Source organism: Gemmatimonadaceae bacterium (assembly GCA_020851035.1).
Taxonomy (GTDB): domain Bacteria; phylum Gemmatimonadota; class Gemmatimonadetes; order Gemmatimonadales; family Gemmatimonadaceae; genus JACMLX01.
The window spans coordinates 229,202-286,872 of sequence record JADZDM010000012.1 but is presented as its reverse complement, the minus strand read 5'-3'; the positions used below and the strand labels follow the sequence as shown (position 1 = coordinate 286,872).

Below are 57,671 nucleotides of genomic sequence, written 5' to 3'. Positions count from 1 at the left end.
GCGGAACGGGGCCTTCAGCCTCGTCACCAGCGCGGCACCGATCCCGGTGGCGCTGATCGCGCTGCCGTTGCTCACGCGCCACCTCGGCACCGAGCGGCTCGGTCTCCTCGCGCTGGCCTGGGCCTGGCTCGGCTATGCCACGCTGCTCGACTTCGGCCTCGGCCGCGCGCTGACGCGGATGGTCGCGGCGAACGATGCCGGATCCGCAATTGCCTCACCGATCCGCGCGTACGTCGCCACGGCACATGTCACCCTGACGATCGTCGGGCTCCTGGTGGGCCTGCTCGGCGCCGTGGTCGCGCCGTGGTACGTCACCCACGTGCTGCAGGTGAGCGCGGTGCTTCGATCGGACGCGGTGATGAGCTCCGTGTTGTTCGCGCTCTCGGTGCCGGCCGTGACCGGTGCCAGTGCGCCACGGGCCGTGCTCGAGGCCCGGCAGCGGTTCACGGCGATCAACTTCGTGCGGCTCCCGGTGAGCGTGGGCACCTTCCTGGTGCCGTTGCTGCTGCTGCCGTTCACGGCCTCGCTCACGGTGATCGCCGCGACACTGGCCGGCGTGCGACTGTGGGCGTGGTGGCGCTATGCGAGCCTCGCGCGCGCCGAACTCACGCGGAGCCCCGGTGATGGCGCGGCGACCGCCTACCTGCGGCCGCTGCTGCGCGCCGGCGCATGGATGACCGTCAGCAACGTCCTCAGCCCGCTGATGACCGTGGCCGACCGGTTCCTGATCGGCTCGTTCATCTCCGTGAGTGCGGTGGCGCTCTATGCCGTGCCGTGGGAAGCGATCACGAAGCTCTGGATCGTGCCCGGCGCCCTGATGATGGTCGTCTTCCCCGCAGTCGCTGCGGCGGCGGAATCGGAGCCCGGACGCATGGCGCCGTTGTACGCTGCCGCGGTGCGCCTGCTCACTGCGCTCGTGGTGCCCGCCTGCTGCGTGGCCTGCCTCCTCGCGCCGTGGCTGCTGCAACTGGCCGGTGGGGCGCAGTACTCCGGCGACAGCGTGACGGTGCTGCGCATCCTCGCCATCGGACTCGCGGCCAACTGCATCGCGGCCGCCCCGATCACCATCCTGCAGGCCAGCGGGCGCGCGAAATGGACCGCGACGCTGCACCTGCTCGAGGTGGTGCCCTTCGCGCTTCTGCTGTGGGTGGGCGTGCAGCGCGCCGGGATCGTCGGCGTGGCTGCCGCGTGGTCGATCCGCGCGGTGTGTGACGCGCTGCTGCTGGCCGCCCTCTCACAGCGCGTCGCTGCCCTGCCGGTGCGCAGCATGCTGCTCTCCGCCGGCGGCGTCGCGTCGGTGGCGCTCTGTGCCTGGCTCGGATCCGCGCTCATCGCCCCGTCGGCACGTCTCCCCCTGGCCGGCGCGCTGGCGGTCACGCTGCTGGCACCGGTGGTGCTCTGGATGCAGCGTCCGGCGTCTGAACGACTGGTCCTGGGCCCACTGGGTGGTGCCCCGTGAGTGCGCCTGTGCTCGCCGTGGTGGTGCTGCAGTACGGCCGCTGGCGCGACACCGTGACCTGCCTGCAGAGCCTCGTGCCGGCGGTGCGCGCGGGCCTCGCGCGCGTGATCGTGGTGGACAACGCCTCACCCGACGACAGTGCCGCGCGCGTGCGGGGATGGATACACGGCGGGTGCACCGGGACGGCCCGTCCGGTGCATGACACCGTCGCCTCGCATTGGTGGCCGCTCGACGGCGATCCGGACGCCACGTGGCAGCTCCTCGACGACGACCAGGAGGCCCCGCCGCGCGCCGCGCCGTGGGCTTTCGTCACGAGCGGTGACAACCGCGGTTTCGCCGCCGGGATGAACACCGGGATCCGGGTGGCGCTCTCCGACGCACGAGTGGATGCCGTCTGGCTGCTCAACAACGACACCGTGGTCGACGGCCCCTGTGTCCAGGCCATCCGTGCCGCCCTGGACGCGGCGCCGGCCACGGTCGGGCAGTTCGGCACCACGGTCTGCTACTACGACCGTCCCACGATCGTGCAGTCGGTGGGCTGGTGCCGCTGGAACGCCTGGCTGGCCACCAGCCAGCGGCTGCACGACGGCGCGAGCCTGGCCCAGCCGCTGAGCCGGATCCCCACTCCGCCGGGCTATGTGTACGGCGCGAGCTGGGTCATCCGCGCCGCGGCGCTGCGCACGGTGGGGCTGCTGAACGAGGAGAGTTTCCTCTATGGCGAGGAGCTCGACTGGAGCTGCCGGGCCCGTGGCTGGTCGACGCGGCTGGTGGCCGAGGCGGTGGTCTGGCACCGTGAGGGGGCGACCATCGGCGCCGGCGTGCGTGCGGTGCAGGCCCGGAGCGAGCTGGCGGACCTGTGCGGCATCTCGGCCAGGCTTCGGCTCACGCGACGCTTTTTCCCCGGGCGGCTGCCCGCCGTATATTCGAGCCTGTTCGGAGCCGCGCTCAATCGTCTGCGGCGCGGCGACCGCCGAAGGGCGGCCGCAGTGGCGCGGCTCGTGCTCGCCGGTGGCCTGCCGGCGCCACGGCCGACGGCCGCGACCGATCACCCATCGTCTTCCCCGCCGTGACTCCTGAGCCCGCGCCAGCCAGCACCAGTGCGACGTCCTTGCCGGTCGAGGAGTTCTCGATCGTCGAGCTGCGCCGCGGCCTGCTGCGCCGCTGGAGCTGGATCGTGGTGGCCCCGTTCCTCGCGGCCGGCCTGGGTGCGGCAGCGGCGCTGCTCTGGCCGAAGACCTGGACCGCCACCACCACCTTCGTGCCCGAGCAGGCGCTCGGCTCCAACAACACCAGCCTGCTCGGCGCGCTCGGCGGCATCGGCTCGCTGCTCGGGGACGCCGGCGGGGCCAGTGCGCTGGCGCGGCTCAAGGACGGCCCGTCCACCGAGTTCTTCGCCGACGTGCTCACCAGCAGCGAACTCCTTGCCACCACGCTGCGCACCCCGTTCGCGGATCCGGCGCAGCCGGCGGTGAAGAAGCCCCTGCTGGAACTGCTCGACGTGTCGGGCAGCACGCCCGAGCGCCGCTTCGGCAACGGAATGCGGAAGTTCAAGCGCAAGGTGCTGGTCGTCATCAGCCGCAAGAGCAGCATCGTGAACCTGAGCGTGACGCTGCGCGACCCCGTGCTCTCGGCGGCGGTGGCGAACCACATGCTCCAGTTGCTCAACCGCTTCAACCTCGAGCGGCGGCAGCGCGCCTCGACCGAGCAGCGCCGGTTCGCCGAGGCGCGCCTGGTGACGGCGCAGGCGGAACTCGATTCCGCGGAGCATGCGCGCCAGTCGTTCCTCGATGCCAACCGGAACTACTACGAGTCGCCGCGGCTGCTGGCGATGTACGACCAGCTCGACCGGATGGTGCGCGTGAAGGAGGGGATCCTGGTCGGCCTCACGAAGACGTTCGAGGAGAGCCGCGTGGCGGAAGTCCGCGACACGCCGCTGCTGACCACCGTCGATGTCGCCACGCCCCCTGACCGGCCTCTCCAGCGCCCGCTGCTCTGGGGCGGACTCGCAGCAGGAGTGGGGCTGATGCTCGGGTTCGTCGTGGCAGTGCTGGCGGCGCTGGCGGACCGGCGGGCACCGGCGCAATCCGCGCGTTACGTGCTGACCGACACGCCGATCCGCGCCGTTTCCTGAGCGCGCCCATGTCGGCGATCGCCATCCAGGAGCGCCGGCTGGCCTCGCCGAGCACGGCATCGGTGCGCCACCTTGCCACGCTGCTGGTGGTGGGCACACTGCCGTTCACCTACGCGATGACGCTGCGCATCGTGTTCCCGGTGAAGATCTACGAACTGGTGCTGTGCATCTGCGGTGCGCTGATGTTGTGGGAGGGGCGCGCGGTGCTGGCGCCGGGGCTGGCACGGTACGCCCGGCCGGTCCTCGCGATGCTGGCGTGGGCCACGGCAGTGCTGGCGATCCGTCTCGCGGTCCCGCTCGACTCGTTCACGACCGAGGGGTTCGAGGCGCGCGTCGGCCCGGTGGGTGACGCGGTGATCAAGGTGGCGTACTGGCTGGTGGCGCTCTTCGCCTTCGCCCTCGTCGCGACGGCGACCTACGAGGACGCGCGGCGGGTGGGGCGCTGGTGGTGCGTGGGCGCGATCACGGCCGCCATCTACGGCTGGTTGCTGCTGCTGTCGTCGGTGTTCGGGCTGCCGGCACCGCTCCTGCCGGGGATGGTGAGTCCGCAGATCATCAACATCGCCGGGCGTGAACTGTTCCGCGGCGGGACGTTCGAGGAGGGGAACTACTTCGCGATGTACCTCCTGACCTCGCTGGCCGTGGCACTCTGGATGCGCTGGCGCTGGACGGCGGTGTTCCTGGCCACGACGGTGTTCATCACCTTCTCCACTGCCAACGTGGTTGCGCTGGCGCTGTTCGGGTGCATCTACGCGATGGGCGTCGGCGCGCAGGACCGCGACCCGCGCGGGAAGTTCTATGCCCTCGCGCTCTTCCTCGCGGCAGCGGGCATCGTCGTGGCGATCCTGGTGGCGACGGGATACGTCTCGGAGTTCTTCATCGCGAAGCTGTCCACCGAGGAGTTCGGGTCGAAGCTGGACCGGCTCGACCTCGCGGTCGCGGGACTGCGGATGTCGGCGGACCATCCCCTGATGGGCGTTGGATTGTCCCACTACGGCTTCAATTACCGTCCATACCAGCTCACCGACTTCTTCGACCGTGCGCGGCCGGTGAAGCCGATCGCGAACAACCCCTGGGTCGAGATCCTCGCCGAGACCGGGGTGGTGGGGCTGGCCCTGGTGCTGACCTTCGCGAAGCGGGTATGGACGCAAGCCGCCGGCGCCCCGGGCCTGGCCTTCCGGGCCGGGCTCGCCGCAGTGGCGCTGGGACTCTTCACCTTCCCGAGCATGACGGTGCTGTTCATCTGGGCGTTCTGCGGGATGGTCGTCGGGGTGCGGCTGCGCGAGGAACGCGATGCCGCGACTGCGGCGGCGATGGCGTGACGGCGATGGAGGCCGGCACGGCCGATCCCCGGAAAACGCCGCCGGTGCGTGACGACGTGCGGGCCCAGATCGCGAGCGAGGCGACGTTCTGGGGCGCCGACCCGTTCGAGAAGCCTGGCGCGGACACGCTCGAGAACCTCGTCAACAAGACGCAGGATGCGGCCATCTTCTTCGACCTCGTGCACGAGTTCACGCCACTCTTCGCCGGGGCGCGCCGGATCGTGGAAGTGGGAGGCGGCCAGGGGTGGGCGTCATGCCTGGTGAAGCGCCGATTCCCGGCCGCCAGCGTGGCGCTCACTGACGCCGTGCCGGAGGCGATCGCTGGCCGCGGCATCTGGGAGCGTGTGTTCGCCTGCCGCCTCGACGCGGCGCATGCGGCGCCCGCACAGGCCCTGCCGTTCGACGATGCCAGCGTGGACCTGCTGTTCTGCTTCGCCGCTGCGCACCATTTCGTGGACCACGATGCCGCGCTGCGTGAGGTCGGCCGGGTCCTGACGCCGCGCGGCCACTGCCTCTGGCTGTATGAACCGACGGCGCCGCGATGGCTTCACCGCGCGGCCGAGCGACGCGTGAACCGCAAGCGCGTGGACGTGCCCGAGCATGTGCTGAAGCCTGGCGACGTGCGTGCCGCGGCGGCACGGCAGGGGCTGCACTGCGAGGTCCGCTACTCGACCAGCATCCGGCACCGTGGCCGCGGGGCGACCCTCTACTTCACGGTGCTCGGCGCGCTGCCGGTCCTGACCCGGCTGCTGCCCTGCACGGCGCACTTCATCCTCACGCCCGCCGGCGCGGTCTCGAACCGTGGCGGCTGACCCAGGCGGCGTTCCCGTGCCGCGGGCGCTGGATGCACCATCCCGAACCCAGTAGTTTTCTGGATGTTCACGGAGCACCGACCTCATCTGTCCTTCCCTGCTGCGCCTGTCCTGGCGCAGTGGTGTCGATGAGCCGGCCACAGCTGGTCGAGATTCTCGGCCGCCAGTACCTGCTCCCGACGTGGTACCCTGCGCCGCTGGTGACGGGACTGGCCCTGGTGGACCAGGGACGGCGACTGGTGAGCGCGCCGGCGGGTCCCCGCGCCGTGCCCGACCTCTCCCAGGCCACGATCGTCATCGCCAAGCCGGACCATTTCGGTGACCTGGTGCAGGCGACCGCACTCTTCCGCGCGCTGCGTGACCGCCTGCCGGATGCGCGGTTGGTGCTGGTGCACGGCTCGTGGGCGAACGACGTCGCGCGCTGGCTGGTGGCGCACGGATACGTGCACGAGCTCGTGACGTACGACGCGGCCTGGCTGCAGCCGTCCGGCCGCTCGTGGCCCGCGCGGCTCCGCCTGGAACAGGAGACACACGCCAGCGCCGCCGCCGCCCTCCGGGCCCTGCAGCCGGCAGTGTACCTCGATATCCGTTGTACGTCGCCGAACACCATCGGCCTCGCCATCGACAGCGGCGCACCGCTGCGCGTGGGCTTCGGCCTGCGCGGCCGGAGCTGGCAGTACCATGCGCTGATTCCGTATGCGCCCGGCGCATCGCTGGGGCAGAACTGGCTGCATGTGCTCGACGTGCTGGGCCTGCCGCCGGCGACGTATGCGGGGCCGGTGCTTCCCGCCGGCGGTACCCTCACCAGCGACGCGCCGATCATCGTGCAGCCTGGCAGCCGCAGCACGGTGAAGGAGGCGCCGCCCGCGCTGTGGAGCGCCTTGCTGCCGGCACTGGCGGAGCGCGCGCCAGTGGTGCTGGCCGGCAGCGCGGGCGACCGCGAACGGTTCGCCTGGCTGCGGGCGCTGCTGCCGGGCGATCGCGTCATCGACGCGATGGGGCGGACGTCGTTCGCGGAGCTCGTCACGCTGGCCGGCCAGGCGCGGGCGGCCATCGGAGTCGAGTCGGTGGTCGCCCACCTCGCCCTGGGCCACGGCCGTCCGACCGTGGTGCTCAACAACCCGGATGCCTCCGGAATCGCGGCCTTTCCCGACGGCCTGCCGTCTTTGACCTTTGTCGACATGACCCACGCTCCACAGCGCGCCGCCGCGCAGGTGCTCGCGCACCTCGACCGGTGCCTCGCCTGATGCGCGTTGCCATCATCCATGACTGGCTGACGACGTGGGCCGGCGCCGAGTGCGTGCTGGAGCGGCTCCTCACGCTGCTGCCGGAGGCGGAGCTCTTCTCGACCATCGACGTGCTGCCCGAGGAGTACCGCGGCGGGCTGCTCGGCCGGAAGCCGCACACCACCGCGCTGCAACACATGCCGCGGCTGGCCGAGAAGTACCGGATGCTGCTGCCGCTGATGCCGATGGCCATCAAGGCGTGGGACTTCACCGGCTACGACCTGATCGTCTCGAGCTCGCATGCGGTGGCGAAGGGCATCACGGTGCCGAAGGGCACGCGACACGTCTGCTACTGCCATACGCCGATGCGGTACGCGTGGGACCTGGAGAGTGCCTACCTCGACACCAGCGGCTTCCGCGGCCCGAAGGCATGGGCGGCGCGGCAGGTGCTGTCGCAGCTGCGGGACTGGGACCGGCGCAGCGCCGCCGGCGTGACGGAGTTCGTCGCGAATTCCGCCTACATCTCGGCCCGGATCAAGCGATGCTACGGTCGCGAGAGCGTCGTCGTGCACCCGCCCGTGGACACCGAGGGGTTCACGCTGAATGCCGAGCCGCGCTCGACGAACTTCGTCACCGCCGGCCGCATCGTGCAGTACAAGCGCATCGACCTGCTGGTGGAGGCCTTCCGGCTGCGCCCGAACGAGCGCCTGATCGTGATCGGCGACGGCCCGGGGCGCGCGGCCATCGCCGCCGGCGCGCCACCGAACGTGCACTTCACCGGCCGGCTGCCGCTGCCCGAGCTGCGCCGCCACCTGCAGTCATCGCGCGCGTTCCTCTTCGCGGCCGAGGAGGACTTCGGGATCACGCCGCTGGAGGCGCAGTCGTGCGGCACGCCGGTGATCGCGTTCGGGCGCGGTGCGGCCACCGAGACGATCCGGGGCCTCGACCACGAGCGACCCACCGGCGTCTTCTTCGGGGCGCAGACCCCGAACGCGATCGTGCGTGCGCTGGACGACTTCTACGCCCACGAGCGTGAGATCACCGCCGAGGCCTGCCGGAGCAATGCCCAGCGATTCTCCACGCCCCGGTTCGACAACGGGATGCGGCGCGTGCTGGGACTGGCCGAGGAACGGCGCGTGCACGAGGACGGGCTGGCCGCTGACTGAGTGCCGCGGCGTCTGTGCCCCGGCCACGCTGGTCAGAACAGTTCGACGCCGCGCCCGATGAGCCCCAGTCCGCAATCCACGCCGCGGACGAGGCACTCGGAGACGATCGCGTTCATCGTGGCCGGATCCCAGCCGTTCACCCAGTACGCGTGCGCGGACAGGCCGCCGCGGGTGCTTCGCGGGTAGTTGTCGGTGGCGAGGCGCCAGTTGTGTGGCGATGCCCCGGCGCGCACCTCGTATTCCACGACCTGCGTGAGCTGGGGCAGCACCACCGGGTGCGTGGAAGGACAGCTGCTGCGCTGCGGCCCGCCGAGATACACCGCATACGCCATGTGGCTGCGATGGTTGGGGGAGTCCAGGTGCACGCCGTCCCAGCACTGCGGGAAATGGACCGAGAGGCGCACGGCATCACCCACCGGACAGGCGGGAATCGTCCCGTCGTTCTGCACCCACCGGGTGCGGCAGGTCCACTCGGTGATGTAGCGCTGCAGGCGGCGCGCCGTCATGTCCCCCGCGAGCATCACCAGGCCTCGCGGGACGGCATGCAGGGACGCCGGATCGACGTTGAGCCCGGTGCCGAGGTGGAACACGCCGTCTCCCGGCACCTGCACTTCCCCGGACTGTGTGTCCACCACCGCCGGCAGGTAGTACGCCGAGCGATCCAGCGTGCCGCCGCGACAGGTGGAGTTCCCGGTCGTCCTGGCCGCAGGGGTGACGGTGGCTGCGGCGAACGCCGTGTTGCCGAAGAAGACCGACAGCGGAACCGGACCGACGCGCGCCGGATTGCCGACGGGATCACTGAACTGGATCCCCGCGAGCTGGCAGCTCGTCCGGAAGATGCCTTCGCCGACGCTGAGCGGTGAGTCGGTGTCTCCGCGGCGCGACCGGCCACTGCCCCACCCGGTCGCGCCGAGCGCCACCTGGACGGTCGCCGGCAGCGGTGAGCCGGCGGGACGCGGGTTGGCGAGCGTGCGGAGCGCGAGTGGGCCGTACTCGCATCTGGCGCCAGCCGGTGGAGTCATGTCCGGGGCACCGAAGGCGTCGACGGCGCACCGCAGCTGTCCGAATACCTCCCCGCGCAGCACGACGGTTTCACCGCTCACCAGGCGGACGTCCCGGCGGCCGGCGAACTGGCAGCTTGCGCCCAGCGCGCCACAGAACGTCCATGGCCCTGTACCGGTGAGCGAGTTCATACGGCGCGCATCGCGGCCCACCGTCTCGGCGGCGGCCCGGGCCGGCATCGCTGGCACCGATGCTGCCGTACGAATGGGAACGGACGCTGCCGTCCGGCTGCCCTGCGCTGCAGCGGCGGCGGTGAGGGCATGCAGCGCGAGCCCAAGCGTCAGTGCGCGGATTGCCGACATGATCGATCCAAGGTACATGCGTGGGCCCGGGTACCGGATCTTTCCTGGCCCTCCCGACACTAAATTCACGACATGCTCCAGTTCGCCTCTTCGTCCGGCAAGTTGATCCGCCGCGCACTCGGGTTCTCGATCGCGCTGCTGATCGGTTGTGGCGGCGCGTCACCCGACCGGAGCACCGGCGTCGGTGAGCCCGTCGGCGCCGATGTCACCTTCACGATCGATCCCGCGGTGACGTTCGCGATCTCCCGGTTCATCTACGGTGGCAACTTCATCGACGACCCCAGCGCCTATGGAGGCGCGACGCCGCCGCCCGAGATGACGCTGAACCGGTTCGGCGGCAACCGGCTCACGGCCTGGAACTGGGAGACGAACCACAGCAACGCCGGCCGTGACTACCGCTTCCAGAATGACGAGTTCCTGAGCGCGAGCGGCACGCCCGGTGAGGCCGTCCGGACGCGCGCCGCACCCTCGTTCGCGCGTGGGCAGGCCTTCATGGCGACGGTGCCGATGCTCGGCCACGTCGCAGGCAACGCCAACGGGGAGCCACTCGACACCGCCGACGCGACACGTGCCACACGGCTCTCCCGCCACTTCCTGCCGAGCCGCGCGGCGAAGGGGGCCGCGTTCTCCGTGGCACCGGACACGCGCGATGGCGTGGTGTACCAGGACGAGTTCGTGCACTGGTTCAGCCGGACGTTTCCCGGGCGCGAGACGCATGCCACGGCACCGGTCTTCTTCACCCTGGACAACGAACCGGACATCTGGCACTCCACGCACAAGCAGATCCAGAGTGACAGCGGCGATCGCGCCGCCTCGCCGCGACTGCAGTCGTTCGCCGGCCTGAGCGACACGAGCATTGCCTATGCCCGCGCCATCAAGGCCGTGCTGCCGGAGGCGCTGGTGTTCGGCCCCGCCGTCGCCACCTACGCCGGCGTCGTGACGGCCGGCCGGTATCCCTCGCCCGATCCGCAGTTCGGCGCGCAGAACTTCTTCGACGTGTACCTGGACCGCATGCGCGCCGCCCACACTGCGGGCGGCAGGCGACTGCTGGACGTGCTCGACCTGCACTGGTACGGGGCGAGCGGCACCAGCAACGGCGAGATCGGGAACGACTACGCCGTGCAGGATGCGGCGATGATCCAGAAGCGTGTGCAGGCGCCGCGTTCGCTCTGGGACCCGACGTACGACGAGGGGAGCTGGGTGTCCGGCGTGACGGGCGGACCGATCCGCCTCCTCCCGCGGCTGCGGGCGCAGGTGGCGGCGCACTATCCCGGGACGAAGCTGGCCATCACGGAGTACTACTACGGCCGCGGGGGCGACATCTCCGGCGGCGTGGCGCAGGCCGACGCGCTGGGCGTGTTCGGGCGCGAGGGGCTGTTCGCCGCGGCACTCTGGCCGCAGGCTCAGGTCTGGGCGGCACCGTGGAATGGCGATGGGCGCAAGGCGTACGCGTACGTCTTCGGCGCCTTCCGCATGTTCCTGAACTACGACGGCTCCGGCGGCCGGTTCGGCGACACGGGGGTGCAAGCACGGTCATCGGACGTGGCGGCGAGCTCGGTCTACGCAAGCCGCGATGCGAGCGGGCGGCTGGTGGTGGTGGCGATCAACAAGACCTCCACGACGCGCGTCGCGCACATCGGCATCGCCGGCGGCTTCACGCCCGGCTCCGCCGGCGCGTGGGTGATGATGCACGGTTCGCCTTCCCCGACGCGCGCGGCAGCGGCGCCCACGATCACCGGCTCGACGGTGGACTACAGCATGCCGTCGATGAGCGTGAGCACGCTCGTCATCACGCCCTGACCGGCCGGATCCCCGCGGGCGCTCAGCCCCCGATCGACGCCGCCCAGCCGACCACCCGGTCGTAGAGCGCGCGACGCTGCTCCGTGCGCGAGAACACGTGATCGGCGTCGCGCATGAGGTCCACCTCGATGCGATCGAGGCGGACCGCGCCGGCGAGCATCTCGTGCACCTGGCGCGGGGAGTTGAAGCGGTGGTACACGCCACCAGTGTAGATGAAGAGCAGCCGCGCACCGCGCGCCGTCATGGCGCCGACATCGCGTGCGAACTGCGGCCGGTCCGGTGTCTCGCGCGCGAAGACCGTCGCGTTGTCCGACGCGCGCGCCGTGCGGCGCTCGCCCCGGAGCAGGCGCTGCCCGAATCGCACCCAGCGGCCGGCCTGCAGGGGTCGGCGTGTCAGGTGGCGGATGCGATAGCCGGGCGTGGGATACGAATACCCGTCGATGAACACCGCCCCCACCACGCGCTCGTCCCGGGCCGCGGCAGCGTGCGTACTGTCCACGCCCGAGCACAGGCCCACCAGCAGGAACTCCCCCACCCCACATTCCCGCTGCAGCCAGTCCATCGCATCCGCCAGGTCAGCCGCGGCGCGCTCGGCCGTGGTCACGACATCCGTGCGCAGCAGGCTGTCGCCCATGCCGGACAGGTCGAAGCGCAGCACATGCAGCCCGCTGGCCGCCAGCCGTCGTGCCAGCTCGACGTACAGGCGGAACGGCCCGACCCGGTGATGCATGCCGATGTTCGACATGATCACCGCACGCCGCACGCCGGCCGCCGGCACCTGTGGTTCCGTGAGCACTCCGATGAGCCCATTGCGCGGCCCGAACGCCACCGCACGTTCGGTCATGCGTTCGCCCGGGCAAGGAACGCCGTGATCGCCAGCGGCGCCTCGTGTGGCAGGATCGTGTCCGACGGATGGCCGACACCTGCATAGAGCACGGGATCCGGGACACGGGTCACGGTGGCAGCGATGCCCGCCGCCGCCGACCGGGCCGCGATCGTGGCCCACGACGGGACGTCGAGCGCGCCGACGATGAGCAGCCGGTCGGCACGACCGACCGACTCCGTCGTGAGGTCGATGGCAGCGGTCTCGCGACGCATGGCGTGGGGGAACGCATAGCCCATCAGCTCATCGTCCAGGCGCGTGTCGGGTTCGGGATAGTTGAGCAGCCCCAGACGGCGATCCTCGACGGCGTCCAGCTCCGCCAGGTACGCCGGGCCCGAGACCACCGGCTCCCACAGCACAAGGTCACGAACGCGCACGCCTGCAGCCGTCGCACGCGCCGCCAGTGCCGCACCGACGCGCATGCCGACGAGTGAGATGCGCCGGACGCCCGCGAGGTCACGCAGCTCCTGCACCGCGGTACCGATGTCACCCACCCACTGGGCCAGCCGCGCGTCGGCCGACTCACCCGACGAGTCACCGGTGCCGCCGTAGTCGAAGCGCAACACGTGGAAGCCGGCGGACGCCAACATACCCGCCAGCTTGTTGAACGCCCAGTAGGTCTGGCTGTACTCCTGCGGCGCCGGATGGCACAACACGACACCAGCTGCGCGGACCGTGTCGCCGGATGGCGCGTGATACAGGCCGAAGAGCCGACGCTCCGCACTGCCGAAGAACGTCGGGACGGTGTGCGGGACGGCCCGGGCGGGAATCATCACGGGGCGTGGCTGCCACTCACCCGGGTGGCGCGCTGGCGCCGGGAGTGTGGTCGAGGACGGGGAGACCGACGGCCGAGTAGACATGATCCTGATCGACGCGGAAGCGCGCCGTGAGCAACAGCCCGGGTGCGATGGGTCCGCCGACCGGCTCCGTCACCAGCAGCCGCACCGTGCCGCGCTCGAAGTCGATCTCCTCGACCCGTGCCGCCGTGAAGTCGAAGAACTGCCCCGCCAGCGGTGCGAGGCACTTGTAGAGGCTCTCCTTCGCGGAGAAGGCCACCGAGACGAGTCTGCCACGACTCGCGGGCACACCCGCGCTCAGGACGCGCGTGGCTGCCGCTTCGGGGAACACGAGCCCGACGATGTCGTCCGACTCGGCGTCGGGCAGGAGTCGCTCGCAGTCGATGCCGATTCCCCGCCACCTGCTGTCCGGCGCCACCACCGCGGCGGCAAGTGGGCCCCCATGCGTGATCGACCCGACCAGCCCCGCCGGCCACACCGGAGCGCCGAGCGGTCCGATCGGAATCGTGACAGCGGCGTCGGCACCGGTGAGTGCCGCGATGGCCGTGCCTGCGCAGTGGCGGCCGGCCAGGTGCGACCGGATCCGGGACCGCACCGCCCTGTCCAACGAGGCCGCGAGGACGGCGTGGGACATCTCCACCTCGCCCGTGCCGCTGGCCGCCGCGGACACCTCGGCCAGCGCGACACACGCCGCAGCGCCGTACTCCGCGAACGGCGCCGGCACCGGGAGCCGGCGAAACCGACGCACGTCATCCGCGAGGGCGGCCGGGCTGGTCATCGCTCCCCGCCGGACACCCGCCGCACCGCGCCGTATCTTCCAGCCGTGGTCACGCGACCCGCGCGCGCCACGTCGTCGCGCGACCGCACCACCGCACCGCGATTCCCGGCATGAAGCTCCTGGGGCGTCTCGTACTCGTCATCGTCGTCCTGCTCGTGAGCTGGCAACTCGCGCGCGGGGTCCATAGCGCGCGATACGAGTACAATAACTTCCATGCACCACGCTCGCGCCCGCAACGGCCGCGGGACGGGTCGCTTCCCGGGGTGCAGGACGTGCAGTTCGCCGGCGCGAGCGGGACCACGCTGCGGGGCTGGTACGTGCCGTCGCGCACCGGGGCAGCCGTGATCCTCGCGGGGGGGAGCGGCACGGACAGGACCGGCATGCTGAACGAGGCCCGTGCGCTCGTGGCTGGCGGCCTTGGTGTGCTGGTCTTCGATTGGCCGGGCTGCGGCGAGAGCGACGGCACGATCGGCGTGGGCGACGCGGAGCGCGCTGCCGTCCGTGGCGCCGTCGATTTCGTCGCGAGTCGCCCGGATGTACGCCCGGGCCGCATCGGGATCCTGGGATTCTCGCTCGGCAGTTGGGCGTCGCTGCTGGAAGGGGCCAGCGATATGCGTGTCGCGGGTTTCGTGGTGGAAGGTGCGTTCGACGAGCCCCGGTCACAGACGCTGGCCGAGTACCAGCGCTCCGGGCTCGCCGCGCAGTGGGGGGCGGTGCTCGGCGCCAGGCTCGCCGGCCTCGCGCGCCGGCCGGACCGCGTGGTGGACATCGTCGCCGGGATCGCCCCCCGCCCGATCGTCTTCATCACCGGCCTCCGGGATGTCACCGTTCCCCCGCCGCTGACGCGCGCCGTGCACGCCGCTGCCGGGGAGCCCAAGCAGCTCTGGGTGGTGCCGGCGGCCAGTCACGGCGGCTACATCGCGGCCGACACCAGCGTCGCATCGCGACTCCGAGCCTTCTTCCTGGAAACGCTCGCGCCACCGGTGCCCTGACGCGCGAACGCAGCCGCGGTCAGTCGCCGATGCCGCGGGCCAGCTCCCGGATCCGTGAGAGCACGCCACCGACGGGGGCAGGTGCGTCGGCAGGCGTGGGTGCGTCGCGATCGAGTTCGGCGGCCACCTGCCCGAGCGTGCCGACGAGGAGCGAACGCGGATTGAGCACCCGCCCCGTGGCCCTGCGCACCTGCTCGATCACACGGAAGCAGAGCAGCGACGTGCCACCCAGGTGAAAGAAGTTGTCACCGACCGCGACCTGCTCCAGCTCGAGCACGGCGCGCCACTGCGACGCGAGCAGCACCTCGGTGGCGGTACGTGGGGCGCCCGACGCATGATCCGTCGCCGATGGTGCGAACGGTGAGCCGAGCGCGTCACGGATCACCCGTCCGTCGACGCGGCGCGGGATCGCCGCGACCTCGGCGAACCGGTGCGGGATGCAGCGGCGCGGGAGTCGCGCACGAACCGCAGCCCGGAGCTCGGTCTCGGTGACGTGCCTGCCCGGCACCGGGACGACGTACCCCACGAGGCGTCGGTTGCCGCGGGCATCACGGTGGACCGCCACCGCCGCGTCGGCCACGGCGGCATGGCCCGCGATCGCTCGCTCGACGGCTGCGGCGCGGACTTGCACACCCTCCATCCAGATCCAGTCGGCGTCAGCCGCGAGCAGATGCACGCGGCCACCCGCCGTGTGGCGGGCGCGCCACGAGGGCTGCGCCTCTGCCGCGCCGCCGGTGCCCTGCAGCACACCAGGGACGCCACGTGGCACCGCGACGCCCGAGCCATCGACCACACGGAACGCGCCGCCGAGCCCATGCTCGACGACGCTGGTGTCATCGCCGGGCAGGATCCGGCCCATCGCAGAGCCGTCGGCGAGGAGGGTCCATGCGCTGCTCGCTCGCGAGGCCAGCGTACGCAACTGCGCCGCATCCGCTGGGCCACCGGAAACGAGCAGCGCGGCGAAGCGGTCGGGCGCCTGCCAGGTCGTCTCGAGCAGTCCCCGCCAGGTGTCTTCCGTCGCGAACATCACCGTCGCCGCCACCTCAGCGAGTTCGTCACCCAGGTCGAGCGGTTCCTCGCGTGCGTCGTCCGACGCGAACACGAGGGCACCACCGTGCACCAGCGGCAGGAACACCTCGACCGTCGCGAGTGGTGCTGCTGCCGGCAGCATCGCGAGCACGACGTCGTCGCGCTGCAGCCCCATCACCTCACCTGCAGCCGCCACTGCCAGTGCCAGGTCGTGCTGGGTGCGGCGTGCCGGGTAGGCCGTGCCGTCGTCGTCCGGCGCACCGGAGATCACCGAGGCGCACGCCGATCGATCATCGGGCTCGCCCGGCGTCGCATCGGCATGCAGCAGCGTCTCTGCACGCAGGACCGCGACACCCGCTCCGGCGCTCCGCTCTCCCTCGGCGATACAGGCGACCGCATCACTGCGCTGCATGGCCGCTGCACTGCTCTCCGACGCGTCGTCGCCGTCGAGGCACAACACCGGGCATCCGGCCCACAGCGCGCCGATGAGCAGGGCGCTGCGATCGATACCCCGCGAGACCGCGATCGCCACGGCACGGCCCGGTCCGTACCCGCGGTGTGCGAGGTGGCTGGCCACCCGCTGCGCCCTCGCGACGAGCTCACCGTACGTGCAGAACTCCCGCCCATCGCGCACTGCCACACGCGCCGGATCCTGGCTGGCCCACCAGCGGATCGCCGCGACGACGGATCGCGCTGCCGGCGCGGGCACCGCAGGCACGCTGGCTTCGCCGGACTGTGCCGGCGATGAGAGGTCGAAGCTGAGGATCGTGGCATCGGGGGCCGCGATGATGCCGCGCAGCAACGCCTGCAGTTGTGCCAGGAACAGGTCGGCGCTGGCCGGCTCGAAGAGCTCCGTGCTGTAGTTCAGCACCGCGATGAGCTTCTCCCGGGATTCCATCATCCACAGCATCATGTCGTTCATCGCGAAGTGCTGCGGGACATGGTACTGCTCGAGCCCCAGCGTGCCCATCCGCACCGGCCGTTCCCGGGCATCCTGCATGGAGAACAGCACCCGCAGCGGCGGCACGCGCGTGTCGAGCCGCTCGAACGGCAACTCCTGGTTGCTGAACGCATCGAGCGTGACGTCACGCACCGCTGCCAGCACGTCCGTGAACCGCTGTGCCGGGTCGAGCTGCGTGCGGAGCAGCACCGTGTTGACAAAGGGTCCGATCACCGGCTCGAGCTCCGGCCGGGTGCGCGCCCGCACCGGCGAACCGACCAGCAGGTCGCGCTGGCCCGAGTAGCGATGCAGCAGCACGTTGTACGCCGCGAACACCACCATGAAGAGAGTGGCATCGTGCCGCCGCGCCAGCGCACGAAGCTGTTCCGCCTCGCCGGCGGTGAACGCCAGGGTGGCCTGTGCGCCGCCGTGTGATGACACGGCCGGTCGTGCATGGTCGGTCGCCAGTGCCAGCTCGTGCAGCTCACCACCGAGCCGGCTTCGCCACCACGCAGCCTGCCGCGCCGCCTCCGCCCCGTCCATCCAGCCCGACTGCCACGCGGCAAAGTCTCCGTAGGTCACCGGCAGCGGTGCCAGCGCCGTGGCGCGCCCCGCCTCGTCGGCGGCGTACAACCCGGCAAGGTCCTGCAGGAAAAGGTCGAAACTCCACCCATCCCAGATCATGCCGTGCTGCAGCGTGTAGAGCATGTGCGACGACGGCCCGAGGCGGAGGACGACGGCGCGGAAGAGCGGGTCCGTTCCCACGTCGAACGGCGCGTGCTGCTGCTCGTGGAAGAAGGCCTGCAGCGCGGCGTCCTGCGTCGCTGCGTCGAGGTGCGACAGGTCGCGGATGCCGAGCACGAGGCGACCCGTCGCGGCGACCACCTGCCGGCGCTCACCGTTCACCAGCCGGAAGCTGGTGCGCAACACCGCGTGGCGCTGCGCCAGCGCGGAGAGCGCGCGCTGCAGCCGGTCCAGGTCGAGTGCACCGGTGAGTATCCAGGCCGCGCTGTGCGCGTGCGCCGCGCGCTGACCCGGCTGCAACTCCTCCAGCATCCAGAGCCGCTCCTGGAGCACCGAGAGCGGCGCATCCTGCGCGCCCGCGCGATGCGGGATCGCGTCGTGTGCAGGCGACGACGCCGTGTCGCCGGTGGCCTGCACCGCGTCGACCGTGGCGGCGAATGCCTCCACGGTCGGTGACTCGAACACCTGCCGGAAGGGCACCAGCACGCCGTGGTCGCGGCGGAGGCGTGACAACACCTGCGAGGCGAGGAGCGAATGCCCCCCCAGTGCGAAGAAGTCGTCGTGCACGCTCACACGGTCGAGCCCGAGCGCATCCGCCCAGAGCGACGCGACGATGGCCTCCGACGCCGTGCGCGGCTCGACGAAGGCGCGCTCGTGCCCCACGTCCGCCGCGGCGTCGGGCGCCGGCAGGGACTTGCGGTCCACCTTGCCGCTCGGCGTGAGCGGCAGTGACGGCAGGGTGATGAAGAGGTTCGGGATCATGTACTCGGGGAGCGCCGCGCGCACGTGTGCGCGAAGGCCGTCGGCGACCACCTGCTCCGCCGCCGCGACGACGTAGGCGACGAGGCGCACGTCACCCTCGCGATCCTCACGTGCCACGACCACCGCCGACTCCACGCCGGGCCACTGGGCAATCACGCTCTCGATCTCGCCGGGTTCGATCCGGAACCCGCGCACCTTCACCTGGTTGTCGTTGCGCCCGAGGCACTCCAGTTCCCCGGTGGCGAGCAGTCGCACCAGGTCGCCCGTCCGGTAGCGGCAGCGACCCGGTGTCTCCGGCATCGCGATGAAGCGCTCACGCGTCAGGTCGGGGCGGTTGAGGTACCCCCTGCTCACCCCCTCCCCCGCGATGAGCAACTCGCCCGGCACGCCGACGGGCACCTGGTGCCCCCGTGCGTCGAGGATGCGCACCTGCGTGTTCGCAACCGGCCGGCCGATCAGCACGCGGTCCACCGGCGCCGTGATCCTCGCGAACGTCGACCAGACGGTGGTCTCGGTGGGACCGTAGCCGTTCCACACTTCCCGGGCACAGCCGGTGAGCACCTGCGCGAGGTCGCGCGGCATCGCCTCGCCGGTGCAGATCAGCCGCAGCGACCCGCTCCCCCGCCACCCGTCGGCCAGGAGCAGTCGGTAGGTGGCCGGTGTGGCGTCGATCACCGTCACGCCGCTGGCCTCGATGAGCTGCAGCAGTGCGCTCCCGTCGGTGGCTGTCTCGCGGGACGCAAGCACGATCCGCGCCCCGACCGTGAGCGGCAGCAGCACCTCGGACACCGCGATGTCGAACGACAGGGTGGTGATCGCCAGCATCACGTCGCTGGCGCTGAGCCCCGGTTCGCGCCGCACACTGGCGAGCAGGTTGACCACTGCACGATGCGGAACGAGCACTCCCTTCGGCCGGCCGGTCGACCCGGAGGTGTAGATCACATAGGCCGTGTCATCGGGGCCAGCATCGGACGGCGACGGCTCGAGCGGCGTCGCGGGACGCGCTGCGATCGCATCGGCATCGGCGTCGATCCGCACGACGACGGGTGCCAGGCGGTGCAGGTCGCCGGCGAGGTGTGTCTCGGTCACGAGTGCCGACAGGGCCGCGTCGGTCGCCATGAACTGCAGGCGGTCGGACGGATAGTTCGGGTCGAGTGGCACATAGCCCGCGCCGCACTTGAGGATCGCCAGCAGTCCCACGAGCAGGTCGGGCGACCGGTCCAGGCAGAGGCCGACGAGCCTGTCGCGACCGGCACCGGCGGCGCGCAGGTGATGGGCGAGGCGGTTCGCGCGCCGGTCGAGTTCCGCATACGAGAGCGACTGCCCCTCGAACGTCACGGCGACGGCTGCCGGGGTCTGCATGACCTGCGCCTCGACCAGCCGGTGCACCAGCCGGACCGGGGGCAGCGCCATGGCGGTGTCGTTGCAGCGATCGAGGATCGCCGCATCCGATGCCGTGAGCACCGGCAGGTCGCCGGTCGGAGACGACGGCGCCGCAGCCGCACCGCGCAGCAGCACCTCGTAGCTTTCCAGCCACCGCCGGATCGTCGTGGCGTCGAACAGCGCCGTGTTGTACTGGCACTCCAGCGCAATGCCGCCGTCGGTCTCGATGGCGTTCAGGAACAGCTCGAAGTTCTCGAACGCGCGCGGCACGGTGCGCAGGTCGGCCTCGAGCCCGTCGAAGGGCATCGCGGACGGTGGGAGCGAGCGGTCGAGGTTGAAGATGACCGACACCAGTGGCGACCGGCTCGGATCGCGCGGGATGGGCAGCCGTGCAAGGAGGCTGCCGAAACCCATCGCCTGGTGCTCGAAGGCGTCGAGCGTGGTGCTGCGCACCTCGGCGAGCATCCGGTCGAAAGGTCGCGCCGGGTCGGCAGCGATGCGGATCGGCAGCATGTTGACGCAGTGCCCGACGAGCCCGGGTTTCGCCATGGCCGACTGACCTGCCGCCGGCACGCCGATCACGATGTCGTCCTGCCCGCTGAACCGGTGCACGAGCGTTGCGAACGCAGTGAGGAGCGTGACGAACACGCTGCTGCCGGCCCTCGCACCGGCCGCACGCACCGCACCCGCGACCTCGGCGGGGATCAGGCGATCCTCGCGACCGGCTCCGAAGGTGCGCATGGCAGGATGCACGCGATCGGCCGGGAGGTCGAGCACCGGGAGCGTTCCGCTGAACCGCGCCAGCCAGTACGCCTCGTCCTCGCGGCGCGCGCCGGACACCGCGGCGGCCGCGGCGTCGCGGGCATGCGCGCTGAACGCTTCGGCCGCTGGTAGGCACGCGGGCGCGCCGGACCGCTGCGCGTTGTAGAGCGCCGCCAGGTCCGAGGCGAGCACGCCGAACGACCAGCCGTCGCAGACGATGTGGTGTGCCGCGATCACCAGCTCGACGTCGACATCGGAGAGGCGCACCACGACGAAGCGCGCGAGTGGCCCGAGCTCGAGGTCGAACTCCTCCGTCACCACGTTCTTCAGCAGCGCTACGCGCCGCTCATGCCGGATCGCGGAGTCCAGGGTGGACAGGTCCAGCACCGTGACGACATCCCGTCGCGCCTCGCCCACGAGCATCGTCAGGCCATCGCGGCTGAACGTGGACCGCAGCGCCTCGTGGCGCGCCACCAGCGCGCCGACCGCTGCGCACAGCGCATCCACCTGCACCGCGCCCCGCAGGCGGAGCGTCGCGGCCTCGTTGAAGGCCAGCGACCCCTCGCGCCCCATCTGGCACGCCGTCCACACCTCGCGCTGCGGTTCGGTGGACGGCACGCCCAGCGTGATGGCGGGTCCGGCGAACGGATCGAAGTCGGCGGTGGTGTCAGCGGAGATCAACGCAGGTGGGGTCTGTCGGTCATGGTCGTACGCGCTCCGCCTCCACGATCGCGGGGAGTTCCACCCCGCGGCGGGCCACCGTGCGCACACGCTGCGCCTTCAGGAGTCGCGCCGTCCGGAAGAGGATCCCGATGAACCGTGGTCCACGGATGAGGTATCGCTTCCACAGACGACGAGGATCCTGTGCCAGTCGATACGCCCACTCGAACCCCGCGTTCGACACCCAGGCGGGTGCACGGCTGACATGGCCGGAGATGAAGTCCAGGCTGGCGCCGCACCCGATCGCGACCGCCGGCCGGATCTGGTCCAGCGAGCGCGCGATCCAGAGTTCCTGCTTCGGGGCGCCCAGGGCGACGAACACGAGGTCCGGTCGGGCCGCACGGACCCGCTCCACCACCGCGGCGTCATCCGGCCCATCCCCGTTCATCGACACGAACGCGGGATCGACCCCCACGATCCGCACCCCGAACTCGGTGTGCAGCCGCTCGGCCGCGAGCTCCGCGGCCCCCGGCACCCCCGGCATGCCGCCAAGGAAGTAGACGCCCCAGTCCTGTGCCGCGGCGAGCTGGATGATCGGCACCAGCATGTCGGAGCCGGAGAGCTTCTCGGGAATCTTCCGGCCGAGCAGTCGCGACGTCCACACCAGCGGCATGCCGTCCGCGAACGAGAGGCTGGCACGGCGATAGGCGCGACGCAGCCCGGCATGCTGGTCGGCCATCACGACATGGTCCACGTTCGGCGTGAAGATCGCCCCGCCCTGCCGCCGGTTCACCAGGTCGCGCACGGCCAGCAGCGCCTCGTCGAAACCCAGCGCATCCACCCAGAGGCGGCCGAACCGTACCCGATGACGCACGGACCCGCCTTAGTGAGCCGATACGGTGATGGCACCGAGGAACGAACCACGACCCACGACGGCCATGGTCCGGCGAGCATCTTCGAGGCTGGTCTCGCCAAGCGGTACGACCAGGACGGCGACATCACACCCGCGGATGATCGGCACCGCGCTGTTGTCCTCGAGCGGCGAGGCGACGGCGACGATCGTCCGCTGCTCGAGGGTGCCCCGGGAGCGGAGGTCGTTGACGATGCCCTGCACGCGTGCCGGCGCGACGCGCTCCGCCTCGATGAGGCCGAGGGACGGCTCATCATAGGCGCGGCCGGCATTCGCCAGTGCGCGCGAGACGGCGAGCACCGACACACCGGCGTGGGCCGGCACCAGCACCATCGAGTACCAGCGGTGCTGCGCGAATGCGAACCAGACCGGGGGCCAGTCTTCCGGCCCGGCAACGATGTCCGGGCGCGCGATGAGACGGATGCCATCGATCTCCTCCGGCCACTCGTCCTCCCGGAACGGCGACGAATGGACCTCGGCAGATTCCTGCGGCTGTTTCTTCTTCATGTCGATTCCGATCATATCTCGTCCGAACGCGTGGTGCGCACCCATTCGCCGGAGCGACGGGTGGGCTTGAGGAGCAAGGTGAGCTTCCAGACGGCGAAGACCGGTGCCCACAGCAGGTCGAGCACGGCCCGCGGGCCGGTTCCGGACAACACCGCACCGCGGACCACGTAGGCGGCGAGGGCCGCCGTGGCCAGCATCCAGGGAATGACGGCCATCCCCCCTGCCGCGCCACGGGACAGCGCGACGAGCGCCGCCAGCAGGCCGGCACCGGTGATCGCGCCGAGGGTCGTCAGCGGGGGGACCAGCAGGTCGGCGGCCAGGTCCAGCGGCACGCGACCGGCCTCACGCGCAGCGGCGACCAGCCTCGGCACATGTTCCCGGATCAGCGCCAGCCGGCCCCCTTCCCAGCGCTCGCGTTGCGACCGGGAGGCGGCTGCCGACGCGGGCATGTCCCCGCGCACCTCCGCCTCCGGCACGTGGACGACCCGGGTGCCGGCCAGTCCGAGTGCGATGCCGTACTCCACGTCCTCGACGATCGAGAACGCGCGCGGCGGCACCCGCTGGAGGAGCGCGGCGGTGAATCCCATTCCGTTGCCACGCAGCCCGCACGACAGGCCGAGGCGTTCGCGGCCGAGCGAGCGGACAGTGTGGAACATCGTGAGCGCGATGACCATCAGCCGCGTGCGCCACGACGCGTTGGCATTGCGCACGCCGTACTCGGCCTGCACCGCCTCGGCACCCGCCACGAATCGCGCACTGAAGGCGGTGAGCAGGTTCGGCGAGACGCTCGTGTCGGCGTCCACCACGACCACGGCAGAGGCCTGGCCGTGGGCGGCGGACGCGGCATACGCATGGGCCAGGGCATAGCCCTTGCCCCGCTCCGTCGCGTGGCGGCGCTCGAGCACGGTGGCTCCCGCCGCGCGGGCCCGCTCAGCCGTGTCGTCGGTGCAGTTGTCGGCGATGACCAGGATGCGGAACCGTTCCGCCGGGTACGACAGTGCCCGCAGGCTCGCGACCGTGGCGGCGATCCCGGCCGCCTCGTTGTGCGCCGGCACGATCACGTCGAAGACGGTCGACTCGTCCGGCGCCGGCGGCGTCCCGCGCGCGGAGAGCAGCGTGAGGCAGGCGAGGTACCCCGTCGCGAGCAGCACCGGCAGCGCCAGCAGCAGCAGGATGACGTCGGCAGCGGTCGGCACGGTCACTCCTGGCCCGGCGTGAACGCCACGTGGGCCTGCGCCTGGACACGCGACTCCGGGCGCCGCACGCCGACGAAGCGCAGTTTCGCCGGCATGGCCCCCGTGCTCACCGCCAGCTTGGCCGCGGTCGCGAGCGCGATGCCGAGGACGAGCGTGGAGTTGAGGTGCTGCGTGCCAAGGTCACCCCAGGCCTGGATCATGTACGTGATCACCATCGACACCGCGATCGCCGCCGCCGCGCGATCGGCCGGCGCGCGGGCGAAGATGTACGCCCGGCGCGCGAGGAAGATGCCGAGGCAGAGCGGCATCCAGAGCAGAGAGAACCCGACCAGTCCGCCGACGGTCCAGAGCCAGAGCACGCTGTTGTGCGCCTGGTACTTGTACTGCGGGAACGCCTCCGAGATGTCGTCGCCCCGCACCGCCTCGATGTACTCGTGCCCCCACCCGTTGCCCAGCAGCTTCACGCGCTTGAGGGTGACGAGGAGGTTGTAGTTCTCGACGTCACGGGTGGAGCTGGACCGGTCGTCCTGCCTGATGACCGACGTCACCAGCTTGGCGGGCTTGAAGATGCGGCTGTTGCCCGCCTGCCCGACCACCACGTACGCCACCACCAGCGGTGAGGCATAGAGCATCACGCGCAGCAGCATCTTCTTCATCGGGCCACGCAGCATGATGAACACCACGAACAGGCTCGCCCCGAGGCTCACGAACGCCAGCCGCCGGTTGTTGAGCACGATGCCGAGCAGCACCCACGTCCCGATCGTGCCCAGGAGCACGAGGTTCTTCGTGCCCGGGGCATGGAGGTAGCGTGCCACCAGCGCCACGATCGTCACCGTGAACAGGATCGAGTCGTAATGGCTGGTGATCGTGGCGGGCTCGAAGTGGCCCGGGCGCGCGACGGTGAAGTAGAACCAGACCACGAACACCAGCTTGATGCAGACGGCCGTGATGAGGAGGTTGATCGCGCGGTTGAAGTCGCGGATGTCCCGGAAGGCATACGCGAAGAGCATCGTGACGGTGGGCAGCCAGAAGAGCTGCCGGAACTGCCAGAGCGACTGGCGGAAGTCGCCACCGCGCAGGCCCACGCCCCACACCTCCAGCCACACGGCGCCGAGCAGCACCCCGCCCATCACGAGATGCAGCGCCGTCGTCGCCGGCTGGCGGTCGAGCCGGTCGACCCGGATCCGGAAGGCCACCCGCACCAGCACCAGCAGCAGTGACAGGATGTAGAGCAGGTCGACGGCCGAGAAGCGCAGCGCCTCGATCGGCAGCACCTTGTTCAGGTTCTCGAACAGGACCGCGTACAACGGGTACAGCGGCGGCGCCCACGACACGGCGTTGAAGAGCTCCGTGGAGACACCGATGATCTCGACGCCGCCACTGGCCTTGATCGGCACGGCGATCGGCAGGGAGTCGGCCAGGCTGGCGAGGAAGAGCAGCACGAGCAGCGGCACCCGCAGCGGCAGCGCCGTGAACAGGTACACCACCGCCACGATGATCAGCGGGGTGGCCGCGAGGATCGGGTTGCCCGAGGTCAGCAGCAGCAGCACCAGCGACAGCACGACCGACGCGATGAACGCGATGAGCCAGGGCCCGGCGAGTGGTGCCGCCGGGCGTTCGGATGCCGAAGGTGCAGCCATCGGCACCGGGCCCACCGTCGGTGCACTCACCGTCGCTGCACTTCAGCCAGCACGGGCAGGCCGAGCTGCCGGTCCACCTGCCACGGCTCGATCACGCGTCCGCTGCCGAAGTCGAGCATCACCACGGTGAACAGCGTCGCCAGCACTGAGAGGATGATCCCGCCGATCACCAGCAGGGGGACACGCGGCTTCTCGGCTTCCTTCGGGATGCGGGCCGGCGTGATGATGCTGTAGCGGTACTTGAACGCGGCGCGCGCCGTCTCGAGCTCGATCTTCGCCCCCACGAGGCGGTCCATCATCACCTCGTAGTCGTTGGTCGCGATCTTCAGGCGCGACCTCGCGAGGGAGACCTCCGGGGCCTCCTGCGAATCCGCGACCGGGCGCGTGTAGCGTTCGAGTGCCACGCGCGAGTACGACGGATCCGCCGCGGCACCAGCGACACGGGAGGCGTTGCTGCCGAGCTTCTGCAGCAGCGAGGCTTCCTTCGCCTTCAGCTCGGCGAGCTGCGTCGACGGTTGCTCCAGGGCACGGATGTTCTCCTCCGCGGCGGCCACGTCGGGGTGCGCGGAGCCGTAGCTCCCCCGCAGTTCCGCCAGCCGCGCCTGTGCCGCCGCGAGCCGCTGCGACCGCGAGGTGGCGATGTCGGTGATGGTCTGCTGCGTCGTGCGGAGCTCGGACTGCAGGGTGACGACGGCCGCCGACAGCGGCGCCGGTCCCGACGCCACCGGCGCGGGTGCCGCGACCGTGGCCGCCGCGCGACTCGACAGCGCGGCATTGATCTGCCCCAGCGCCTCCTGGATCGACTTCTGCGACGACGCCACGTGTCCCTCGATGATCCCGATCGATTCCCCGATCAGCGAGATCTCGGAGGCGTGACGCTGCTCGAAGAAGTTCTGCTGGGCCGTCTGGACGATGCGGAAGCCCAGCGCCGGGTCCGCCCAGTCGATGCCGATCAGGACCGTGCCATCCTCGGCCTCCACCCAGAGGCGCTTCTCCACCAGGCCGAGCATCGCCTCGAGGCGGTCGGATTCCGTGAGCGGGCCGCGCACCACCTCCATCACGGCATCCTTGACCTTGCCGAGCGGCGACCGGAGCTGGTCCCAGTTGTCCATCAGCTTCGTCTGCCGGATGATCTCCAGCAGGTTGGAACGCTTCATCACCGCCTCGGCGGCGAGGCGCGTCGGCGAGTCGGCCTCGGTCGGCAGTGCGCGCTCCGGGTTGCTCAGCCCCGGCATCACGAAGTTCTTTTCGGCGAAGAACCGTGTCTTGATGATGTAGTGGCGCGGCGTCACCGCGATCGCGAGCGCCACCATCGCGAGCAGCCCGCCCAGCAGCAGCGTGCCGAGCTTCCGGTGCCGCATGAAGGCGCGGAACGGGAAGCCGGCGGCCACGCGAAGGTTCGCGAGCACGAACACCGGCCCGTCATCCTGGTAGATCGGCGGCCGGTAGTCACCAAGCCCACCGGAGCCCGGACGCTGGATCGCGTACGAGTTCCCGGTGCGCGGCGCCGGTGTCGGGTCGCCGTCAGGGGTGTTGGAACGGGCGGGCAGGTTCATCGGGTCACTCTTCGGTACGACAGTCAGGAGGGAAGGCGCGGCAGCACGTAGATGATCGAGAACAGGTAGACCGCGTTGAAGGCCGCCATCCAGAGCAGTGTGCGGCGCAGGCCGCGTCGTGCCGAGCGATCCGAGGCGGTCCGCATCGGGATGATGACGGTGGCCAGCAGGATCGAGAGGAGGAGGAACTTCTGCATCGGCCCGGCGGGCGGCGGCTACTCGACCACGACGATGTCACCCTGCTGCAGCCGGAATCGGCTCGCCGGGCCCATCTCGGTCAGGGACGCGAACGTGAAACGGATCCGGACCGCCGTCGGCACCTTGCGGAGCACGAAGATCCGGTCCTTGTGTGCGAACTCGGTCAGGCCGCCGGCACCGGCCAGCGCCTCGGCGACGCCACTCCCGGGTTCCACGGCGTAGTTCCCCGCGCGCGAGACGGCACCGAGCACGGTGACCTTCACCGGCAGCACGTCCTCCACCACCACGTTCACGCGGGGGTTGAGCACGAAGTTGCCGTCCTTCAGGGCCTTCTGGACGTCGGCCGCCACCTGCGCCGGCGTCTTCCCGGCCACGAGGACGTCACTGACCAGCGGCAGCGAGAGCTTGCCGTCGCTGCGCACACGCCCCCGCCCGGAGATCTTGTCGTTGTCGAACACCTGCACGGCCAGCAGGTCGCCGACACCAACGACGTACTGGGCATCGGCGGCGCTGGGATCGCGGGCGACGTAGTCGTTCGCCCACACGAACGGGGCGCCGGACGGCGGTGCACAGGCGGCGAGCAGCGCGGCGGCCGCGCCGAGCGTGGCGCGGCGGCAGCGCCGGAGGACGGAAGCGGGCAGGGTCAGCATGGGAGAAAGTGTCGGGTGGAGGGCCGTGGCATCGCAGCGATCGTCAGCGGGACCCGAGCGTGTAGCCGAGCGCGAGATTCGCGGCCAGCCCCGAGGCAACGGCGATGTCCTTCCGCTGGCGATACGATGCGCTGGCGCCTGCGGTCACGCCGGACCGCAGCACGCGACGCAGGCCAGCCGTCACGGAACTGGACCGGAAGGTGGTGCCGGCGCCGGCCGACGGCGCGCTGCTCGCGAGCGCCGCCGCCACGGTCACGAAGTTCCCGCGACGGGCCTGGAAGTCGTAGGTGAGCGTCGCCACGTCGTTGGTGAGGAGCTGGCCGATCCCGAAGGCCTGCGAGACGCCGCGCGACACCCCGGCAGCGAGGATGCCGCGGCCTACCGAGTCGCTGAGCTGCGCGGCGCCCGTCGCAATCACGCGCGCGGCCGCGCCGGTCGAGATCCGGGTCGCGCCGGCCACGAACTTCGCCTGTGCCTGGCCGAGGGACGGCTCCCACCCGGCGGACAGCCCCTGCGCGGCGAGCGGGATTCCCTGCGACGCCCCGTCCTGCACCTCGGTCAGCAGACTGATCGCGCTGCGACGGCCGTACAGGTGCCGGAGCTGTCCCTTGCCGGTGAGCGCGTTCCCTGGTCGCAGGGCTGGCGTGTCGAACGTGGTGCTGCTGTAGCCGAATTCCACCGAGCCGGTGGTGGTCGACGAGATCCGGCGCTCGATGCCGGTGGCCGCCGAGAAGGTCGTCTGGTTGGAGAGCGCGAGCAGCGGAAGCCCGGCCAGGCCGACCACGTCGGTCGAGAGTCGCTTCTGGTACCCGACACCGGCGAATCCCGTGACCACGGCGGAGAAACGGCGGTTCCCGTCCAGCCCGAGGTCGTACGTGAAGGCGTTGAAGTCCTTCAGGTCGCGGTACCGCACAAGGGCCCCGGCCGCGCGGACGGCCACGCGGCCGCGCGGCCGGATGTGCAGCACGCTCAGGGCGCTCCGCCCCTGGCTGATGTAGTCCGCGTCGGCGGTGCTCAGATACCGCACGTTGCTGTCCCACCCCTGCTCCACCGTGTTCACCAGCAGCCACTCGCTGCGCTTCGCGCTCGTCGACATCGCCGACGGCGTGGTGCTGCGCTGCGCGGCGCCGATCGAGGGCACCGCCGTGGCCACGGCCAGCAGCGCGAGTGCACCCCGCGCCGTCCGCACAGGAGTGACCCGCGTCATCGTGCCGCCGAGCCGCTGAGGCTGTCCGCGGGGGACCGGAAACGCGTCGGCTCCGGCACCGGATACCGGCGCCCGCGCACCGGCTTCCGCTTTCCGAGCATGAGCCGCAGCGGCACCGGCTTGCGGCCTCCGAGGGTGAGCAGCGTCGCGCCGAGGATCATCATGTCCAGGCGGAACGACACGTTGCGCACGTAGAGCAGGTCGTAGTGGATCCACTGGTGGAAGTCGCCAGTCGCGCGGTCCTTCCGGCACACCTGCCAGAGGCCGGTGATGCCCGGACGCACCGACAGCCGGCCGTTGCGCCACGGCACGCAGATCTGGTTCTCCCGGAACGGCGACGGCCGCGGCCCGACGAGGCTCATCTCGCCCCGCACCACGTTCCAGAGCTGGGGCAGCTCGTCGACATTCAGGCGCCGCAGCCAGTAGCCGGCCCGCGTCACGCGGGGGTCGTGGTCCATCTTGAACTGCGGGCCGTCCATCTGCTGCTGCTCGGCCAGCGCGCGCTGCATCATGTCGGCGTTGGTGAGCATGCTGCGGAACTTCCAGCAGGTGAACGGTCGCGCGTCCTTGCCCTCGCGCGAGTCGCCGTAGAACACCGGACCGCGCGACGTGAGCTTCACCATCAGCGCCATCAGCAGCAGCAACGGCGACAGCGCGACGAGGGCGAGCAGTGCCAGGACCGGTTCCACCGCGGCCTTGGCGGCCACGTACGTCGGCACGGTGCGTCGCGACCCCTCCGGCACCGCGACGAGGTGCGGGGCGTGGTTGCGCCGCTGGCCGCTGCGCGCGGCCGCGTGACGCGAGTCACCGCTCACCACGCGGTGGCGCACCGTCGTGCCGGCCGTCACGCTCGCGCCGGGCAGCACGAGGCACTGCGCCACGACGGCGTTCGCCGCGATCCGCGCCCCGGTGCCGATGCACGACGGCCCGACGATGAGCGCCCCCGCCTCGATCTCCACGTCCTCACCCAGCACCACCGGCCCCACGAGGCGGGCCTCGGGATGGACCAGCGCACTGGCGGCGCGCCGCGATCCTGCGCTGGTCGCCGGGCGGCCGCGGGCCGCATCGCGCTGCGGCGCGAGTGCACCCACGCGCCGCTCGCTCAGGGCCAATGCACCCGCTTCGTCGGCCAGGTCGAAGCAGTCGCCGTGGAACGGCACGTCCTGGTTCGGGATGCCGCTCGACGAGAGTTGCATCCGGAGGTCCTCGAGCGACGACAGCGTCAGCGGCAGCGCCACCTGCGCGCACGCCACCGGGACCATCGAGGCCAGCACGCCCGACGGGAACGGCCAGGTCACCGGCTCGAAGTAGCGCTGGATGCGCCGCACGCGGCCGTCGTCGTCGGCCTGCACCAGCTCCTTCGTGTGCAGCGTCGGCGCCTCGAACGCCACCAGGTGGCGCACCATGCGCGCGTCGTTCACCACCGCGCCCGAGAGCGGCCGGAGGTCGATGCCGTCGGCCGGGTAGCAGAGCGGCGACACGAAGAGGAACGAGTCCGAGGGCGCGAACCGGTCGATGGTCGCCGCGAAGCGCGACACACTCGTGATCGCGTCGACGTCGGGACACGCCTCGCGGATGCGCCGCGCGTACTCGTCGTCGGGCTCGAAGGCCGCGAGCACGATCGGCCGGTGCGCCGTCACCCGCTGCACGCTCGCCAGCATCTCGCGCAGGAGCACGTCCTCGGCCACCGGGAGCAGCAGCAGCGAACTGCCGTTCGCATCGGGACCGACGTATGGCGGGTGCAGGTCGAGGAGGACCGGGACGATGCTCATGGCGCGGACGCCCGGTCGCGGTCGGCCGCGACCGTGCCGCCGAAGCCGCGACGCAGGCGCTCCGTGCTCGTGTCGACATCGGGCAGCAACTCAGTCGCCGGCGCGCGCATCGCGCCGCCGGGCTCGACGTGCCCGAACTGCTCGGGAAGCTGCGTCGCACTCTTCACGCGTTCTCCCGAGAGCACGTGGCAGCGGTCGGCGAGCACCGACGAATCGACGATCGACTCCTCACCCACCACGCAATCGTCCCAGATGAACGAGCGCGAGACCAGCGCACCGGCGCCGATGATGGAGCGCTGCCCGATCGAGGCCGGGCCGACGATCACCGCGTGCTGCTCCACGCGCGCCCCGGCGGCCAGCAGCACCGGGCCCACCAGCCGCGCCGTCGGGTGCACCACCGCCGTCGGGTGGTGCAGCCCGTCGCCGACGCGGTCGTAGTGCGCCAGGAAGGACGGCCGCTCGATCGCACGCGAGACCAGCCAGCGGCTCACGGCCGCATAACTCGAGTAGTCCAGCACCTTCGCCGAGAGGCCGCGCACCTCGTGCATCGCGGCGTTGGCCCCCGAGGCACTGAGACGGCCGAGGAGGCCCTCCTTGATGTCCTGGTAGCCGTGCTCCGCCACCGACAGCAGGGCGCTGCGCTCGAAGACGTAGATGCCGGCCGGCTGCCGACGGATCCCGCTCGCCATGCCACGCCGCCGCCGGTCGAACTCCACCACGACGGTGGCCGCGGCGCCCGAGGCGCGGTGTGCCGCCAGCATCGCGTCGAAGTCGAGGGTCGGCACGATCGTGCCCTCGATCACCACGAACCGCTCCGCCTCGGTCATCAGCGCCGCGTCGCGGGCGCAGCCGGCGGGGCCGCGGGGCTCCGAGTCCTCGAAATACCCCAGGCGCAGCGTCTCGCCACTGGTCTCACCCAGCACCGATTTCAGCGACCGGGTAGCGCTGTTGGCGCAGAGGATCGCCGACCGGATGCCCGCATCCCGCAGCCACTGGAGCGGGTATTCGATGAGGGGGGTATGGGCGACCGGCAGGAGCGGACCGCGGAGCACCCGCTCGAAGACGCCGTCGCCCCAGTGATGGGAGCCGGCGAGCACGATTCCGGCGATGCCTGCCGCACTCGCGTCCGCGCGCGCGGGAAGGGTCGCAGGCGCGTCGGTGCGCGCGGGCCCCCCTTCCTGCGTGGCAACGAACGGATCGAGCGGCATGAACGGCAACGTCGGCACCTGTGGAGCGAGAGAGCGAGCAAGGCGCGTTGTGTTGTCGCAGCCGCGAACCTGCATCGGTTCCGCGCGCATGCGGAATGCTGCGACAGCACGGCACGTACCCGTGTGTCGAACAGGGACTGCTTCGCCGTATGGTTCGTAACGGCACCCTGCTCTGCCAACCGGCGTCTGCGCCGGTGGCGGACAACAGTTGTGGCAGATTTCTAACCACCGCATGATACTCGATTCCGTCCCGGAATGGACTCACTGTCGAGTTCGCTTCCGGCCCCGTTCGCCACGGCACCGCCCCCGTTCCTGCCCCGCCTGTCAGCCCCTGGCGAGCCCTCGGACGGTCGCGTGCGCCGGTGGCCTCCCGGGCCGCCGCCGCCCGGAATTCTTGGCCACATCCGTTTCCGGGGCTAAGATTCGCGGCGCTGGGGGCAGACGCCCCGCGCGGTGTCACTGGTCGGCCACCTTCGGGCGAGCCTCCGCAGAGCGCACCGGCGAGCTGGTGACGGAAGGTGCCTTTTCCGCGGCAATACCCTAGGTTCAGCGAATGCTCGTGACCGCTTCACCTGCCCCGACCAGACGGACTCTGCCGCAACACCCTGTTGCGAGCGCGCCACCGTGCCGCGTGGCCCGCGGGACGGTGCGCCTGTGACGCCGTCCCGGCCCGTCGGCCCCCTCGGTCGAGTGCGCGCCGCCTGGCACCTTCGCCACTGCACTGCCGTCGGTCGGGGGGTGCAGGTTTTCGGACGCTTGTGGATCCACGGCGACGGCCACGTGATTCTGGGCAACCGCGTGATCCTCGATGCCAGCGCGGCTCCGATCGAGCTCTTTCCGTGGGCTGGCGCCGAGATCGTGATCGGCGACGACTGCGTCCTGGAAGGCGGGACGTCGATCGAGGCGACCCGTTCCATCCGCATCGGCTCCGGGGCGCGGATCGGGAGCTTTGCGCGCATCATGGACAGCCATTTCCACGCGCTGGTGGGTGACCGGCACGTCCGCCCCGAACCGCAACCGGTGGTGCTCGAGGACGACGTCCAGCTCGGCCCCCGCTGCGTCGTGCTCGCCGGCTCGCGGATCGCCTGCGGTGCCCGGATCACCGCCGCGACGGTGGTCCGGCGGCCGTCCCGCCGGCAGGCACCGGCCACCACGCGCACGCCATGACCAGCGCCGATCCCGAGGTGCCGGCGCTCACCGGTGGGCTCGTGGCCCACGAAGCCCTCGGCATCCTCCGCATGCTGGTCGTCAACCCGCGCGCCGCCGTGGGCCGTTTCAAGCGCTACCTCGGCGTGCTCCGGGCCCGCCACGTGCTGCGTGGCTGCCGGTGCGGTGCGCTCGTGGTCGCGCTCGGCGACATCGACGTGCGCGCCGAGGGTGAGATCCGCGTCGGCGACCGGGTGCAGCTCGCGGCCGGCATGTTCGCGACCTCGCTGCACTGCGGGCCGGGCGCCACCCTCGACATCGGTGCGCTCACGTTCCTCAGCTACGGTGTCTCGATCCGTGCGAAGCATCACGTGCAGGTCGGCCGCCGCTGCCAGATTGCCTCGATGGTGCTCATTCGTGACGAGAACGAGTTGAGCGCGGGGCCGGTCCGCATCGGCGACGATGTCTGGCTCGCATACGGCGTGATCGTCGAACCCGGTGTCACCATCGGTGAGGGGAGCGTGGTCTCGGCGGGCAGCGTGGTGCGCGATGACGTGCCGCCATTCTCGCTCGCGCAGGGAAACCCCGCCACCTGGGTGCCGCTGCGCGACCGGCGCACCGGCGACGCCTCGTGACGTCGCCGGTGTGACGGCAGGCGGCACGGCGGGTCTCCCACCCGCCCCCTCGCACGGCGGGCGCCGGCTGGCGTTCCCGGACGCGCTGCGAGGCCTCGCGGCCCTGTGGGTGGTGCTCTTTCACTTCGGCGCGGGTCGGCAGCTGTCGCAACTCCAGGCCGCGCTGCCCGACGCCCTCGACCGTGCGATCTTCGGCGCCGGACATTTCGGCGTGCCGATCTTCTTCGTGCTCAGCGGGTTCGTCATCGCACTCTCCATCGGTGACGATGCGGTGGATGCAGGATACGTGGGCCGGTTTGCCCTCCGGCGGGCGATCCGGCTCGACCTGCCCTACTGGGGGGCGATCGCGATCGGGGTGGCCGCGCTGGAGTTCAAGCGCGCCGTCACCGGTGCCGCCAACGTGCCGACGGTCACCGTCGGGCAGGTCGTCGCCCACATGTTCTACCTGCAGGAGTTCCTCGGCCTGCCGGGGATCAACCCCGTCTTCTGGACGCTCACGAACGAGGTCCAGTTCTACCTCCTCTTCTGCATCCTGCTCGGCCTTGCGCATACCCTGCGGCGCGCGCCGGAGGACCGTCGGTCGCAGCATGCGCTGTTCGCCCTCGCCGCGGTGGCGGCGGTCGCCTGGCCGCTCGTGCGATGGCTGCACGTCCGCGGCCTGGCGATGGCCAACTGGCACGGCTTCCTGCTCGGGGCCTTCGTGGCCTGGTCGCTCAGTGGCACGATGCGCACGCGCTGGTTCGCGGCGTTCGCGGCAGCCATGACCGGTGTCTGGGTCCTGACCGGTGACAGCTTCACGCTCGTGTGCGTCCTCACGGCGACGGGCATGCTGCTCGTCGGCCGTGCCGGCCACCTTGGCGACTGGTGCGACACCGCGCCGCTGCAGTTTCTCGGCAGGGTGTCGTACAGCCTGTACCTGCTCCACGTGCCCGTGAGTGGCGCAGCGTTTCACGTCCTGCGGCCGTTGCTCGCCGGCACGGCGGCGCGTGAGCTCCTCGCCATGGTGCTGGTGCTGGCCGTCAACCTAGCCGTGGCGCAGCTCTTCTGGTGGGGCGTCGAACGACCCAGCACCGCCCTCGCCCGGCGCCTGCGCAAGCGCTGAGCGGCCATCCCGAGTCCACGCCCGATGTCCCTTCCCGCCCCACGCCTGCAGCCGTCCCCCGAGTGGCGCTCCCCCATCCGCGCGCTCGCCATGCTCCCCATCCTTGGCGCGACCCTGGCGGGCTGTCGCGGCAGCGAGCGGCCGGGGAGCGGCTTTGCCGACGCATATATCCGCTGCGTGGCCGATCGCACGCGGCAGTCGGTGAGCTGCTCCAGCGGGACGGCGGCGGCAAAGCCGGTGGAGGATGCCACCGGCACCGCGATCGTGCTGACCGCGCAGCATGGCGACGTGGAGCTGCGCACCGATGACGTGCGCTTCGTGGCGGATGACGTGTCGTTCGCGGCGGCGATACGGAACCTCGCCGGACAGCCGATCGGCACCCGGGACGGACGCACCCCAGACCCGCGCGGCATCGTCCTGCGGGTGGTGGAGGCCATCGCCGACCTGGACTCGCTGGCCGGCACGGCCGCGCCAGCCACGGAGCCGGTGCGCCCGTCGCAGCCGGCATGGGCGGTGGCCACGATGCTCGACAGCGGGGAGACCACGGCCCCCGCGCGCCTCTCCGTGCGGATCCCGGCCGGTGCCGGCACGGCAGTCTTCGGCATCACGGTGACCGCGCCGGTGAGGTACCCGCGCGGCTGGATGCGCGTGCAGCCGGTGCGCGTCGCTGAGCGTGGCACCGTGGAACTCGAAGCCGTGCAGTTCGACGCGATCGGCCGCCGCACCCTGCTGCAGCCAGACGTGCAGTGGACCCTGGCCGGGGGGGCCGAACGCGCCCGCCTCACGCCCTCCGGACAGCTCGAGGCGCGCCTGGCGGGGCTCGTGACGGTCGTGGCGACCTGCGAGGACCCCTGCGACGCGACGCCCGACACCGCGAACGTCGCGATTGCCGACGAGGACGGGGTCACGCTGAGCATCGACCCTCGCGCCGGCCACGCGATCTCGCGCTACATCTACGGCGCGAACTTCCTCACCGACGACGGCGCGGCGACCGCCGGCCTGCCGCCGTGGTACGGCGCCTCGGTGCCGCGCACGCTCACGCTCAACCGGCTCGGGGGGAATCGCTTCTCCGCCTACAACTGGCGCGCGAACGTGTCGAACGCGGGTGCCGACTACCGTCACCAGAACGACCGCTACCTCGATGCGTCGACACAGCCCGGCGAGGCCATCCGGCGGCGCGTCATGGAGGCGCAGGCGCGCGGTGCGGGCACGATCGTGACGATCCCGATGCTGCCGTTCGTCGCGAACGACGACGAGGGCGTGCCGCTCGACACCGCGGGGGCGACGCGCGCACAGCGGCTGGCCGCGCACTTCGTGCCGAACCGTCCGGCACCGCAGCCGGGCGATCCCGCCGGCACCATCCACCAGTCGGAGTTCGTGCGCTGGCTCGACTCCGCCGTCACCGTCCGCCACGACACGCTGCCGCTCTTCTGGTCACTGGATAACGAACCGGACATCTGGCACGCCACCCACCGCGAGATCATGAGCGACACGGCAGGCCGCCGCCGACTGCAGACGTACGATGGCTTCTCGGCCACCAGCATCGCGTTCGCCAGCGCGGTGAAGGCGGTGCTGCCGCGCGCGGTGATCTTCGGCCCGGCCACCGCGACCTACGCGGGCATCGCCACGCTTGGCCAGACCCCCGATCCGGATCCCGTCCACGGCAGCGCCTCGTTCCTCGAGGTCTACCTCGACCACTTCCGAAAGGCGGAGCAGCAGGGCGGCCGCCGGCTCCTGGACGTGCTCGACGTGCACTGGTACCCGGAGATGGCGACGGCGCGTGGCGGTGGTGTCTCGAACGAGTGGGTGACGCAGGACAGCGACCTCGTCGCGCTCCGTGTCCAGGCGACGCGGTCACTCTGGGATTCCACGTGGGACGAACGGAGCTGGGTGTCGGGCGTGACCAACGGTCCGGTGGCGCTCATCCCGCGGTTGCGGCGGATGATCGCCGGGCACTATCCGGGCACGGCGCTGTCGATCAGCGAGTACTTCTACGGCCGTGCGGGTGACATCGCGGGCGGCCTGGCGCAGGCGGACGCACTCGGGATCTTCGGCCGCGAGGGGGTGTTCGCCGCGACGTTCTGGCCGCAGGCGGCCCCCGGGGCATACGGCAACGACGGCGCCAGGGCGTATGCCTACGCGTTCGGTGCGTTCCGGCTGTTCACCGACTACGACGGGGCGGGCCATGGTTTCGGTCGCACGGGAGTCGGCGCGTGGTCGTCGGACGACGAACGGGCTTCCGTCTACGCCAGCCGGCGCGACGACGGACGGCTGGTGCTGGTGCTGATCAACCGCACGCTCTCCACGCTGCCGGCCACGATTCCCGTGGTGCACGGTGGACAGCCCGCCACGGCGCAGGTCTGGACCATGCGACACGGCGCCCCCGTGCCGGAGCGTGCTCCCGACCTCACCGTCCCACCGGGCACCGCCCTCGGATTCCGCATGCCGGCGATGTCGGCATCGACGCTGGTGCTCGACCCGTAGCGCGCCAGCGCGTCAGCCGGCGCCGGGCTCGATGCGCGCGCGGGTCCGGATCGTCGCCGACGCGATCTCCACGACACTGTTCGCCGGCACCGAGTTCATCACCACCGCGTTCGCCATGATCTTGGTGCCGCGCCCGATGGTGATCGGCCCGAGGAGTGCCGCCCCCGGTCCCACGTGCACGTCGTCCTCGAGCGTCGGGCCACCGACCTCACGCGTCACGGGATCGATGCTCACGCCGAGCGTCACGGACTGGAAGAGGATGCAGCCGCTGCCGACGCGGGCCTCGCGGCTCAGCACGAGCGCGGTACCATGCACGATCGCCACGCCGGGTGCGAGGTCCGCGCCCCAGTGGATCTCGGCCGCGTACAGGTGCCGGATGAGCCGCGAGATCACCATCGCGACCGGCACCAGCCCGATCGCCCTGAAGAACCGCATCCAGCGGTACGCGATCATCATCTGGAAGCCGATTCGGCGGACGGCATCCAGCACCAGGGACGAGCCGCCGCCCGCGCGATGGCCATACCGCTCATCGCCCCGCAGCAGCGCCGCGTGATCCGCGCGCACGCCGCGGACCAGGTCACCGAGTGCGCTCACCGCAGGCCTGCACGGGCCGCACGACGCGCGCGGCGGCGCTCACGCATTGCGTGCGTAGACCTCGAGGTACGGCGCGGACGTGGTCGAGATCAGGTCGCACATCGCCCGCACGTCCAGCCACGCGGCGCTCTTCAGGTCCTGCGCCGAGGAGAAGGCGTCCGCGGCGGCCTCGGAGCAGTAGTTGAAGCGCACGCCCGGCATGATCGACGCCAGCCGTTCCGCGATCTCGACCCCCTCGCCCCGGAAGTCGGGCAGGTTCAGCTCGAACGAGATGAACGGCACCGGGCGCGACAAGCCGCGCATCACCTCGAGCTCGAACCCTTCCACGTCGATCTTGATGTAGTGAGGCGTGCCGTACTTCGCGATCAGGCTGTCGAGCGTCACGACGGTGACCGGGTACTGGTCGGAGAGCGTCAGCACCGGCCGCGAGCTCCCGTCCGCCTGGCCCAGCGATTCCACCCACTTCGTGCTCAGCGTGTTGTAGGCCGAGCCGGCCTCGATCACGTTGAACATCAGCTCGCCCTCGGCCGCGCCGACGGCGCAGTCCACCACCGTGACGGCCGGTGTGCCGCGGAACTTCTTCCGGAGGATCTCGACGTTGGAGCGGTCAGGTTCCACGCAGATCACCTTCGGCACCAGCTGCACGAAGACTTCGCTCTTGAACCCGCGGTTCCCGCCGACGTCGAAGATCGTCGCGCCGGTCGGGATCGTCCCGAGGATGCGCCGGTAGAAGGCCACCTCGCTGGCACGGCCACGCACCTGTTCGGGCCGGAACACCGTGAGGAAGATCTCGTAAGCCGGCCCGTAGCGCAGCGCGTCGAAGATGCCGACGGAGGTCAGCAGTTTCTTGACGGTGGTCTTGACCATGTGCGCGAACTCGGGGACGCGGGAAACGGGTGTGTCGGCTGCGGGCGGCGCTGCCATCGGCCGGCTGCGCCGGCAGCCTGTCGAGCCCCAAGGATAAGGCCCACATGCGCCCGGGAGGAAGACGAGCGAGGTGGTCCGCAGGCCACAGCACCGCGCACCCGCCCGTCACGCCGCCGGGATATCCGGGGCCGCCGCCTTCTTTCACACTCCCGGTCGCCGTATCCTTCCAGCCGCCGTCTGCCGGCCCGTGACGGGCGAGCGCGGCGTGACCGACTGTGCCGCGCGGCAGTCGTCGACCGATGGATGCGCCAGCCGCATCCCGCGCCCGCAAGAGGAGACCGTGCCGTCGTGAAGCTGTTGTTCGTCTCGGTGGACTTCCCGATCCCGGCGGATCGGGGGCTGCGCATGCGCACCCTCACCCAGCTCCGCCTCCTGGCCGGGCTCGAGGGACTCGAGAGCATCACGCTCCTCTCGCTCCGCAACCTGGACGTCCCGCAGGCGGCGATCGACACGCTGCATGCCGAGCTGCCGTGCGTCCGCACCGAAGCCCCGGTGTTCCAGCCGATCCACATGCGCCGCCACCCGGAGACCCTGCCCCGGCTGCTGGCGCTGCGGTTCCTGCGCCGCGTGCCGTACATCGTCGGCAAGTGTGACAACGCCGCGATGCGCGCGTTGCTCGTGCGCCACCTGCGCACCGGCGACTACGACGTGGTCTACCTGGGCTCGCTCGGCATGGCCACCTACCTCGCGGATGTGCGCCGTCACGCCCCGCGCGCGCGCGTGGTGCTCGAGCAGCACAACGTGGAGTGGGAGATCTTCGATCGCCTGGCGGAGAGCTTCGGTGCGCGCATGCGCAGCGTGGTGCGCTGGGAGGCGCGCAGCGTGCGGGCATACGAGGCCCGCATCCTCCGGCGCATGGATGCCGTCATCGCCATTTCGCAGCTCGATGCGCAGGCCTTCCGCTCGCTGGCCGGCGTGGAGGCGATCGTCATCCCGCCGTTCATCGAGCCACGTGCCCCGCGCACGGAACGGGTCGACACACCGTCGCTCGTGTACGTGGGCGTGCTCGGATGGCAGCCGAACGTGCAGGGCCTCGACTGGTTCTGCCGCGAGGTGTGGCCGCTGGTGCGCGCGCAGGTGCCCGATGCCACGCTCGACATCGCCGGCGGGGGGCTGCCACGCGACGAGCACGGCGCGCCGGTGATGCCGCCGCACTGGCGGCTGCCGGGGATCCGCGCCCTCGGCTTCGTGGAGGACCTCGACACGGTGTACCGGACGACGATCGGCCTCGTGGCGCCGGTGATCGGCGGCAGCGGCGTCAGGATGAAGCTGCTCGAGGCGTTCAGTGCGGGCATGCCGACGGTCACGACGACCGATGGTGCGGCCGGGCTGCATGTCACCGACGGCACCGAGTTGCTGGTCGCGGACGCGCCGGCCGCCTTCGCCGAGCGCGTCGTGCGGCTGCTGCGCGACCGCGACCTGCGCGACCGGCTGCGGCGCAGCGGGCATGCGTACCTCACCGCCAACCACTCGGCGGTGGTCGGGCGCACCCGCCTCGCGGCCGCGCTCGGCCTCCCGGCACCATCGGCGGAGCACGTGGACCCGGCCGTGCCGGCCGGTCACTGACGCCGGTGGACGTTCCGGCGCCCGGCGCGCCCCACACACCGGCATCACAGGCCCGGATCGCCGCCGAGCATGCGGAGTCGGCCGCACGCGACCTCCGCGTGGCGGGACGCAATGCGGTCACGCTGGGCGGCTCGCTGATCCTGACGTGGGGCGTGGCGTTCTTCGTCCGCTTCCAGCTCCCGCGGTACCTGGGGCCGGCGCAGTTCGGGGCATTCAACTTCGCCGACGCGTTCTCCGCGGCATTCTTCACGCTGGCGGAGCTCGGCGTGGACACCTACATCATCCGCGAAGTCACCGTGCGACAGAAGCACGCCTCCGACTTCGCGGGCGGGGTGCTCGTCGCGCGGCTGCTCGCTGCGCTCGTCCTGCTGTGCGGCATGTGGATCGCGCTCAGTGCGTCCGGCCGGCCGGCGGTGGTGCAGCACGCCGTGCTGGTGTTCGGCCTCGCGCAGCTCGCGACGATCAACAACAACTCGATGGCCGCGCTGCTCCAGGCCTCCACCCACGTGAAGCGACTGGCGGTGGCGAACGTCCTCTCGAAGGTGATCTGGGGGGCCGGCCTCGCGGTGGTGATCCTGCTCGAAGGGTCACTGCCACTGCTCGTGCTGCCGCTGCTCGTCGCCGAGCTGGTGAAGACCGCCATGCTGCTCCCGCAGGTGCGCACGCTGGCGCACGTGGAGTTCCGCTTCGACCGGGTGGCCACGAAGCTGGTGCTGCTCGCGAGCCTGCCCTACTTCCTGAACTCCGGTGCCGTGAACATCGGTGCACGCCTCACTGCGGCGGCGCTGGAGTTCGCCACCAGCGACAAGAACGAGGTCGGCTGGTACGGCGCGTCGGCGAACCTGGCCGGCCTCGCGATGCTGCTGTCGCCGCTGATCAGCTGGGTGATGATGCCGCTGCTGGCGCGCGCGCGCGACCGCAGCGAGCGGGAAGCCTACGCCATCCTGCGTCGCGCCATCGAGGCGCTGATGGTGATGATCATCCCGTTCACCCTCTTCATCATCCTCGCGGCCGACGAGCTGGTGCTGCTCGCCTTCGGCGCGAAGTTCGCCAACTCGGCCCCCGCGCTGCGCGTGCTCGCCTTCGACTTCATGCCGATGTACATCGCGATCATCGCCTCGGCGATGCTGGTGCTGAACGGCCGGCACTGGGCTGTGACCGCAACATCGGTGGTGGCCATCCCCCTGCGCGCCCTCGCGATCGGCCCGCTCGCCGCGCTCTTTGGGCGCTGGTACGGCGTCGGCGGCGTCGCGATGGGCGCGGCGCTCACCGAGGTCATCGGCATCAGCCTCACGGCGGTGGTCTCGCTCTGGCTGTGCGGGCGGCAGGCGCTCGACCGGCGTGCGGCGGTCGCGATCGCGAAGTCGCTGGCCGTGGCCCTCGTGGTGCTCGTCCTCGACCGGCTCATGCTGCCGCTGGGCTTCATCCGGCTCCCGATCGACATGCTGGCCTACGTCGCGGTGGCGCTGGCCATCCGGGTGGTGACGATCGCCGACCTGCGCGCCTTGCTGGCAATCGTGAAGGCGGGCCGGGCCGGTGAGACACCATCGCCCGCCGTCATCCCGGACACGCCGGCCTAGCCCGGCACAGCCTCCGCCCCTTCGACCAGCGGAAGCAGCTCGCCCACGACCGTCACGCGCGACAGCGCCTCGGCGGACACCGACACGCCGAACACCTGCTCGAGCGAGAGCAGCAGGTTCAGCATCCCCAGCGAATCCCAGGCGGCCACGCCGTCGCGCGGGGTGTCAGCACCCGGCCGCGCCGCCAGCCCGAAGGTGTGCGTCACCACGTCGAGCACGGCCTCCATCCCGATCTCGCGCCGTGGGCCCACCGCGGCACCGTGCGCCGCCACGGGTCGTGCCGGATTGCCCGCGACCCGCGCACCGGCCGGCACCTCGCCCTTGACGACGCTGCCCGGCTCGATGATCGCGCCGTCACCAATGGTGGAACCGCGGAGCACGGTCACGCGGGCTCCCAGCCGCGCACCGGCGCCGATCAGGATTGCTCCCGTGGAGCCGGCCGAGTCGTGCCGTCCGGCCTCGTGGAAGTCGGTGTCGAGGATCATCGCGAATGGGCCGATGCGCGCCGCGTCCCCGATCACGATCGACTCGTGGCATGCGATGGCCGCGCCATGGCCGACCTGCACGCCGCGCCCGATGCGCAGGTCACCGTGCGGGCCGGTGACGAGGTGTGACATCGCCGGCGTGGACCGCAGCACCACGTTGTCGCCCACGGCGATCCGCCCGAGGTTCTCGACGTGCAGCCGCCCCTCGATGCGGATCCCCGTGCCCACGCTGGTGCAGCGTGCGAGCTGCGCCTGCGCATCCGCGCCGCCGGTCGCGGCCGTCACCGGGCGCCGGCCGGTGACGCCGGTGCGTCGATCCACTCCACCGCGATGCCCGCCGGCGCCGCGAACGGTGTGGCGCAGTCCCAGGTGAACTGCAGCCCGCTGTCGTCGCGGCCAAGGTCGGAGGCGAGCAGCAGGTCGTGACAGGGCTTGTTCTTCGCGGTCGGGCGCAGGGTCACGTGCAGTGTGGACAGCCCGCGTGCGCGCGCCCACTCCACCGCGAGATGCAGCATCAGGTGCTCGATCCGGCGGCCCATCACGCGACAGCTCAGCACGAGGTCCACCACCCGGCACACCGCACTGTCCGCCTCGACACTCACGATGCCCGTGAGCCCGGCCGAACCGAACTTGTCCGACACGGTCACGGCCCAGAGCCCACGCGCCTCGCCGCGTGCCCAGTCCACCAGTTCCGCCTCGGACAGCCGGCGCGTCGAGAGGTTCATCTGGTTCGTCTTGTTGAGCAGCTGCGCCGTGCGGGCGAGGTTGGCCGCCGTCAGCGGCTCGACGTGCACCGCGATGCCGAGGCTCCCCAGCCACTCGTCGATCGAGCCGACCGACGCCTTCGCGGCGCCCCGTTCCCGCTCCGCCGCGTAGAGGGCGGTGCGCTCCGCATCCTCGCGGCTGATGGCCGGCGAGTCGAAGCATCGCAATGCGGCCAGGCGCTCCGTGTAGAGCAGCTTGTCTTCCGGCCACTCCGGCACGAAGACCTCGGGAAGTGCCTCACGCACCCGCGCGCGTTCCACGGGATTGTCGTCGATGAACACCACCGACTGCAGGCCGAGGTTCAGCTCCGCGGCGAGGTCGGCGATGTTCTGCGCCTTGTCCGTCCAGTTGATGCGCCAGCCCACGAAGTCGGATCGCCGCAGCACCATCTGCGGATGCCGGTCGATCGCCTCCAGCGCCACGCTCTCGGTGTTCTTGCTGACGATGCCGAGCACGATCCCGCGCCGGGTGAGCGCCTTCACCGCCTGCTGGAAGTCCACGAACGACTCACCCACACCGTCGTGCCCGCCGAGCTGGAGGTTCTCCCAGCCCGCATCACCGACGATGCCGCCCCACAGCGTGTCGTCGAGGTCCAGCACCAGCAGCTTGCGCGCCTGGCCCGCGATCGCGCGGGCGGCCGCCTTCAGGTCCAGCGCCACCTCGGCGAACAGGTCGGTGGAGTACGGCACCTTGCCGAGGTACCACCCCTTCGCCATCGACCGGCCACGCGTCGCGCTCGCCTCGTGCCAGCGCTGCGCATGCAGCACGAACACGTTCGGCACATCGGCGAGCTGCGACATGAGGCGCGCGTTCGCCTGCGCCAGCGCCCAGGCCACGCCACCGGGCCGGGCGTCGATGAGCCCCAGGCCACGCTGGTGTGCCGGCTGGACCCATGTCGGCACGAACGCCATGCGGTACGAGGTGGCGCCGCGCCGCACGAGCGTGGCGAAGGCATCGACGTCGTCATGCAGGTCCGCCTCGCTGGCGCCGTCGCCGCGCACGATGCGGTCGAACGCCGGCAGCGCGAGTTCCGGGCGCGTCCACACCAGCACGAAGTCCGCCGCGCCCGCGGGGGCGCCGGAGAGGAGTCCCTGCGTCGTCTGGCAGAAGGGTGCGTCGACCACCTCCATCACCGGGCCGTCCGCGGCATCGGCAAGGCGGATGGCGAGGTCGCCCACGGTGAAGTCCGCGAGCACCATCCCCCGCAGCGGCGCGAGCCCCGGTGTGGCGTAGGTGTCGCGAAGCGGCGCGACGGCGGTGCGGCTGGACGGTGCCGGTGCCACGGGCGCCGCCGTCTCGGCCAGCGAGCGCAGCACGCGTGCCGGCACGCCACCGGCGACGACGTTCGCCGGGATCTCGCCCGAGACGATGCTGCCGGCCGTGATGACCGAGTTCTCGCCGATCGTCGTGCCCGGCAGGAGCGTCACGCGACCGGCAAGCCAGGTGCACGCGCCAATGCGTATCGGCGACGCGAGCATCGCATCCGCGAGCAGGTCGGTGTCGTCGATGATGCAGTACGGCCCGATGCTCGCGCGATCACCGATGGTGATCGTGGACGCCGCACGGATCGACGTGCCGTAGTTCACGTGCACGCCGCTGCCGATGGTGATGGTCGCCCCGGGTTGCGTCACGATCTCGACCGGGCTGAACGTGCTCGTGAGTGCAAGGTCGTCGCCGATCGTGATCGTCCCGGCGTTCACGATGCGCGGACGGCCGACGGTGCGCGCCCGGGCGCCGCGCCGCGTCACGTCCGCGAGGTACGAGGGCGCGAGGACCGTGCCGAACAGGTAGCGGACGCCCTTGCGGGCCCGTTCGGACAGCGGCAGGTCGCTGTCGCGCTCGAGGCTGCGCCTGATCTTGTCGACGAGGGTGCTCATGTGGGTGCAGACTGGCCCGGCCGGGTGCCCGTCACGCGGCCGGCGTCCTCGCCGGCACGTGCATCAGAGCGCGCCGTCCATCCGGATCACGGCGGGCAGCGTGCGGAGAAGGATGCCCGCATCCCGGGCAAACGACCAGTCCGCGATGTACGCCGTCTCGAGCGCGACCACGTCCTCGAAGTGGATGATCCGGTTGCGCCCCGACACCTGCCAGGGCCCGGTCAGCCCGGGACGCACGTCGAGCCGCACGAAGTGCCGCTCGGCATACCGCGCGACCTCGTCCGGCAGCGGCGGGCGGGGACCCACCAGCGACATGTCGCCGCGCAGCACGTTCCAGAACTGCGGCAGCTCGTCGAGGCTGGTGCGCCGCAGGAAGGTGCCCAGGCGCGTGATCCGCGGGTCGTGCGCGATCTTGAAGAGCGGCTCCTCGCCGTAGACGTTGCGGTCCTGCAGGCCAGCCTGTTGCTCCGCGGCGCTGGCGACCATGCTGCGGAACTTCCACATGTGGAAGTGTCGCCCGCCCTGCCCCACACGCACCTGGCGGAAGAGGGCCGGTCCTCGTGAGGTCACGCGCACGGCGACCGCGATCAGCAGGAACAGCGGCGCGAGCGCGACCAGGAGCAGCAGGGCGATCACGAGGTCCATCGCCCGCTTCACCACGAGCTGGCGACCGCGCTCGCCGGGCCGCACCAGGCGCATCAACGGATCGCCATGATGGAAGACGAGCTGCGGCTCGAAGCCGTGCAGCACCACCGTGCGCGGCAGGCACACGACGTTGCATCCCGCCGCATCCGCCACCCGCGCAAGCCGCTCGGCGAGTGGCTCGCTGAGGTGCCCGAAGAGGACGACGGTATCGGCGCGGTTCTCGTCGATCAGGCGCATCATGGCGCTGGTCGGACCAAGCGGGCCCGCCGCCTGTTCGATCTCGGTGGTGGCCACCTCGCCGACGAAGCGGAACTCGGTCGGGTCGGCGAACGCCGGATTCGTGCGGCCGGCCCGCAGGTCGCGGCTCGGCGCCACGAGGATGGCGCGCAGCGCACGGCTCCGTCGCGGTCGCAGACGCGCCACGACGAGGTCGAGGGCGAAGCGCACGGCCACCAGCGTGACCGCGATGGCGAGGCCCACGAACGTCACGCTGGCCAGCCGGGCGAGCGCCGGCGGCGTGAACAGGTCCGTCCATGCCGCCATGAGCACGCCGAGCATGGCCCCCATCGCGACGCTCCGCACGTGGCGCTTGCGGGCGCCACCCACGTAACCGCCACAGAGCGCCAGGCCGAGGAGGACCGCCACCTGGAGCGGGAGCGCGGGGACGGTGCCCGCCGGGACGACGGCCGCCACCTCGGACGCGACGCGGGCGCCGAACCAGGCGTGATCGCGCGCGGCGGAGAGCAGGATCCGCATCACCTCGAGCGTGACGAGGTCCACCGCGACCAGCACCAGCACGCGGAGCACACTCCGCCAGACGTGGCGCCAGACTGCATGCGGTGCGCGCGCGTGCAGCACCTCGGGCAGCGGAACGCCGTCGTACTCCGGGCCCCGGACGGCGTGTGTGCTGCCGGACTCGGGTGACACGCGGCGGCGCTGCCGCCGCGACGGTGGATTGGACGCGCTCACAAAGCGGACTCAGCCGCAGATTCGTACAGGCAGGACGACACGCGTGGGGTTCAGCGGCTCGCGGGGGGACTCCAGCGGCGGATGCCGACCAGAGGCGCTGGACTGCAAAGCTCCGGGAATCTAACAGCGCACGTCCATCGGAGTATCGGGCGCCCGCCGCGCCGCAGGCGACGCGGCCCCGGCCCATCCGTCACATCCGGCAACCCGGAGGCGCTCGAGGCGGCGGCGCGACCACATCACACAAAAGGACCTGACCGTCCGAGACTTGGACGGACGTAGGGAAGAGTTGCCCTCACGTGTGGATTCTCGTCTGCTCGCTGCAAGCCCAGCACCCACCCGTGCCTTAACGCTGGCGAACGCCCCGCGTCCGCCAGGGACCTTATGCAAATCCACCGCACACTCCCCGGCCGCGCCGTGTGGCCGTTCCTGCTGCTCGTCATCGCCGGTTGCGATGCCGGGCCGGTCGAGGCGCCCTCCGACAACGATGCGCTGGCCGCACAGGTCGAGGCGCTCTCACCGGCATCGCAGGTGGCGGACGCGTACGCCGAGGCCGCACTGCCACCGAGCATCGTCGTCCGGGATGCGGCGGGGCTGCCGCTCACCAGCGTGAGCGTCCGCTTCACCAGCGTCGGCGCTGCCGGTGACTCGCTCACGCAGGTGCGACGCACCGATGGCGACGGACGCGCCACCATGCCGTCGTGGCGCCTCAGCATCCCGTCCATGTATCGGACGGTCGTGCGCGCCGGCAACACGGCTGGCCTCACGTTCACCGCGCTGGCCGTGCCGCAGTTCCTGCGCGATTCCTCGATGCGGCAACGCTGCCCGCTCAGCGACTCACTGCGCGTCCCCTTCGCGCACCTCGACTCCACGCTCGCGCGGCTGCGCAGCGGACGACCGCTGACGATCGTCGCGTACGGGTCGAGCTCGACCGCCGGCGAGGGGGCGTCGCGACCGGGCCTGGGCTACGTCGAACAGACGGCGGCGCAACTGCGCCGTGCCTTCCCCGACGCGTCGATCACGATGGTCAACGCCGGGCTGACGGGAGCGAAGGCGCCCGACATGGATGCGCGCCTCGAGTCGGCCGTGCTGTCGCACGCACCACAGCTGGTGCTCCTGCAGTCGGCCACCATCGAGGCCATCCGCGGCATGCCGATCGATTCACTCCGCCTGCCGCTCCGGCGCATGCTCACACGGCTTCGCGGACGCGGCATCGACGTCATCCTGCTCGACAGCCAGCGCTACCGCGGCTTCGGCGGCGGCAGTGTCTACCGGGAATTCCAGTCGGTGCTGCGCGCCGAGGGCGCCGACGTCGGCGTCTCGACCGCACGTCGCTTCCTCTGGTACGACGAGATGCTCGACCGCCAGGTGTACACCTACGACCAGCTCCTGTCGTCGGACTACCTGCACCCGACCGACCTCGGTCACGAGTGCACGGCCACCCTCGTGAGCACCGGCATCGTCGGCGCGATGCTCGGCACGGCCGCACCATGACGCCGGCCACGCAGACGCCGCCGTCGACCAACCAGGCGTCCACCGCGCCGCGCCCCGACGGACGCGCCCTGTCCATCACCGGGTCGCAGCGCCGCATCACCGGCAGCCAGCCGTCGGTGCGCCGTTCCCTCACGCCGCCCACGGTCCGCGCCGTGGGCATCACGCACCAGCCGCCCGAAGCGGCGGCGGCGCCCCGGCTCGCGGCCGGACCCGACCGGAAGGGCGCGATGGCCCCGATCACCGGGCTGCGCTGGGTGGTGAGCCTCTGGGTTGTGCTGCTGCACACCAGCTTCGGCGCGATCGCCGCCGACATCGCCCCCCGCTATGTCGCGCAGGGCGGGATCCTGGCCCTCGCTGGCTACATCCTTGCAGCCCTCGGGCGGTTCGCCGCGTTCGCCTTCGCCGGCACGAGCCTCTTCCTCGTGCTCGGCGGCTACGCACTGGCCGTCGGCACGCTGTCCCCCGAGCATGGCGGCATGACGCGCAGCGCGAAGAGCCTCTGGCGCAGCCGGCTCCTCCGCTTTGCGCCGCTGCTCGTGCTCACGCAGGCGCTGCGCATCCCGCAGTTCATCCTCGCACACGGTGACCGGCCGTGGGGTGACGTCGCGGCCTCCATCGGCGTGAACCTGCTCGGCCAGCAGGCGTGGTTCCCCACCTACGTGTGGGACCTCAACGATCCGTCGTGGACCATGACCGTGCTGCTCACGAGCTGGGCGCTGTTCCCGTGGATCGGTCCGCGCATCGCCAGGCTGACGCCGCGCGCGGCGCTCGCCGGGCTCGTCGCAGGCATCACGTTCAGCCTGTCGGTCGCCACCGTGGTGCTGCTCGTGCACGGGGAGTCGAACGCGGACCACACCGCCACCGACTACTGGCTCTCGTGGCTGCACACCAATCCGCTCGTCCGGATCCCGGAATTCCTCGTCGGGGTGCTGCTCGCGCGCGTGCATCGCGGGTATGCCGGCTGGATCGCCGCGCGTGCACAGGTGATCCTCTCCATCGGCGTCGTCGCGCTGCTGGTCGCCTGCATCCTCAACACCGTCGTCGTGCCGTACGTGCTGATGCACAACGGCATCGTCATCCCGATTGCCTGCCTGCTGTTCCTCGGCCTGACGGAGATCGGTGCGGCGCAGCGCGCAGGCACCGATGCGCCGCAGACGCCACTGGCACGCCTTGGCTCGGCGCTCACCCGCTGGCTCGGCCGCCCGGTCTTCCAGCGGCTCGGCGGGGCCGGCTTCTCGCTCTACCTGCTGCACGGTGTCCCGCTCGCCGGCCTGATCATCGCCCGCAACCTGGTCGTCGGCCGTCCGCTGCTCTTCGGTGGACGACCGGAGAGCTCCAGCCTGTGGGAGCTGGTGCTGGCGCTGCTCTATGTCGCGATCTCGGGTGTGGTCGCACTGCATGCCCACGAGAAGGTCGTGGAACCGCTCACCCGGTGGCTCGGCAAGCGCCTCCGGTTCTGGGCTGCCCCGGCCCCGCAGCTCTCCCCTGCCGAGGCCGTCCTGGCCGTGGCGGGGGCGGAGGCCACCCCGGAGCGCGCGCGACACGTGGCCTGACCCCTTGTGCCCGGAACGACCCGCCGCCAGCTTATTGCTGAGCTCGGCGGCGACGAAGCCCTCGACTGCGCATGTCCGTATCATGCACGCGCAGCGATCGCCTCGTTCCCGGAGCACGGCACGTGTCCTTCCGCACCGAGCCAGCCAGCCGTTCGCCAGGCAGACGGCGCCCCTGCACCCGCGCCATCGGCACCCTGCCCGTCCTGACCGCCCTGCTGGGCCTCGCAGGCTGCCGGAACGGCCACCCCGCCGGCCCTGAGACCGACATTCCAGCCGTCCTCGCGGCGGAATCCCCGACCCTGCAGTACGTGTCGTCCGTGGCCGACGCTCCGGCTCCCGCGGTGGTGCGTGTCCGCGATTCCGTCGGTCGTGCCCTCGTCCGCACCCGCGTCCGCTACAGCGCCACCGCCGGCGCCCTCGAGATCACGAGCGGAATCCTGCGCACCGACACCACAGGTCGCGTGCGCCTGCCACGGTGGCTGGCGCGCGATGCCCGTCCGTACCAGGTGGACGTGCGCGTCGGCAACGGGGCACCCGTGACCTTCCGCGTCGTGACCCTGCCCGGCGCGATCATGGGTGGTGACGATGCGAGGAGTTGCCCGCTGATCGACCAGCGGCTGCCGCACTTCCAGAACCTCGTGCGAAGTGCCGCGCGGCTCCAGGCGGGCCAGCCGCTCACCATCGTCGCACTGGGCTCGAGCTCGACCTTCGGCACCGGCCTGACCACGCAGGACGAGGCGTACCCCGCACAGCTGCAGGGCATGCTGCAACGGGGCTTTCCCGGCAGCACGATCACGGTGCTCAATGCCGGCATTCCCGGCAACTCGTCGGACCAGCTCGACGCGCGCCTCGACAGCGATGTCCTTGCCCACGCGCCGGACCTCGTGGTGCTGCAGACGGGGACCAACGACGCACTCAAGCGCCTGCCGTTCGACGTCGTGCGTGAGTACACCCGTCGCACGATCACGCGCCTCCAGGAACGCGGCATCGACGTCGTCCTCCTCGACCCGCAGCGTTTCCGCGGAGCGGGCGAGTCGGAGGAATACCGCCAGTACATCGCGCTCGTCACCGGTGTCGCGGATTCCCTCGGCGTGAGCACGGCGCGGCGCTACGGCTGGATGTCGGCAGCAATCGATGCGCAGCGCTACGGCTATGCCGACCTGCTGACGGCGGATGGCCTCCACCAGTCGGCCCTCGCCCACCGCTGCACCGCCCACCTGCTCGCCACCGGCATCGCCGTCGCCGCGCTCGAGGCCACGCGGCCCTGAGGCGGTGGCACGGCACGATCAGCGGAGCAACGGCGATTCCGGCGTCACGGGTGCATCGGGCGCCCCGGTGAACTCGGCCATCGTGGCCTCGCCGGCGGCACTGATGCCATCGCGACGCACGACGGCCATGACGGTGCGCCAGAGGATGCGGATGTCCAGCAGCAACGACTGCCGTTCCACGTACTGCACGTCCAGCTCGAGGCGCTCCGGCCAGCCAAGCGCGTTGCGGCCCGACACCTGCGCCAGCCCGGTGATGCCCGGCTTCATCTCGTGCCGCCGCCGCTGCCGCGGGGTGTAGCGGTCCAGGTAGCGCATCAGCAGCGGGCGGGGACCGACGAGGCTCATCTCGCCGCTCAGCACGTTCAGCAGTTCCGGCAACTCGTCCAGCGAGGTGGCGCGCAGCCGGCGTCCGAAGTGCGGCAGGCGGTCGGCGTCCGGGAGCAGTGCGCCGCTGGCGTCACGCGCGTCGGTCATGCTCCGGAACTTCACCATCATGAACGGCCGGCCATGCAGGCCGGGGCGCTCCTGCCGGAAGAACACGGGCGTCCCGAGGCGCGTGCGCACGAGCACGGCCACGACAGCAAGCGCGGGAACCCAGACCACCGCGCCGATCAGCACCAGCAGCAGGTCGAACAGCCGCTTCAGCATGCGCAGCACGCGCCGTTGCGCGCGGCGCGCGGCGAACGCTCAGGATGCATCTGGGGCCGGTGCCGCAGGCGCGAACATCACGCGTGATCGCGCCGGATCGCCCTGCGCGAGGGCGTAGGCCTCGACCTCGCGATAGACGACGGCGCCGGCCGACACCTGCGCTCCCGTGCCGACACGCACGCCGGCCAGCACGGTGGCGTGCGTGCCGAGGAACACCTCGTCGCCGAGCTGCGCCGCGCCGTTGATCACCGCGTACGGTGAGAACACCGTGGCCCGGCCGATGCAGGCGTCATGCCCGACACTCGCCAGCACGTTGAGCACCGCATGGTCGCCGAGCACGGCGTACGGCCCGACATGTGCCCCGGGCGCGACCACGCAGCCGCGGCCCAGCGTGGCCGTCGGCGGCACGTAGGCCGTGGGATGCACCACGGAGCCGAACACCGCCCCCGCAGCCTCGAGCCGGCTGGCGATGGCCGCCCGCACCGATGGCTTCCCGATCCCGATCACGTACTGCGCAGCGGCATCCAGCACATGCGTCTCCAGGGACCCGAGCCAGGGCGGCAGGCCCGGCGCCGCGAGCACCGACTCGGCGCGGTCATCGACGAACCCGACCACCTCGTCCACGCCGCGGTCACGCACGTACTGCAGCACCTCGCGGCCGAAGCCGCCGGCACCGACGATGATCAGGCGCATGGCACACCGCTCACGACTGCGAGGATCCGATCGTCACCTGGCGCGTGAACTGCGCCAGCAGGTCATAGCCATCCCAGTACCGGTCGAACCGCAGCGCCTCGCCGATCGGCACGATGCGATCGAACGACCGGGACCCGAGTGTCGCGGCGAACGCGCGCATCGAGTCCGGTGTGAATCCGAAGTATGCCAGCGTCTGGTCGCGGGAGGACAGCAACCCGCCGATCTCCGACAGGTCCGGCACCACGCGCTGGAAGAGGAAGCCGCCGCCGGGATGTCCGCGATCCATCGGTGCCATCGCCGCAAGGTCCGCGACGGCGAGCTCGTTCGACACCCATGACACCCGCGACACCGGCTGGTCGAGCACCGCGCGGTATGCGAAGGTCCGCTTCGCCAGCGAGGCGCCCACGTCCACGCGGTATCCACGTGCCCGGATCCGGGCGGCGACGGCGTCACCGAACTGCGCCGCCGCCTGCGCCCCGCGCCCCGCCTCGCCCACCCAGACCACCGTCCGCGGCGACGAGCAGCCGAGCTGGTCGAACCAGAACGTGTCGTTGTAGAACTGGTCCGCCAGCGTGTCGCGCGCCTCCTCGTCGAGCGCCAGGAAGGCGTCCACCTGGAGCGCAGCCCAGGAGTAGCGGTCGGGGAACGTCATCTCGACGGCATGGGCCGGCAGCGGCACCTTCCGCATCGCGTTCACCGTGCCATCACCACCCCACACCACGCGCACGTCGCAGATCGCCGACAGCGCCGCCGAGATGTCGGCGTCGTGCCCGTAACTCAGCATGATCGTGTTGCGCGCCAGCAGGCCATCACGATGCTGGTGGAACTCCTCGTTCAGCATCCGGCAGAGGAGGCTGCCCTGCCGTGACATGCGCGAGGAGAGCCGGACGACGTTCCGGTTGCCCGCCAGCACCGCGAGCAACCAGGAGTAGACGAAGAGCGTGTCCACGTTTGCCGGCGGGATGTGGAACACCGTGCCACGCGGCACCAGGATCCTCGAGGCGTCCTCCAGCCGGCGGAACGCGTCGCGCAGCCGGAGCAGCTCCGCCTTGCGCATCCAGAATGCCAGCGCCTGCAGCGCCGGGAACGTGCGGGCCTCGGCGTCGGTCGCGAGACGGCGGCTCAGCGACGCGGCGATGGCGAGCACCCCCTCGTCGAAGGGCATCAGCGAGGTGTCTGCGTCGGCCTGGAACCGCGCGATGGTCGCGGCCACGTCCACCGGCCCGCTGGCCGGCACGATCGACTGGGCGATCATGTGCTGGCCGCGAACGCGTGCACGTCGCTGCAGCCGCGGAGCTCGGCGCGCGGCGCACGCCCGATCACGGTGAAGGCCTTGCCGCCGCGCCCGGTGGTGTTCGCATCCACCGAATGCACGATGCCCATGTCCTCCGTCAGGATCGAGTGCCCCGGGTAGCTGTGCGGCAGGGCGCTGAGCACCTGGATCACCCCCGGGGTGCCGACCGGCGCCTCGTCCCACGTCTCGGGGTCGCGGATGATCACGTCGGCGAAGGCCGGCGGGTACAGGAACCCGTCGTCGCCCTCCAGGAAGACGCTCCCCACCTGCTCCACCATGCCATAGAAGTTGTAGATGCGGTGCAGCCCCGTCATGGCCTGGAGCCGGGCACGAAACGTGGCGTTGTCCACCGCCTCGTCCTGCAGCTTCTTCCAGCCGCCGCTGTGGACCAGGATGCCCTGCGACAGGTCGAGCCCGCGGTCCGCCAGGCGCTGGATGAAGTACTTCCACGCCATGAACGTGAAGCCAAACATCAGGAACGGCGCGTTCCCGTGCTTCGCGAGGAAGGCCTCGACGGCCGGGATGTCCAGGTCCATCTCGTCGTCCAGCGCCCAGACGGCATTCCGCCCGAAGGTCATCATGCCCAGCACGCCGGCCCCGCGCGCCGCGAACTGCGTCCGGTTGCGGATGATCGACTTCGTGTCGAGCACCAGCATCGGCAGCCGGTCAGGCCCGAGCACATGCGTCATGATGCGCACCAGCGCGCGCGTCTGCAGGTCCGCCGTGCGCTGGTCGAGGATGATCCGGCTCACGGCCTGGCCGGTGGTGCCACTCGACGTCATCACCTTGAACACGTCGGGCGCCCCCACGGACACCAGCTCGTGACTCTTGAACAGGCCCACGGGCAGCCAGGGCACATCCGCCAGCCGCGACGCGACGCGCGTCGCCCCGGTGCCGGCCAGCAGGCGGTCGTAGGGCGCGCAGTGCGCGGCATGGTGCGCCGTCAGCGCGTTCAGCAGCGGCAGGAGCGTGGCCTCCTTCTCCGCCTGCGACGACCCGAACACCGGGGCCGCCAGCAGTTCCTCGATCGTGCGGCTCACAGCAGCTCTCCCAGGGCACGGTAGTCGACCTTCCCACTCGCGAGCGTCGGCAACCGGTCGATGTCGCGGAACACGAACGAGGAGCGGTGGAGCCGGAACTGCTTCGCCGTGGACACGAGCACGTCCTCGCGCCGCGCCGCGTCCCAGCCCTCACAGAAGACGACGATCCGGTCATCCCCGCCGAGCACGGCCACGGCACCGTGCGGCGCAATCTGCGCCTCCACCTCGTCGAGGTTCAGGCGGTAGCCGTTCACCTTGCTGATCCGCTTCAACCGGCCGGTGATGAAGAGGCAGCCGTCCGCATCGAGGTAGCCCAGGTCACCGGTCACGAGTCGACCCCCATGCTCGTCGCCGAGCGCGAGGTCGGCGGCATCACTCGCATAGCCGAGCATCACGTTGGGTCCGCGATACACGATGCTGCCGATGTGTCCGGGCTCGTCGAGCACCACGCCGTCCTCGTTTTCGATGCACAACGTGCCGCCGGGCACGGCCGGACCCACGCTGCCAAGCTTCGAGGGCAGCGCGGCGGCGGGCAGGATCGTGATGCGCGCGGTCGCCTCGGTCTGCCCGTACATCACGAACAGGCGTCCGCCGCGCCGCACCGCGAGGTCATGGAAATGCGAGATGAGTTTCGGGTCGAGCCGGCCGCCCGCCTGCGTCAGCGTCCGGAGGTGCGGCACGTTCAGCGCATCCAGGTCCAGCCGGCGGAGCAACTGGTACGAGTACGGCACGCCGGCCATCGACGTGCACGCCTGGTCACGCACCAGCGTCCAGAAGGCGTCGGAGAGCAGGTTCTCACCCGTGAGCACGAGCTCCCCGCCAGCAATCAGGTGGCTGTTCACCACCGACAGGCCGTAGGAGTAGTGCATCGAGAGGCTGGTGATCGCGCGCTGCCCCTCGCCGATGCCGAGCGCCGCGGCAATGCTGCGCGCGTTGGCCTCGACGGCCGTGCGCGAGAGCCGCACGAACTTCGGCGACCCCGTGGAGCCGGAGGTCGGCAGGAGGAGCGCGAGGCCAGCCGCAACCGGGGGCGTTTGCCGCCCGGCGAAGTACAGCGCCGGCGTGGCCGTGCTCCCGTCGTGCGTCACGCCAGCGGGATCGAGTTCCGCGGAACTCCCGATCACCACCGCCGGCTCGTAGCGCGTGAGGATGCGGTCGCGCTGGTCCGCCGGCATCCCGGCGTCGACCATCGCCACCGGCCACTCGAGCGTGAAGGCGGCCAGGTAGCCGACCAGCGCCTCGATCGAATTGTCGCAGAGCAGCACGATCAGCGCAGGCGCATCCACGCGGTGACGGATGCGCGCCGCGCACTCGGCCGCACGGGCCAGCAGCTCGTCCGCACCCAGCCAGCGGCCGCCTGCGCCATCGAACACGGCCTGCGCGGCGCCGCGCTGCCGCAGGTCGGCAATCACACCAGCATCCCCCCGTCCACGCCGAGCACCTGCCCCGTCACGTAGGTCGACTGGTCGCTGGCGAGGAACAACACGGCCGCCGCGACATCCTCCGGCGTCCCGATGCGACCCATCTTCACGCCACGCAACCGCTCGGCATGTTTCTCTGGCGGCAGCTGGGCGACCATGTCGGTGGCGATGAAGCCAGGCGCGATGGCGTTCACGCGGATGCCGCGCGGTGCCAGCTCCTTCGCGCTTGCCAGTGTCAGGCCGATCACGCCCGCCTTCGAGGCGGCGTAGACCGACTGCCCTTCGTTCCCCACGCGGCCGATGATCGAGCTGATGTTGATGATCGAGCCCGACTTCTGCCGCCCCATCAGGCGCGACGCTTCCTGCGTGGCCAGGATCGGTGCCAGCAGGTTGATCGCCAGCGTGTGACGGACCGTCTCCTCGGGGATCATGCCGAGCAGGCCGTCCTCGAGCACACCCGCGTTGTTCACGAGGACATCGAGCCGGCGGTACGTGCGGAAGACCTGCTGGAAGACGGCACGCAACTGCGCCGTGTCAGTCAGGTCCGCTGCAACCGCGAGGGCCGGCACGCCGAAGCGCACGGTGAGGTCGGCCGCCCGCGCATCGAGCGCCTCACCCGCCGTGCGGCCGTGGAGCACGACGGTGGCCCCGGCGGCCGCGAAGGCCTCGGCGATCGCCCAGCCGATGCCGCGCGTGGAGCCGGTGACCAGCGCGACCCGGTGCTCAAGCACCCGTGGCGCCGTGCTTCGCGACGATCTCCTGCGCCTTCGCGAAGCTGCTGAGGCCGATCACGTCGTCCGTGGGCAGCATGATGTCGAAGGCCGTCTCGATCTCCATCACCAGCGCCATGTGCGCGACCGAATCCCACTCCGGAATCTTGCGGTACTCGAGCGATTCGAACTCGGTGGTCGGGGGCAGGCCAAGCGCCGTCGCGAAAGCCGTCTTGAGCGTGTCGAGCTGGGACATGAGCAGGAAGTCGGTGAGAATCGCCTCGCCGCACGAGGCTGGTAGCAACGGTGCAAGATAACGGATTCGACCGCACGGGGAGAGCAGCACTGTCCATGCGCCCCCGACAGCCGGCTACGACACGACGCCCACACACCCTGCAGATGAGACCGCCAGTCCCGATCAGGGCACCGGCAGGCGCGGCGTGATGCTGAACTGCAGCGTCAGGTTCCGGCGATCCACGTTCTCCTCGGCGAAGAAGCAGAGCCCCGTCGACGCCCAGTACGCGTTCAGCCGGTTCTGCATCGTGACCGACGATGCGAGCAGCGTCGTCCGGGTGCGCAGCACGCCGCGCACGCCTCCGTACAGCGACACGTCGTGCTTGCAGAGCCCATTCCCCATCGGCTTGTTGATCGAGTAGAACGAGTCGTCGTCCCACCGCAGCCGCCCCGCGAACGCGCCGACCGACCAGCGATCGGAGTGCCCGTCCACGGCGAGGAACTGGCTGTTCGCCCCGGGCCCGACTGCCGCGCCCAGCACCTGCCCTCGCTGCGTGAAGCCCTGGATCACGGACCGGCTCGTGTACCAGCTGCCGGTGGGCCGCGCGCGATAGGAGCTGCTCTGCTCCGTCTGCGTGTGTTCGAGCTGGACGCCGAGGCTCCACGTCGGGGACAGGCGGCGGATCCCCT

General features: G+C 71.1%; 46 protein-coding genes (2 of these 46 running past the window's edge). 18 read left to right on the top strand and 28 right to left on the bottom strand.

Annotation, left to right across the window (positions count from 1 at the left end):
* The 7 genes from IT355_10210 to IT355_10180 all read left to right on the top strand — a co-directional run.
* A protein-coding gene (locus IT355_10210) for a flippase (GenBank protein ID MCC7053633.1) crosses the window boundary here: on the top strand, positions 1 to 1,459 show its 3' portion. It extends 53 nt beyond the left edge of the window; only the last 1,459 of its 1,512 coding nucleotides appear in the window; its start codon lies off the left edge, out of view; it ends in the stop codon at positions 1,457 to 1,459.
* Positions 1,456 to 2,529 (top strand): glycosyltransferase family 2 protein, encoded by a 1,074-nt coding sequence (locus IT355_10205; GenBank protein MCC7053632.1) that lies wholly within the window; start codon positions 1,456 to 1,458, stop codon positions 2,527 to 2,529. Before IT355_10210 ends, IT355_10205 begins: the two co-directional genes overlap by 4 nt.
* Positions 2,526 to 3,590, top strand: coding sequence for a hypothetical protein (locus tag IT355_10200; GenBank protein ID MCC7053631.1), 1,065 nt, complete (start codon positions 2,526 to 2,528; stop codon positions 3,588 to 3,590). The genes IT355_10205 and IT355_10200 overlap by 4 nt, the downstream gene beginning before the upstream one ends.
* A gap of 8 nt (positions 3,591 to 3,598) precedes the next feature.
* Entirely contained in the window at positions 3,599 to 4,912 is a 1,314-nt protein-coding gene (locus IT355_10195; protein ID MCC7053630.1) for an O-antigen ligase family protein, read from the top strand.
* A complete protein-coding gene (locus IT355_10190) occupies positions 4,909 to 5,724 on the top strand; it encodes a class I SAM-dependent methyltransferase (protein MCC7053629.1) in 816 nt (271 codons plus the stop codon). The genes IT355_10195 and IT355_10190 overlap by 4 nt, the downstream gene beginning before the upstream one ends.
* A gap of 128 nt (positions 5,725 to 5,852) precedes the next feature.
* Entirely contained in the window at positions 5,853 to 6,971 is a 1,119-nt protein-coding gene (locus IT355_10185) for a hypothetical protein (GenBank protein MCC7053628.1), read from the top strand.
* 344 nt (positions 6,972 to 7,315) lie between these two features.
* Positions 7,316 to 8,116 carry a glycosyltransferase gene (locus IT355_10180; protein MCC7053627.1) on the top strand — a complete coding sequence of 267 codons (801 nt, stop codon included), beginning with the start codon at positions 7,316 to 7,318 and terminating at the stop codon, positions 8,114 to 8,116.
* Positions 8,117 to 8,148: 32 nt separating this feature from the next.
* Here IT355_10180 and IT355_10175 read toward each other — a convergent pair whose 3' ends face one another.
* Positions 8,149 to 9,480, bottom strand: coding sequence for a DUF1996 domain-containing protein (locus IT355_10175; GenBank protein ID MCC7053626.1), 1,332 nt, complete (start codon positions 9,478 to 9,480; stop codon positions 8,149 to 8,151).
* Between the two features lie 72 nt (positions 9,481 to 9,552).
* On the opposite strand from IT355_10175, the gene IT355_10170 reads away from it, so the two are divergent.
* Positions 9,553 to 11,280 (top strand): hypothetical protein, encoded by a 1,728-nt coding sequence (locus IT355_10170; protein MCC7053625.1) that lies wholly within the window; start codon positions 9,553 to 9,555, stop codon positions 11,278 to 11,280.
* Positions 11,281 to 11,302: 22 nt separating this feature from the next.
* On the opposite strand, the gene IT355_10165 is transcribed toward IT355_10170, so the two are convergent.
* From IT355_10165 to IT355_10155, 3 genes are read right to left on the bottom strand one after another with little or no spacing between them, the layout of a single operon-like run.
* Positions 11,303 to 12,124, bottom strand: coding sequence for an alpha/beta fold hydrolase (locus tag IT355_10165; GenBank protein ID MCC7053624.1), 822 nt, complete (start codon positions 12,122 to 12,124; stop codon positions 11,303 to 11,305).
* Positions 12,121 to 12,939 carry an alpha/beta fold hydrolase gene (locus IT355_10160; protein ID MCC7053623.1) on the bottom strand — a complete coding sequence of 273 codons (819 nt, stop codon included), beginning with the start codon at positions 12,937 to 12,939 and terminating at the stop codon, positions 12,121 to 12,123. Before IT355_10160 ends, IT355_10165 begins: the two co-directional genes overlap by 4 nt.
* Positions 12,940 to 12,955: 16 nt before the next feature.
* Positions 12,956 to 13,738, bottom strand: coding sequence for a 4'-phosphopantetheinyl transferase superfamily protein (locus tag IT355_10155; protein ID MCC7053622.1), 783 nt, complete (start codon positions 13,736 to 13,738; stop codon positions 12,956 to 12,958).
* Between the two features lie 110 nt (positions 13,739 to 13,848).
* Here IT355_10155 and IT355_10150 point away from each other — a divergent pair, with 110 nt between their 5' ends.
* Entirely contained in the window at positions 13,849 to 14,730 is an 882-nt protein-coding gene (locus tag IT355_10150; GenBank protein MCC7053621.1) for a hypothetical protein, read from the top strand.
* Positions 14,731 to 14,749: 19 nt separating this feature from the next.
* Here IT355_10150 and IT355_10145 read toward each other — a convergent pair whose 3' ends face one another.
* From IT355_10145 to IT355_10095, 11 genes are read right to left on the bottom strand one after another with little or no spacing between them, the layout of a single operon-like run.
* Positions 14,750 to 21,031, bottom strand: a complete 6,282-nt coding sequence (locus IT355_10145) for an amino acid adenylation domain-containing protein (GenBank protein ID MCC7053620.1) — start codon at positions 21,029 to 21,031, stop codon at positions 14,750 to 14,752.
* A 19-nt stretch (positions 21,032 to 21,050) separates the two neighbouring features.
* The gene (locus IT355_10140; GenBank protein ID MCC7053619.1) at positions 21,051 to 21,884 is read right to left on the bottom strand and encodes a WecB/TagA/CpsF family glycosyltransferase; all 834 of its coding nucleotides are present in this window, start codon (positions 21,882 to 21,884) and stop codon (positions 21,051 to 21,053) included.
* A gap of 9 nt (positions 21,885 to 21,893) precedes the next feature.
* Complete coding sequence (locus IT355_10135; GenBank protein MCC7053618.1) at positions 21,894 to 22,442, bottom strand: hypothetical protein; 549 nt, start codon at positions 22,440 to 22,442, stop codon at positions 21,894 to 21,896.
* Complete coding sequence (locus tag IT355_10130; GenBank protein MCC7053617.1) at positions 22,439 to 23,623, bottom strand: glycosyltransferase; 1,185 nt, start codon at positions 23,621 to 23,623, stop codon at positions 22,439 to 22,441. Before IT355_10130 ends, IT355_10135 begins: the two co-directional genes overlap by 4 nt.
* A 2-nt stretch (positions 23,624 to 23,625) precedes the next feature.
* The gene (locus IT355_10125) at positions 23,626 to 25,263 is read right to left on the bottom strand and encodes an O-antigen ligase family protein (GenBank protein MCC7053616.1); all 1,638 of its coding nucleotides are present in this window, start codon (positions 25,261 to 25,263) and stop codon (positions 23,626 to 23,628) included.
* Positions 25,264 to 25,289: 26 nt separating this feature from the next.
* Positions 25,290 to 26,819 carry a hypothetical protein gene (locus IT355_10120; protein ID MCC7053615.1) on the bottom strand — a complete coding sequence of 510 codons (1,530 nt, stop codon included), beginning with the start codon at positions 26,817 to 26,819 and terminating at the stop codon, positions 25,290 to 25,292.
* A 23-nt stretch (positions 26,820 to 26,842) separates the two neighbouring features.
* The gene (locus IT355_10115) at positions 26,843 to 27,016 is read right to left on the bottom strand and encodes a hypothetical protein (protein ID MCC7053614.1); all 174 of its coding nucleotides are present in this window, start codon (positions 27,014 to 27,016) and stop codon (positions 26,843 to 26,845) included.
* 18 nt (positions 27,017 to 27,034) lie between these two features.
* Positions 27,035 to 27,667 carry a polysaccharide biosynthesis/export family protein gene (locus IT355_10110; protein MCC7053613.1) on the bottom strand — a complete coding sequence of 211 codons (633 nt, stop codon included), beginning with the start codon at positions 27,665 to 27,667 and terminating at the stop codon, positions 27,035 to 27,037.
* Between the two features lie 43 nt (positions 27,668 to 27,710).
* Positions 27,711 to 28,874, bottom strand: a complete 1,164-nt coding sequence (locus IT355_10105; protein MCC7053612.1) for a hypothetical protein — start codon at positions 28,872 to 28,874, stop codon at positions 27,711 to 27,713.
* Positions 28,871 to 30,646: a sugar transferase gene (locus IT355_10100; GenBank protein MCC7053611.1), complete on the bottom strand. Its 1,776-nt coding sequence runs from the start codon at positions 30,644 to 30,646 to the stop codon at positions 28,871 to 28,873. The genes IT355_10105 and IT355_10100 overlap by 4 nt, the downstream gene beginning before the upstream one ends.
* Positions 30,643 to 31,872, bottom strand: coding sequence for an NDP-sugar synthase (locus tag IT355_10095; protein ID MCC7053610.1), 1,230 nt, complete (start codon positions 31,870 to 31,872; stop codon positions 30,643 to 30,645). Before IT355_10095 ends, IT355_10100 begins: the two co-directional genes overlap by 4 nt.
* 738 nt (positions 31,873 to 32,610) lie before the next feature.
* Between IT355_10095 and IT355_10090 the strand changes: the two genes are divergently transcribed.
* From IT355_10090 to IT355_10075, 4 genes are all read left to right on the top strand, one after another.
* Positions 32,611 to 33,021 (top strand): hypothetical protein, encoded by a 411-nt coding sequence (locus IT355_10090; GenBank protein MCC7053609.1) that lies wholly within the window; start codon positions 32,611 to 32,613, stop codon positions 33,019 to 33,021.
* Between the two features lie 71 nt (positions 33,022 to 33,092).
* Positions 33,093 to 33,635: an acyltransferase gene (locus IT355_10085; protein MCC7053608.1), complete on the top strand. Its 543-nt coding sequence runs from the start codon at positions 33,093 to 33,095 to the stop codon at positions 33,633 to 33,635.
* 10 nt (positions 33,636 to 33,645) lie between these two features.
* Entirely contained in the window at positions 33,646 to 34,737 is a 1,092-nt protein-coding gene (locus tag IT355_10080; GenBank protein MCC7053607.1) for an acyltransferase, read from the top strand.
* A gap of 24 nt (positions 34,738 to 34,761) precedes the next feature.
* A complete protein-coding gene (locus tag IT355_10075; protein ID MCC7053606.1) occupies positions 34,762 to 37,221 on the top strand; it encodes a hypothetical protein in 2,460 nt (819 codons plus the stop codon).
* A gap of 12 nt (positions 37,222 to 37,233) precedes the next feature.
* On the opposite strand, the gene IT355_10070 is transcribed toward IT355_10075, so the two are convergent.
* Together IT355_10070 and IT355_10065 are read right to left on the bottom strand one after the other, a co-directional pair.
* On the bottom strand, positions 37,234 to 37,815 hold the full coding sequence (locus tag IT355_10070) for a hypothetical protein (GenBank protein MCC7053605.1): 582 nt from the start codon (positions 37,813 to 37,815) through the stop codon (positions 37,234 to 37,236).
* A gap of 39 nt (positions 37,816 to 37,854) precedes the next feature.
* On the bottom strand, positions 37,855 to 38,682 hold the full coding sequence (locus IT355_10065) for an FkbM family methyltransferase (GenBank protein ID MCC7053604.1): 828 nt from the start codon (positions 38,680 to 38,682) through the stop codon (positions 37,855 to 37,857).
* A 348-nt stretch (positions 38,683 to 39,030) separates the two neighbouring features.
* On the opposite strand from IT355_10065, the gene IT355_10060 reads away from it, so the two are divergent.
* On the top strand, positions 39,031 to 40,308 hold the full coding sequence (locus IT355_10060) for a glycosyltransferase (protein ID MCC7053603.1): 1,278 nt from the start codon (positions 39,031 to 39,033) through the stop codon (positions 40,306 to 40,308).
* A 5-nt stretch (positions 40,309 to 40,313) separates the two neighbouring features.
* A complete protein-coding gene (locus IT355_10055) occupies positions 40,314 to 41,888 on the top strand; it encodes an oligosaccharide flippase family protein (protein ID MCC7053602.1) in 1,575 nt (524 codons plus the stop codon).
* On the opposite strand, the gene IT355_10050 is transcribed toward IT355_10055, so the two are convergent.
* The 3 genes from IT355_10050 to IT355_10040 all read right to left on the bottom strand — a co-directional run bounded on the left by IT355_10050 (position 41,885) and on the right by IT355_10040 (position 46,587).
* Positions 41,885 to 42,694, bottom strand: coding sequence for an acyltransferase (locus tag IT355_10050; protein ID MCC7053601.1), 810 nt, complete (start codon positions 42,692 to 42,694; stop codon positions 41,885 to 41,887). The genes IT355_10055 and IT355_10050 overlap by 4 nt on opposite strands.
* Positions 42,655 to 45,015, bottom strand: coding sequence for an HAD-IIIC family phosphatase (locus tag IT355_10045; GenBank protein ID MCC7053600.1), 2,361 nt, complete (start codon positions 45,013 to 45,015; stop codon positions 42,655 to 42,657). The genes IT355_10050 and IT355_10045 overlap by 40 nt, the downstream gene beginning before the upstream one ends.
* Before the next feature lie 63 nt (positions 45,016 to 45,078).
* A complete protein-coding gene (locus tag IT355_10040; protein ID MCC7053599.1) occupies positions 45,079 to 46,587 on the bottom strand; it encodes an exopolysaccharide biosynthesis polyprenyl glycosylphosphotransferase in 1,509 nt (502 codons plus the stop codon).
* Between the two features lie 423 nt (positions 46,588 to 47,010).
* Here IT355_10040 and IT355_10035 point away from each other — a divergent pair, with 423 nt between their 5' ends.
* The 3 genes from IT355_10035 to IT355_10025 all read left to right on the top strand — a co-directional run bounded on the left by IT355_10035 (position 47,011) and on the right by IT355_10025 (position 50,941).
* Positions 47,011 to 48,120 carry a hypothetical protein gene (locus IT355_10035; GenBank protein MCC7053598.1) on the top strand — a complete coding sequence of 370 codons (1,110 nt, stop codon included), beginning with the start codon at positions 47,011 to 47,013 and terminating at the stop codon, positions 48,118 to 48,120.
* Positions 48,117 to 49,673, top strand: coding sequence for an acyltransferase (locus IT355_10030; protein MCC7053597.1), 1,557 nt, complete (start codon positions 48,117 to 48,119; stop codon positions 49,671 to 49,673). Before IT355_10035 ends, IT355_10030 begins: the two co-directional genes overlap by 4 nt.
* A 122-nt stretch (positions 49,674 to 49,795) precedes the next feature.
* Entirely contained in the window at positions 49,796 to 50,941 is a 1,146-nt protein-coding gene (locus IT355_10025; GenBank protein ID MCC7053596.1) for a hypothetical protein, read from the top strand.
* An 18-nt stretch (positions 50,942 to 50,959) separates the two neighbouring features.
* Here IT355_10025 and IT355_10020 read toward each other — a convergent pair whose 3' ends face one another.
* The 8 genes from IT355_10020 to IT355_09985 all read right to left on the bottom strand — a co-directional run.
* Positions 50,960 to 51,589 (bottom strand): sugar transferase, encoded by a 630-nt coding sequence (locus IT355_10020; GenBank protein MCC7053595.1) that lies wholly within the window; start codon positions 51,587 to 51,589, stop codon positions 50,960 to 50,962.
* 39 nt (positions 51,590 to 51,628) lie between these two features.
* Positions 51,629 to 52,282 carry an acetyltransferase gene (locus tag IT355_10015; GenBank protein MCC7053594.1) on the bottom strand — a complete coding sequence of 218 codons (654 nt, stop codon included), beginning with the start codon at positions 52,280 to 52,282 and terminating at the stop codon, positions 51,629 to 51,631.
* 10 nt (positions 52,283 to 52,292) lie between these two features.
* Entirely contained in the window at positions 52,293 to 53,537 is a 1,245-nt protein-coding gene (locus IT355_10010; GenBank protein MCC7053593.1) for a hypothetical protein, read from the bottom strand.
* Positions 53,534 to 54,616: an acyl-protein synthetase gene (locus IT355_10005; GenBank protein MCC7053592.1), complete on the bottom strand. Its 1,083-nt coding sequence runs from the start codon at positions 54,614 to 54,616 to the stop codon at positions 53,534 to 53,536. Before IT355_10005 ends, IT355_10010 begins: the two co-directional genes overlap by 4 nt.
* Positions 54,613 to 56,028, bottom strand: coding sequence for an AMP-binding protein (locus IT355_10000; GenBank protein MCC7053591.1), 1,416 nt, complete (start codon positions 56,026 to 56,028; stop codon positions 54,613 to 54,615). Before IT355_10000 ends, IT355_10005 begins: the two co-directional genes overlap by 4 nt.
* Positions 56,025 to 56,768 carry a glucose 1-dehydrogenase gene (locus tag IT355_09995; GenBank protein MCC7053590.1) on the bottom strand — a complete coding sequence of 248 codons (744 nt, stop codon included), beginning with the start codon at positions 56,766 to 56,768 and terminating at the stop codon, positions 56,025 to 56,027. Before IT355_09995 ends, IT355_10000 begins: the two co-directional genes overlap by 4 nt.
* Entirely contained in the window at positions 56,761 to 57,003 is a 243-nt protein-coding gene (locus IT355_09990; protein ID MCC7053589.1) for an acyl carrier protein, read from the bottom strand. The genes IT355_09995 and IT355_09990 overlap by 8 nt, the downstream gene beginning before the upstream one ends.
* A 162-nt stretch (positions 57,004 to 57,165) precedes the next feature.
* A protein-coding gene (locus tag IT355_09985; protein MCC7053588.1) for a hypothetical protein crosses the window boundary here: on the bottom strand, positions 57,166 to 57,671 show its final stretch. The gene runs 1,105 nt beyond the window's last position; only the last 506 of its 1,611 coding nucleotides appear in the window; its start codon lies beyond the right edge, outside the window — the gene reads right to left on this strand; its stop codon occupies positions 57,166 to 57,168.

Bases quoted from the DNA above. Each gene is read 5' to 3' on its own strand.
- IT355_10180 (MCC7053627.1), top strand. From the start codon at position 7,316: ATGCGGTACGCGTGGGACCTGGAGAGTGCCTACCTCGACACCAGCGGC.
- IT355_10030 (MCC7053597.1), top strand. From the start codon at position 48,117: ATGACGCCGGCCACGCAGACGCCGCCGTCGACCAACCAGGCGTCCACC.
- IT355_10065 (MCC7053604.1), bottom strand. From the start codon at position 38,682: ATGGTCAAGACCACCGTCAAGAAACTGCTGACCTCCGTCGGCATCTTC.
- IT355_10045 (MCC7053600.1), bottom strand. From the start codon at position 45,015: ATGAGCACCCTCGTCGACAAGATCAGGCGCAGCCTCGAGCGCGACAGC.
- IT355_10135 (MCC7053618.1), bottom strand. From the start codon at position 22,442: ATGATCGGAATCGACATGAAGAAGAAACAGCCGCAGGAATCTGCCGAG.
- IT355_10185 (MCC7053628.1), top strand. From the start codon at position 5,853: ATGAGCCGGCCACAGCTGGTCGAGATTCTCGGCCGCCAGTACCTGCTC.
- IT355_10115 (MCC7053614.1), bottom strand. From the start codon at position 27,016: ATGCAGAAGTTCCTCCTCCTCTCGATCCTGCTGGCCACCGTCATCATC.
- IT355_10155 (MCC7053622.1), bottom strand. From the start codon at position 13,738: ATGACCAGCCCGGCCGCCCTCGCGGATGACGTGCGTCGGTTTCGCCGG.
- IT355_10075 (MCC7053606.1), top strand. From the start codon at position 34,762: ATGTCCCTTCCCGCCCCACGCCTGCAGCCGTCCCCCGAGTGGCGCTCC.
- IT355_10035 (MCC7053598.1), top strand. From the start codon at position 47,011: ATGCAAATCCACCGCACACTCCCCGGCCGCGCCGTGTGGCCGTTCCTG.
- IT355_10165 (MCC7053624.1), bottom strand. From the start codon at position 12,124: ATGACCGAACGTGCGGTGGCGTTCGGGCCGCGCAATGGGCTCATCGGA.
- IT355_10150 (MCC7053621.1), top strand. From the start codon at position 13,849: ATGAAGCTCCTGGGGCGTCTCGTACTCGTCATCGTCGTCCTGCTCGTG.
- IT355_09990 (MCC7053589.1), bottom strand. From the start codon at position 57,003: ATGTCCCAGCTCGACACGCTCAAGACGGCTTTCGCGACGGCGCTTGGC.
- IT355_10175 (MCC7053626.1), bottom strand. From the start codon at position 9,480: ATGTCGGCAATCCGCGCACTGACGCTTGGGCTCGCGCTGCATGCCCTC.
- IT355_10020 (MCC7053595.1), bottom strand. From the start codon at position 51,589: ATGCTGAAGCGGCTGTTCGACCTGCTGCTGGTGCTGATCGGCGCGGTG.
- IT355_10105 (MCC7053612.1), bottom strand. From the start codon at position 28,874: ATGACGCGGGTCACTCCTGTGCGGACGGCGCGGGGTGCACTCGCGCTG.
- IT355_10015 (MCC7053594.1), bottom strand. From the start codon at position 52,282: ATGCGCCTGATCATCGTCGGTGCCGGCGGCTTCGGCCGCGAGGTGCTG.
- IT355_10110 (MCC7053613.1), bottom strand. From the start codon at position 27,667: ATGCTGACCCTGCCCGCTTCCGTCCTCCGGCGCTGCCGCCGCGCCACG.
- IT355_10125 (MCC7053616.1), bottom strand. From the start codon at position 25,263: ATGGCTGCACCTTCGGCATCCGAACGCCCGGCGGCACCACTCGCCGGG.
- IT355_10100 (MCC7053611.1), bottom strand. From the start codon at position 30,646: ATGAGCATCGTCCCGGTCCTCCTCGACCTGCACCCGCCATACGTCGGT.
- IT355_10010 (MCC7053593.1), bottom strand. From the start codon at position 53,537: ATGATCGCCCAGTCGATCGTGCCGGCCAGCGGGCCGGTGGACGTGGCC.
- IT355_10120 (MCC7053615.1), bottom strand. From the start codon at position 26,819: ATGAACCTGCCCGCCCGTTCCAACACCCCTGACGGCGACCCGACACCG.
- IT355_10195 (MCC7053630.1), top strand. From the start codon at position 3,599: ATGTCGGCGATCGCCATCCAGGAGCGCCGGCTGGCCTCGCCGAGCACG.
- IT355_10170 (MCC7053625.1), top strand. From the start codon at position 9,553: ATGCTCCAGTTCGCCTCTTCGTCCGGCAAGTTGATCCGCCGCGCACTC.
- IT355_10085 (MCC7053608.1), top strand. From the start codon at position 33,093: ATGCTGGTCGTCAACCCGCGCGCCGCCGTGGGCCGTTTCAAGCGCTAC.